General features: G+C 59.7%; 54 protein-coding genes and 4 pseudogenes (1 of these 58 running past the window's edge). 41 read left to right on the top strand and 17 right to left on the bottom strand.

The window, feature by feature from the left end; translation table 11 throughout:
* The 4 genes in view from HF027_RS07040 to HF027_RS07025 are tightly spaced (at most 11 nt apart) and all read left to right on the top strand, a layout consistent with a single transcriptional unit that may run on beyond the window.
* Positions 1-279, top strand: partial view of a MotA/TolQ/ExbB proton channel family protein gene (locus tag HF027_RS07040; RefSeq protein ID WP_168014211.1) — the 3' portion only. It extends 255 nt beyond the left edge of the window; 279 of the gene's 534 nt are visible here — the last part of the coding sequence; its start codon lies beyond the left edge, outside the window; its stop codon occupies positions 277-279.
* Complete coding sequence (locus tag HF027_RS07035) at positions 272-679, top strand: ExbD/TolR family protein (protein WP_136255414.1); 408 nt, start codon at positions 272-274, stop codon at positions 677-679. Before HF027_RS07040 ends, HF027_RS07035 begins: the two co-directional genes overlap by 8 nt.
* Positions 679-1,428: an energy transducer TonB gene (locus HF027_RS07030; protein WP_168014209.1), complete on the top strand. Its 750-nt coding sequence runs from the start codon at positions 679-681 to the stop codon at positions 1,426-1,428. The genes HF027_RS07035 and HF027_RS07030 overlap by 1 nt, the downstream gene beginning before the upstream one ends.
* A gap of 11 nt (positions 1,429-1,439) precedes the next feature.
* Entirely contained in the window at positions 1,440-2,588 is a 1,149-nt protein-coding gene (locus HF027_RS07025) for a tetratricopeptide repeat protein (protein ID WP_168014207.1), read from the top strand.
* Between the two features lie 155 nt (positions 2,589-2,743).
* On the opposite strand, the gene xthA is transcribed toward HF027_RS07025, so the two are convergent.
* Positions 2,744-3,559, bottom strand: coding sequence for an exodeoxyribonuclease III (xthA, locus tag HF027_RS07020; protein WP_168014205.1), 816 nt, complete (start codon positions 3,557-3,559; stop codon positions 2,744-2,746).
* Positions 3,559-3,804 carry a hypothetical protein gene (locus tag HF027_RS07015; RefSeq protein WP_168014203.1) on the bottom strand — a complete coding sequence of 82 codons (246 nt, stop codon included), beginning with the start codon at positions 3,802-3,804 and terminating at the stop codon, positions 3,559-3,561. Before HF027_RS07015 ends, xthA begins: the two co-directional genes overlap by 1 nt.
* A gap of 242 nt (positions 3,805-4,046) precedes the next feature.
* On the opposite strand from HF027_RS07015, the gene rhlB reads away from it, so the two are divergent.
* Both rhlB and dinG read left to right on the top strand, forming a co-directional pair.
* Positions 4,047-5,321 (top strand): ATP-dependent RNA helicase RhlB, encoded by a 1,275-nt coding sequence (gene rhlB / locus HF027_RS07010; protein ID WP_168014201.1) that lies wholly within the window; start codon positions 4,047-4,049, stop codon positions 5,319-5,321.
* A 29-nt stretch (positions 5,322-5,350) separates the two neighbouring features.
* On the top strand, positions 5,351-7,492 hold the full coding sequence (gene dinG / locus HF027_RS07005) for an ATP-dependent DNA helicase DinG (RefSeq protein ID WP_168014199.1): 2,142 nt from the start codon (positions 5,351-5,353) through the stop codon (positions 7,490-7,492).
* 144 nt (positions 7,493-7,636) lie between these two features.
* Here the strand turns inward: dinG and HF027_RS07000 are convergent, their stop codons facing one another.
* Positions 7,637-8,713: a 3-deoxy-7-phosphoheptulonate synthase gene (locus HF027_RS07000; RefSeq protein WP_168014197.1), complete on the bottom strand. Its 1,077-nt coding sequence runs from the start codon at positions 8,711-8,713 to the stop codon at positions 7,637-7,639.
* Between the two features lie 340 nt (positions 8,714-9,053).
* Here HF027_RS07000 and rpoE point away from each other — a divergent pair, with 340 nt between their 5' ends.
* From rpoE to acpS, 12 genes are all read left to right on the top strand, one after another.
* Positions 9,054-9,659: an RNA polymerase sigma factor RpoE gene (gene rpoE, locus HF027_RS06995; RefSeq protein WP_168014195.1), complete on the top strand. Its 606-nt coding sequence runs from the start codon at positions 9,054-9,056 to the stop codon at positions 9,657-9,659.
* Between the two features lie 214 nt (positions 9,660-9,873).
* Positions 9,874-10,560: a sigma-E factor negative regulatory protein gene (locus tag HF027_RS06990; RefSeq protein ID WP_168014193.1), complete on the top strand. Its 687-nt coding sequence runs from the start codon at positions 9,874-9,876 to the stop codon at positions 10,558-10,560.
* A gap of 152 nt (positions 10,561-10,712) precedes the next feature.
* Positions 10,713-11,624, top strand: coding sequence for a MucB/RseB C-terminal domain-containing protein (locus HF027_RS06985; RefSeq protein ID WP_245184584.1), 912 nt, complete (start codon positions 10,713-10,715; stop codon positions 11,622-11,624).
* Positions 11,621-12,085, top strand: coding sequence for a SoxR reducing system RseC family protein (locus HF027_RS06980; RefSeq protein WP_168014189.1), 465 nt, complete (start codon positions 11,621-11,623; stop codon positions 12,083-12,085). The genes HF027_RS06985 and HF027_RS06980 overlap by 4 nt, the downstream gene beginning before the upstream one ends.
* Before the next feature lie 138 nt (positions 12,086-12,223).
* On the top strand, positions 12,224-13,642 hold the full coding sequence (locus HF027_RS06975; protein WP_168014187.1) for a DegQ family serine endoprotease: 1,419 nt from the start codon (positions 12,224-12,226) through the stop codon (positions 13,640-13,642).
* 186 nt (positions 13,643-13,828) lie between these two features.
* Positions 13,829-15,646 carry a translation elongation factor 4 gene (lepA, locus tag HF027_RS06970; protein ID WP_168014185.1) on the top strand — a complete coding sequence of 606 codons (1,818 nt, stop codon included), beginning with the start codon at positions 13,829-13,831 and terminating at the stop codon, positions 15,644-15,646.
* A 13-nt stretch (positions 15,647-15,659) separates the two neighbouring features.
* Positions 15,660-16,511: a signal peptidase I gene (lepB, locus tag HF027_RS06965; protein ID WP_168014183.1), complete on the top strand. Its 852-nt coding sequence runs from the start codon at positions 15,660-15,662 to the stop codon at positions 16,509-16,511.
* A gap of 81 nt (positions 16,512-16,592) precedes the next feature.
* Positions 16,593-17,282 (top strand): ribonuclease III, encoded by a 690-nt coding sequence (gene rnc / locus HF027_RS06960; RefSeq protein ID WP_168014181.1) that lies wholly within the window; start codon positions 16,593-16,595, stop codon positions 17,280-17,282.
* Positions 17,279-18,181 (top strand): GTPase Era, encoded by a 903-nt coding sequence (era, locus tag HF027_RS06955; protein ID WP_168014179.1) that lies wholly within the window; start codon positions 17,279-17,281, stop codon positions 18,179-18,181. The genes rnc and era overlap by 4 nt, the downstream gene beginning before the upstream one ends.
* A gap of 8 nt (positions 18,182-18,189) precedes the next feature.
* On the top strand, positions 18,190-18,897 hold the full coding sequence (gene recO / locus HF027_RS06950) for a DNA repair protein RecO (protein WP_168014177.1): 708 nt from the start codon (positions 18,190-18,192) through the stop codon (positions 18,895-18,897).
* Positions 18,898-18,950: 53 nt separating this feature from the next.
* Positions 18,951-19,754: a pyridoxine 5'-phosphate synthase gene (pdxJ, locus tag HF027_RS06945; protein WP_168014175.1), complete on the top strand. Its 804-nt coding sequence runs from the start codon at positions 18,951-18,953 to the stop codon at positions 19,752-19,754.
* 5 nt (positions 19,755-19,759) lie between these two features.
* Positions 19,760-20,137 (top strand): holo-ACP synthase, encoded by a 378-nt coding sequence (gene acpS, locus HF027_RS06940; RefSeq protein ID WP_168014173.1) that lies wholly within the window; start codon positions 19,760-19,762, stop codon positions 20,135-20,137.
* Between the two features lie 22 nt (positions 20,138-20,159).
* On the opposite strand, the gene HF027_RS06935 is transcribed toward acpS, so the two are convergent.
* Positions 20,160-22,877 carry an ATP-binding protein gene (locus HF027_RS06935; RefSeq protein WP_168014171.1) on the bottom strand — a complete coding sequence of 906 codons (2,718 nt, stop codon included), beginning with the start codon at positions 22,875-22,877 and terminating at the stop codon, positions 20,160-20,162.
* Positions 22,878-22,996: 119 nt separating this feature from the next.
* On the opposite strand from HF027_RS06935, the gene cysM reads away from it, so the two are divergent.
* The 7 genes from cysM (at position 22,997) to fadA (ending at position 35,029) form a co-directional block, all read left to right on the top strand.
* On the top strand, positions 22,997-23,893 hold the full coding sequence (cysM, locus tag HF027_RS06930; protein ID WP_168014169.1) for a cysteine synthase CysM: 897 nt from the start codon (positions 22,997-22,999) through the stop codon (positions 23,891-23,893).
* A gap of 1 nt (position 23,894) precedes the next feature.
* Positions 23,895-25,364, top strand: coding sequence for a 23S rRNA (uracil(1939)-C(5))-methyltransferase RlmD (gene rlmD / locus HF027_RS06925; RefSeq protein WP_168014167.1), 1,470 nt, complete (start codon positions 23,895-23,897; stop codon positions 25,362-25,364).
* Positions 25,348-27,621 carry a GTP diphosphokinase gene (relA, locus tag HF027_RS06920; RefSeq protein ID WP_168014165.1) on the top strand — a complete coding sequence of 758 codons (2,274 nt, stop codon included), beginning with the start codon at positions 25,348-25,350 and terminating at the stop codon, positions 27,619-27,621. Before rlmD ends, relA begins: the two co-directional genes overlap by 17 nt.
* Entirely contained in the window at positions 27,618-28,460 is an 843-nt protein-coding gene (mazG, locus tag HF027_RS06915) for a nucleoside triphosphate pyrophosphohydrolase (RefSeq protein ID WP_168014163.1), read from the top strand. Before relA ends, mazG begins: the two co-directional genes overlap by 4 nt.
* A 104-nt stretch (positions 28,461-28,564) precedes the next feature.
* Complete coding sequence (gene ppc, locus HF027_RS06910) at positions 28,565-31,213, top strand: phosphoenolpyruvate carboxylase (RefSeq protein ID WP_168014161.1); 2,649 nt, start codon at positions 28,565-28,567, stop codon at positions 31,211-31,213.
* A gap of 393 nt (positions 31,214-31,606) precedes the next feature.
* Complete coding sequence (gene fadB, locus HF027_RS06905) at positions 31,607-33,823, top strand: fatty acid oxidation complex subunit alpha FadB (protein WP_168014159.1); 2,217 nt, start codon at positions 31,607-31,609, stop codon at positions 33,821-33,823.
* 27 nt (positions 33,824-33,850) lie between these two features.
* Positions 33,851-35,029, top strand: a complete 1,179-nt coding sequence (gene fadA / locus HF027_RS06900) for an acetyl-CoA C-acyltransferase FadA (protein WP_168014157.1) — start codon at positions 33,851-33,853, stop codon at positions 35,027-35,029.
* A gap of 78 nt (positions 35,030-35,107) precedes the next feature.
* Here the strand turns inward: fadA and HF027_RS06895 are convergent, their stop codons facing one another.
* Together HF027_RS06895 and HF027_RS06890 are read right to left on the bottom strand one after the other, a co-directional pair.
* Positions 35,108-35,704, bottom strand: a complete 597-nt coding sequence (locus HF027_RS06895) for an inorganic diphosphatase (protein ID WP_168014155.1) — start codon at positions 35,702-35,704, stop codon at positions 35,108-35,110.
* A gap of 147 nt (positions 35,705-35,851) precedes the next feature.
* The gene (locus HF027_RS06890; protein WP_168014153.1) at positions 35,852-36,316 is read right to left on the bottom strand and encodes a flavodoxin family protein; all 465 of its coding nucleotides are present in this window, start codon (positions 36,314-36,316) and stop codon (positions 35,852-35,854) included.
* 252 nt (positions 36,317-36,568) lie between these two features.
* On the opposite strand from HF027_RS06890, the pseudogene HF027_RS15590 reads away from it, so the two are divergent.
* A pseudogene (locus tag HF027_RS15590) lies at positions 36,569-36,833 on the top strand (IS481 family transposase); the annotation flags it as partial.
* Here the strand turns inward: HF027_RS15590 and HF027_RS15480 are convergent.
* Entirely contained in the window at positions 36,785-37,297 is a 513-nt protein-coding gene (locus tag HF027_RS15480; RefSeq protein ID WP_209316418.1) for a hypothetical protein, read from the bottom strand. The pseudogene HF027_RS15590 and the gene HF027_RS15480 sit on opposite strands and share 49 nt — an antisense overlap.
* A 202-nt stretch (positions 37,298-37,499) precedes the next feature.
* Between HF027_RS15480 and HF027_RS06880 the strand changes: the two genes are divergently transcribed.
* Entirely contained in the window at positions 37,500-38,792 is a 1,293-nt protein-coding gene (locus HF027_RS06880) for a cation:proton antiporter (RefSeq protein WP_168014151.1), read from the top strand.
* 412 nt (positions 38,793-39,204) lie between these two features.
* On the opposite strand, the gene HF027_RS06875 is transcribed toward HF027_RS06880, so the two are convergent.
* A complete protein-coding gene (locus tag HF027_RS06875) occupies positions 39,205-40,293 on the bottom strand; it encodes a histone deacetylase family protein (protein WP_168014149.1) in 1,089 nt (362 codons plus the stop codon).
* A gap of 251 nt (positions 40,294-40,544) precedes the next feature.
* Here HF027_RS06875 and HF027_RS06870 point away from each other — a divergent pair, with 251 nt between their 5' ends.
* The gene (locus HF027_RS06870) at positions 40,545-40,856 is read left to right on the top strand and encodes a hypothetical protein (RefSeq protein ID WP_168014147.1); all 312 of its coding nucleotides are present in this window, start codon (positions 40,545-40,547) and stop codon (positions 40,854-40,856) included.
* A 131-nt stretch (positions 40,857-40,987) separates the two neighbouring features.
* Here the strand turns inward: HF027_RS06870 and HF027_RS15855 are convergent, their stop codons facing one another.
* The gene (locus HF027_RS15855; protein WP_168014145.1) at positions 40,988-41,500 is read right to left on the bottom strand and encodes a PAS domain-containing protein; all 513 of its coding nucleotides are present in this window, start codon (positions 41,498-41,500) and stop codon (positions 40,988-40,990) included.
* 412 nt (positions 41,501-41,912) lie between these two features.
* Here HF027_RS15855 and HF027_RS06860 point away from each other — a divergent pair, with 412 nt between their 5' ends.
* Positions 41,913-42,632, top strand: a complete 720-nt coding sequence (locus tag HF027_RS06860; protein WP_168014143.1) for a Crp/Fnr family transcriptional regulator — start codon at positions 41,913-41,915, stop codon at positions 42,630-42,632.
* Positions 42,633-42,658: 26 nt separating this feature from the next.
* Entirely contained in the window at positions 42,659-43,567 is a 909-nt protein-coding gene (locus tag HF027_RS06855) for a Crp/Fnr family transcriptional regulator (protein ID WP_245184570.1), read from the top strand.
* Between the two features lie 226 nt (positions 43,568-43,793).
* Here HF027_RS06855 and HF027_RS06850 read toward each other — a convergent pair whose 3' ends face one another.
* On the bottom strand, positions 43,794-44,291 hold the full coding sequence (locus tag HF027_RS06850) for a PRC-barrel domain-containing protein (RefSeq protein ID WP_168014141.1): 498 nt from the start codon (positions 44,289-44,291) through the stop codon (positions 43,794-43,796).
* A gap of 526 nt (positions 44,292-44,817) precedes the next feature.
* On the opposite strand from HF027_RS06850, the gene HF027_RS06845 reads away from it, so the two are divergent.
* The 3 genes from HF027_RS06845 (at position 44,818) to HF027_RS15850 (ending at position 46,924) form a co-directional block, all read left to right on the top strand.
* Positions 44,818-44,991: a hypothetical protein gene (locus tag HF027_RS06845; RefSeq protein WP_168014139.1), complete on the top strand. Its 174-nt coding sequence runs from the start codon at positions 44,818-44,820 to the stop codon at positions 44,989-44,991.
* 184 nt (positions 44,992-45,175) lie between these two features.
* Positions 45,176-46,369 (top strand): AI-2E family transporter, encoded by a 1,194-nt coding sequence (locus HF027_RS06840; RefSeq protein WP_209316417.1) that lies wholly within the window; start codon positions 45,176-45,178, stop codon positions 46,367-46,369.
* A 423-nt stretch (positions 46,370-46,792) separates the two neighbouring features.
* A complete protein-coding gene (locus tag HF027_RS15850; RefSeq protein ID WP_168014366.1) occupies positions 46,793-46,924 on the top strand; it encodes a transposase in 132 nt (43 codons plus the stop codon).
* 423 nt (positions 46,925-47,347) lie between these two features.
* Here the strand turns inward: HF027_RS15850 and HF027_RS06830 are convergent, their stop codons facing one another.
* On the bottom strand, positions 47,348-47,557 hold the full coding sequence (locus HF027_RS06830) for a hypothetical protein (RefSeq protein ID WP_168014137.1): 210 nt from the start codon (positions 47,555-47,557) through the stop codon (positions 47,348-47,350).
* 243 nt (positions 47,558-47,800) lie between these two features.
* Between HF027_RS06830 and HF027_RS06825 the strand changes: the two are divergent.
* Positions 47,801-48,429, top strand: a pseudogene (locus tag HF027_RS06825) (integrase core domain-containing protein).
* A 145-nt stretch (positions 48,430-48,574) separates the two neighbouring features.
* On the opposite strand, the gene HF027_RS06820 reads toward HF027_RS06825, so the two are convergent.
* The 4 genes and pseudogenes from HF027_RS06820 to HF027_RS06805 all read right to left on the bottom strand — a co-directional run bounded on the left by HF027_RS06820 (position 48,575) and on the right by HF027_RS06805 (position 50,370).
* Entirely contained in the window at positions 48,575-49,021 is a 447-nt protein-coding gene (locus HF027_RS06820) for a hypothetical protein (protein ID WP_168014135.1), read from the bottom strand.
* A gap of 354 nt (positions 49,022-49,375) precedes the next feature.
* Positions 49,376-49,600 (bottom strand): annotated as a pseudogene (locus HF027_RS06815) (flavodoxin family protein); the annotation flags it as partial.
* A gap of 68 nt (positions 49,601-49,668) precedes the next feature.
* Entirely contained in the window at positions 49,669-50,127 is a 459-nt protein-coding gene (locus HF027_RS06810; RefSeq protein ID WP_168014133.1) for a DUF488 domain-containing protein, read from the bottom strand.
* 39 nt (positions 50,128-50,166) lie between these two features.
* Positions 50,167-50,370, bottom strand: a complete 204-nt coding sequence (locus HF027_RS06805) for a hypothetical protein (protein WP_209316416.1) — start codon at positions 50,368-50,370, stop codon at positions 50,167-50,169.
* Between the two features lie 68 nt (positions 50,371-50,438).
* Between HF027_RS06805 and HF027_RS06800 the strand changes: the two genes are divergently transcribed.
* From HF027_RS06800 to HF027_RS06785, 5 genes are all read left to right on the top strand, one after another.
* Positions 50,439-50,855, top strand: coding sequence for a VOC family protein (locus HF027_RS06800; RefSeq protein ID WP_168014131.1), 417 nt, complete (start codon positions 50,439-50,441; stop codon positions 50,853-50,855).
* A gap of 309 nt (positions 50,856-51,164) precedes the next feature.
* The gene (locus HF027_RS06795; protein ID WP_168014129.1) at positions 51,165-51,710 is read left to right on the top strand and encodes a GNAT family N-acetyltransferase; all 546 of its coding nucleotides are present in this window, start codon (positions 51,165-51,167) and stop codon (positions 51,708-51,710) included.
* Positions 51,711-51,732: 22 nt separating this feature from the next.
* The gene (locus HF027_RS06790) at positions 51,733-52,284 is read left to right on the top strand and encodes a GNAT family N-acetyltransferase (protein ID WP_168014127.1); all 552 of its coding nucleotides are present in this window, start codon (positions 51,733-51,735) and stop codon (positions 52,282-52,284) included.
* A gap of 145 nt (positions 52,285-52,429) precedes the next feature.
* On the top strand, positions 52,430-52,564 hold the full coding sequence (locus HF027_RS15755; protein ID WP_280730173.1) for a hypothetical protein: 135 nt from the start codon (positions 52,430-52,432) through the stop codon (positions 52,562-52,564).
* 237 nt (positions 52,565-52,801) lie between these two features.
* Positions 52,802-53,152, top strand: a complete 351-nt coding sequence (locus HF027_RS06785; RefSeq protein WP_168014125.1) for a DUF427 domain-containing protein — start codon at positions 52,802-52,804, stop codon at positions 53,150-53,152.
* Positions 53,153-53,243: 91 nt separating this feature from the next.
* On the opposite strand, the pseudogene HF027_RS15845 reads toward HF027_RS06785, so the two are convergent.
* A pseudogene (locus HF027_RS15845) lies at positions 53,244-53,436 on the bottom strand (IS1380 family transposase); the annotation flags it as partial.
* A 200-nt stretch (positions 53,437-53,636) separates the two neighbouring features.
* On the opposite strand from HF027_RS15845, the gene HF027_RS06780 reads away from it, so the two are divergent.
* Together HF027_RS06780 and HF027_RS06775 are read left to right on the top strand one after the other, a co-directional pair.
* Entirely contained in the window at positions 53,637-54,167 is a 531-nt protein-coding gene (locus HF027_RS06780) for an outer membrane beta-barrel protein (RefSeq protein WP_168014123.1), read from the top strand.
* Positions 54,168-54,927: 760 nt separating this feature from the next.
* Positions 54,928-55,344, top strand: a complete 417-nt coding sequence (locus HF027_RS06775) for a cupin domain-containing protein (RefSeq protein WP_168014121.1) — start codon at positions 54,928-54,930, stop codon at positions 55,342-55,344.
* Between the two features lie 1,279 nt (positions 55,345-56,623).
* On the opposite strand, the gene HF027_RS06770 is transcribed toward HF027_RS06775, so the two are convergent.
* A partial coding sequence (locus HF027_RS06770) for an IS1595 family transposase (protein WP_168014119.1) occupies positions 56,624-57,032 on the bottom strand: 409 nt, incomplete at its 5' end.

Raw genomic sequence — 57,032 nt, 5'->3', positions numbered from 1 at the left:
CCCTGGCTCAGGTGGCTGGTGGCGGTCTGTCCCTTGCTGGGGCTGTTGGGCACGGTGACCGGAATGATCAGTGTTTTCGATAGCCTCTCGCTCAGCGAGGTCAATCAAGCGCGGGCAATGTCCGACGGCGTCGCCCGTGCCATTCTGCCGACATTGGTCGGCATGGCCGTGGCGGTGGTCGGCTTGCTTTTTACCACCCGCCTGGAACACATCATTCGCCGCGAAGACCAGAAGCTCCATGATCGGATGGCTCGCGCCACGGAGGACTCTCATGCGTAGGCGTCGCCTGGAGGGCGATCACGGCAGCGAAGGGGAAGTCAATCTCACCCCCATGCTCGACGTGGTCTTCATCATGCTGATCTTTTTCATTGTGACCACGTCTTTCATCAAGGAGAGCGGGGTCGAGATCCAGCGCCCCGAGTCCAGTGCTGCCACGCCGCGACCGGATGCGCAGGTCATGGTCGCCATTACTGCCGAGGGCTCGGTCTGGGTCGATGGTCAACCGGTAGACCTGCACCGTCTGGGCGATACGGTGTCCGCGCTTGTCACTGATCAAGGCGCCGTGGTCATTCAGGCCGATCGCGAGTCTACCACTGGGCTTTTGATCGAGGTCATGGATAGCCTGCGGGATGCCGGTGTCGAGAATCTGGCCGTGGCGGCCAGCCGAGAGGCGTCCTGATGCGTCACCTGGTCGCCATTCTGGGGGGCGTCATGCTGGTCGGTGGCCTCTTCGCCCTGCTGGCGATGCTGGTATCACCGCCGGACGACACGCCGACCCTTGATGTACAGGCCGTATCCCTTGCCATGGTCGAAGCACCGAGTCAGCAGTCGGCCAGTGCGGCGCCAACGCCTACGCCGCCGGCACCCTCGGTCGCACCACCGCCTCCGGCCCCTGAGCCGGCGCCCCAGACACAAAGCGCGATCAGCCTGCCTGAACCCGAGTTGCCCGCGGAGCCGCAAGCATCACCGCCATCAGAGATGACGCTGCCCGACCTAGAAGAGCAGCGCCCGGACCCTGAGCCAACGCCTGAGCCCATGCCTGAGCCAGAACCCAGGAACGAGCCGGCCGAACCTGTGTCCGACACCGATCCACAAGAGGCCACATCTGCCAATGGTAGTGGGGAAAGCACGAATGAGGCCGCCGAGGATGCCGGTTCTCAAGACGTGACGGCCGCTCCGCGGCCGACGCGTCGAGTTCCTCCGCAGTACCCATCACGGGCTCAGCGACGGGGTCTGCAGGGGCATGTGGTGGTGGCTTTCACCATTCGTCCCGGTGGCGAGGTTGACCGTGATTCGATCACGGTCGTCGAGGCCGACCCTGCCCGCGTCTTTGATCGCGCTGCCCGTCGCGCGATAGCCGACTGGGAGTTTCCGGCGTCTGGCTCGCCGCGCCGGGTGCGACAGCGTCTAGAGTTCAAACTGAGGTAATGGCTATCGTGATGAAGGTGCCGACTGCTTCCATCTACCGCCTGTTTGTGGGGCTGCTGCTCACGGCGATAACGACGGCTCACTGCCTGGCGGCGCCTTCGCTCCCTGGTGGCATCCTGCGCGATCTGGAATCGGTCGAGCAGGACCTGGCGTCGGCTGATGGCTCAGATGACATCGTGGCACTCGAGAATCGCGCCCTGTCTCAGGCCGAGCGTCTGGCGGGTGGCAATGATGCCGACCGCTGGGCGCGAGCGCTCTATCTTCAGCTGGCCTCTCAAGCCGCGGTTCGCCGCGAGGCCTATGGCGATGCCGCCAAGCATATTGCGACGGCTCGAGGCGTGCGGGGAGTCGATGCGGCGATGCAGTCTCGTTGGCAACATTGGGAGGCGAGCCTGCGTCTGCGCGCCGGTCAGCAGGCCAAGGGAGCGGAGCTGCTGAAGGCCTGGCTCGACGATCACTCGGGCGAGGCTGACGACTACTGGCGACTCGCGAACGCTCAGGCACGCCTCAAGCGGTGGTCGTCAGCGGCTGCCACGCTTGAGAAGCTGCCCGGTGCGTTGAGTGATGCTGTAGCAGACCAGGAGCCACTATCTGAGTCGCGAATGATGCTTGCCGCCAGCATCTACCAGCATGCCGGTGAAGATGAGAAGGCGCTTGCGATGATCGAGCGCCTGCTGGCCGGTTCGTCCCATGATGAGGCGACGTGGCGGCGGGCTGCCGGTCTCGCACAGCGATTGGGACAAGATGCCCATGCCGTCGCCCTATGGGAAGCGGGCTGGCGACAAGGCGTGCTTAGCGGTGAGGCGGCGCTTGAGCGACGCATCAGACTCCACTTGCAGGCAGGCACACCCGCTCGAGCGGCGGAGCTTCTGGCCAACGCGCTGGACGAAGGAGCACTTGACGATACCCTGGCGCGTCGTCGCCTGCTGGCGAGGGCCTATGAGCGGGCCAGGGTGCGCTCGTCTGCGCTAGAGGTCTGGCGTCAGGTCGCCGAGCGAAGCGGCGAGGCCGAGGACTGGTTTTACCTCGGTCAGCTGGCGGCGCAGTGGGGCAAGGATCCAGACGCTCGTCAGGCGCTGTCCCGGGCGCAAGCACTGGGCAGCGAGCAGGCAACCGCCTGGCTTGACTATCTGGACCAGCATCCGTTGGAGCGGCGCTAGCGCCACGAATAGAGCGTGGCAGTTAAGGAGTCAGTGCCCGAGCAAGACTCGGGAATAGAGGGAGAGGCAAGCCTGCCCGCCGCAATGGCGAGCCAGGCGAGATACAGCGGCGGCATTGTGGCAAGTGCCGCCCGCTGTACCCATTGAGCGCCGGGCTAGAGTGCCAGTTCGGCCCACACCGGGGCGTGATCCGACGGCTTTTCCATGCCGCGCAGCGCATAGTCGATGCCCGCATCAGTGACGGCATCAAACAGCGGGTGGCTGACCAGGATATGGTCGATGCGCAGGCCGCGCTTGGGATCGCGATCAAACCCCTTGGAGCGGTAGTCGAACCAGCTGAAGTAGTCGTCCCGGGTCGGGTGCACCAGACGATAGCTGTCGGCCAGCCCCCAATCCTTGACGCGGGTAAGCCAGGCACGCTCGATGGGCTGAAAGCTGGTCTTGCCTTCGCGCAACCAGCGCTTGCGATTGGCTTCACCGATGCCGATGTCGCGATCTTCGGGAGAAATATTGAAATCCCCCATGATGGCAAGGCGCATGTCCGGCTGGCAGTCTTCTTCCAGCAGCCGTGACAGCTGGGCGTAGAAGCGTTCCTTGTAGGGAAACTTGGTGGGGTGCTCGACGTTCTCGCCCTGGGGGAAGTAACCGTTCCATACGGTGAGGTGTTCACCGTTGTCCAGCTTCAGTCGGGCGCCGATCATGCGTCGCTGGGCGTCGTCACCATCGTCGGGGAAACCGTAAAACACCTCGTCGGGTTCCTGGCGACACATCAGCGCCACGCCATAGTGGCCTTTCTGGCCGTGGAAATAGACGTGGTACCCCAAGGCTTCCAGAGCGGCACGCGGGAACTCGCTGTCCTGGACCTTGGTTTCCTGCAGCCCGATGACGTCCGGCGCATGCGCCTCGATGAGTGCCTCGAGTTGATGCGGGCGGGCACGGACACCATTGATGTTGAACGACACCAACCGCATTATTTGCCCTCGTCGTCGGGTCGGGATTTCTTATCTGGATGAATCTCGATGGATTGCGCCTTTTGCATGCGCTCGAGCTTGCGCGCGGCCTGCTGCTTGCGCTGGTCCTGTTTCTTGGCGGTGAAGCGACGCGATGGCGCCACCTCATCGGGGTTGTTGTGGCGCCACTGCTTGTAATCCTTGCGCCGTCCGGTGCGGAGCTGCACCTTGTCGGCCAGCGAGCGAGTCTTCTTTCTGCGTGTCATGACAATATGTCCTTTCCTGAGCGACGGCCATTCTAGCAATCACGGCGCGCTATCAACAGCGACTCACCGAGTCAACGGCGATCATCTTGATGAAGCGGCGCGTGAGGACGCGTCGAACTTGGCCAAGATGTCACCCAGACAAGCCGTGGCGGCCAAGGGCTGGTACAATACCCCACCCGGAACTGGCCTGACCTTGGCGTCAGTGCATCACATCCACTGTTATTGGGACCTAAGCACAGCCTATGAGCGAGTCGGAACAGAATCCCGCCCCGGCGCAGACCCGCAAGCCAAAGCGTCGTCGCCGCAAGCCGCGCAAGTCACAGTCCAGCTGGGACATACGCCAGTTCCAGGTGCCTGCCGTCGCGGGCAAGTGGCGCTTCCATGACTTCGACCTGCCCTTGCCGCTGATGCGTGCCATCCATGCGCTGGGCTTCGAATACTGCACCCCCATTCAGGCCGAGGCACTGGCCCAGACCCTGTTGGGCGGCGATGTGGTTGGCAAGGCCCAGACCGGCACCGGCAAGACGGCTGCCTTTCTTATCTCGATGATGGCTTATTTCCTCGAGGAAGAGGCCCCTGATGGTCAGAAGCCCGGTGCGCCGCGTGCGCTGATCATCGCGCCGACTCGTGAGCTGGCGCTGCAGATCGAGAAGGACGCCAAGGCACTGGCGCGTTTTACCAAGCTGAATGTGGCGAGCGTTGTCGGTGGCATGGACTACCAGCAGCAGCGCGAGCAGTTGGGCAAGAATGTCGATATCCTGGTGGCAACGCCTGGCCGGCTGCTCGATTTTCATGAGAAGCGTGATATCGATCTGACCCAGGTCGAGGTGCTGGTGCTTGATGAGGCGGATCGCATGCTGTCGATGGGGTTCATCCCCGACGTCAAGCGCATCATTCGCCACACGCCGAAGAAGGAAGAGCGTCAGACCTTCCTGTTCTCGGCGACCTTTACGCCGGACATCCTCAACCTGGCCAGCCAGTGGACGATGGATCCAGCGCATGTGGAAATCGAGGTCACCGTCGACAACGCCGCCGATATCGATCAGCGCGTCTATCTGGTCAGCGATGAGGACAAGTCGCGGTTGCTGATCAATCTGTTGAAGGACGACAGCCTCGAGCGGGTGATGGTGTTCTGCAACCGGCGTGACCTGGTGCGCAAGCTCGATGAGCTGCTTCGCGAAGCCGGCGTCAGTGTGGCGATGCTCTCCGGCGACGTGCCCCAGACCAAGCGCATCGAAACCCTCGAGCGCTTCCGTGAAGGCGACGTGCGGGTGCTGGTGGCCACCGATGTGGCCGGTCGCGGCATCCACATCGAGGATGTCAGCCACGTGGTCAACTACACCTTGCCGGAAGATCCGGAAGACTATGTGCACCGTATCGGTCGCACCGGTCGTGCCGGCGCCAAGGGTGTGTCGATCAGTTTCGTGGGTGAAGAAGACGCCTTCTCGCTGCCCGAGATCGAGCGTTACATCAACGACAAACTGCCCTGCGAGCATCCCCCGGAAGGCACGCTGTAACGGCGAAGGCCGTAAGGACGATATCGACGATGCTGGACGAGGCGCTCAAGGGCGACATCCAGACCGCCTATCGGCGGGTGCTCGAGGGCCTCGAGCTGGCGCCGCGCTACGGCCAACGGCTGATGATCGCCGAGATCGCCCGCACCCTTGCCGGTATTCAGACCGATGATGACGGCAAGCGGACGTCCGATGAGCACGTTTGTGTGCTCGAGGCCGGCACCGGCACCGGCAAGACCCTGGCTTACCTGCTGGCGGCGCTGCCGGTGGCCAAGGCCCGCGGCAAGCGGCTGGTGGTTTCCACCGCCACCGTGGCGCTGCAGGAACAGGTGCTGCATCAGGATCTCCCCGCGCTCAAGAAGCACAGCGGGCTCGATTTTGATTATGCTCTGGCCAAGGGGCGTGGGCGCTATATCTGTGTGGCCAAGCTCGAACAGGCACTCGATGGGGTCGAGGACAACCCCACCCTGTCGCTGTTCGAGCAGGCCATGGAGTCCCGTGACGGTGACGATTTCCATGGTCTGGTCAAGGAGCTGGCCGAGGCGTACGGCAACGGCCGCTGGGAAGGGGATCGAGACAGCTGGCCGGTGGCCATCGCCGACCCTCAGTGGCGGCGCCTGACCACCGATCATCGCCAGTGCACCAATCGCCGCTGTGACCACTTCAGCGCCTGCGCCTTCTTCCGTGCCCGACGCTATCTGGACAGTGCCGATATCATCGTTGCCAACCACGACCTGGTGCTCGCCGACCTGGCGCTTGGCGGTGGTGCGGTGTTGCCGAGTCCCTCCGATTGCATCTATGTCTTCGATGAGGGGCATCATCTTCCCGACAAGGCCATCGGTCACTTCACGCATCGTTTCGCCGTCAACGGCGCGCTTCGCTGGCTGCGTACCCTCAAGAAGTCCTTGACCGAACTCAATACCGCGCTCGGCGTTCAGCCGACGCTTGCCCGCTTGCTGGGGGGCTTTCCTGAAGCGATCGCGGCCCTGGAACCCCGCTTGGGTGAGGTCTTTTCACTCGGTCATCAGCTTGCCGATCTGCCTAATGGCGCAGGTGAGGAGAGTCGCCAGATGCGCTTCGATATGGGGCGTGCGCCAGAACCATTGCGCGAGCAGGCTGGAGCTCTGGTCACGATCTTCGCCGAGCTGTCGCGCAATCTCGAGAGCATGGCCGACATCCTGCGCGAGAGTCTCGACCCGGACAAAGCCACCGGGCTGCCCCGGGAGCAGGCCGAGCCCTGGCTGCCGCTGATCGCCCTGCTGCATGGCCGCGCCCTGGAGGCCCACGGCCTGTGGCTGGCCTTCAGCGAGGTCGACGATACGCAGGAGCCGCCCCGGGCGCGTTGGCTGAGTTTCGAGCAGGTCGGCGGCGAGCCCGAGCTGGTCTTCGTGGCGAGTCCGGTATCGGCGGCCAACACCCTGGCGCGCACCCTCTGGGGCAGCTGTCACGGTGCGGTGGTCACCTCGGCGACCCTCACCGCCCTTGGGCGCTTTGAGCGGATCCAAGAACGAGCGGGGCTCGCTAACCGCTATCGCTACCAGCGTCTGCCCAGCCCCTTCGATTATTCCCGGGCGGTGCTGAGCATTCCCCGCGAGGCGGTCGATCCCGGTGACCGCGAGGGACACGAGCGTGCGATCGTCGACTTCGTGCAGGGCCTGGGCGAGGACGAGGCGGTACTGATGCTGTTCTCCTCGCGAGCCCAGCTGCGCGCCGTGGAAAAGGCGCTGCCACGCAGCGAGCGCGAACGGGTGCTGGCGCAGGACCGGTTGCCCAAGCGCGAGCTGATCGAGCGCCACCGCGCCCGGGTCGATGCGGGGGAGGGTAGCATCATCTTCGGCCTGGCAAGCTTCGCCGAGGGCATCGATCTGCCCGGCGAGTACCTGACCCATGTGGTGATTACCCGGTTGCCCTTCGCGGTGCCCGACGACCCGGTGGGCGCCACGCTTGCCGAGTGGATCGAAAGCCGCGGCGGCAACCCCTTCATGCGCATCACCGTGCCGGACGCCTCGATCAAGCTGGTCCAGGCCTGTGGCCGGCTGATCCGCAAGGAGGAGGATTCCGGGCGCATCACCCTGCTGGATAGGCGGGTACTGACGCGCCGCTATGGCCAGGCGCTGCTCGATGGCTTGCCGCCCTTTACTCGCGAGATCGATGGGGTGGTGCAGGGCGGCTGATGCCGCATCGCATGCGGCGCCATCAAGGCCGTTCGTCGTTCTACGCATGGGTGTGAGGTGTTGCCAGTGGGGTGTTGCAAGGAATCAAAAAACCGGGCCCGCCAATTGGCGGGCCCGTTTTTTTACTGACGAAAGATCGAACGATCAGTCGCTGCGACGCTTGGCCAGCACCGGCGACAATTTCTCGTTCATCTCAGTGAAGGTGGACACTGTGGTATCCCAGTCGATGCAGGCATCGGTGATCGAGACGCCGTAGGCCATCTCGGCCTTGTCGTCCTTGATCTTCTGGTTGCCCCAACCGATATGGGATTCGACCATCAGGCCGATGATCGAGCGGTTGCCTTCAAGGATCTGGTTGGTGACGTTCTCCATCACCAGCGACTGAAGGGCCGGATCCTTGTTGGAGTTGGCATGCGAACAGTCGATCATGATGTTCGGCTTGATGCCTTCCTTTTCCAGTTCCTGTTCCGCCAGGGCCACGCTGACGCTGTCGTAGTTGGGTTTGCCGTTGCCGCCGCGCAATACCACATGACCATAGGCGTTGCCGCGGGTGCGGATGATCGCTACCTGGCCGCCCTGGTCGATGCCGAGGAAGTTGTGTGGATGCGCCACCGACTGCAGGGCATTGACTGCTACGTCGAGGCTGCCATCGGTCCCATTCTTGAAGCCGACCGGGCAGGAGAGGCCCGACGCCATTTCGCGATGCGTCTGGGATTCGGTGGTGCGGGCACCGATTGCCGACCAGCTGATGCAGTCCTGAAGGTACTGCGGCGAGATCGGGTCCAGGGCTTCTGTCGCCAGTGGCAGACCCATGTCGGAAAGATCCACCAACAGGCGACGCGCGATATGCAGGCCTTCTTCGATCTCGAATGAGCCGTTGAGATGCGGGTCGTTGATCAGGCCTTTCCAGCCAACCGTGGTACGCGGCTTCTCGAAGTAGACGCGCATCACGATGTAAATGCTGTCCTTGACCTTATCGGCCAGCTGGCGCAGCCGCCGGGCATAGTCCATGGCTGCATCCACGTCGTGAATGGAGCAGGGACCCACGACCACCAGCAAACGTGGATCGCTGCCATCCAGGATACGCTGGATGGTCTCGCGGCCTTCGACGACCGTGCGCTCGGCGTTGCCGGTCAGCGGGATTTCCTGCTTGAGCGTCTCGGGGGTGATCAGAACATCCTGAGCCAGGACGTTGAGGTTATTGACCTGCTGTTGTGACATGCCGCTACCTGTGACGTGATTACGCGCGTTTAAAAGATGAAGTATCGCCTACTATCGCCCGTGGGGGCTGTGAAAATCAACGGCGGTAAGGAACTTGCTGACGAATGTCATTGTCACAGCGGTTCGCTACCGTTGGCATGCCGTATCCTTGATGGAATGCCAATAAACAGGAACACTGACGGATAACCATCATCGAATGCCACCAGGTTTCCACAGAGACGTTATGACTGCTTGTTTACCTCCAGTGTTCACCGAGAGCTCGTCCCTCGGGCGATGCAGTAACCTGTGCTCGTCCAGTGTAGCGTCGGTTGCATGCGCCTCCTGCACAGGGAGAGGCTGAATGGACACCCGAGAAACCGATCAGCAACTCGTTGAGCGTGCTCAGCGGGGGGATACGCGTGCCTTCGATCTGCTGATCAAGAAGTATCAGCACAAGATCCTCGGACTGATCGGTCGCTACGTGCACGATCATGCAGAAGTGCATGATGTAGCGCAGGAGGCCTTCATCAAGGCTTACCGAGCGCTTGGCAAGTTTCGCGCCGACAGTGCCTTCTATACCTGGATGTACCGTATCGCCATCAATACGGCCAAGAACCATCTGGTGTCGCGTGGTCGTCGTCCGCCGGGCAGCGATATGGATATCGTCGACGCCGAGATCGTCGACCAGAGCGGTCGGCTCTCCGATATCGAATCGCCAGAAGCCTCCATTGCGCGCGACCAGCTAGAAGCGGCGGTCTTCGAGGCAATCGATAACCTGCCCGAAGATCTGCGTACGGCAATCACATTGCGAGAGTTCGACGGCCTGTCTTATGAAGATATTGCACAGATCATGGATTGCCCGGTAGGAACGGTGCGTTCGCGCATCTTCCGTGCCCGCGAGGCCGTCGATCGTCATATTCAGCCGTTGGTGGTGACCGCCAGGACGCAGGATATGGTTCCCGAGTGACAGATTCAGGCATTTTTTGATCTCGGGGCTGAACTGTTGTCGCCTTTCGGCGTCACATGCTTGGGTCGAATTTATCGCGGTGGCAGTGCCCGACAAGTGACAGGGTGGCGTTAGCCGTCTTGCTCCGGGTCGTGGTCTGTAATGACACGTTGTCACCACTCGAGTCGACAACTGATCTTAGGGCGACACGCCTTTAAGTGTGAGGGTGTAACTGATGAACCAGAATTCACGGGAGTCATTGTCTGCCTTGATGGACAGTGAGGCCGACGATCTCGAACTTCCTCGAGTGCTCAAATCGTTGGACGATTCCCCGGATGTGGCCGAAACCTGGCGACGCTACCACTTGGCTCGCAGCATGATGCATCGCGACCGGGATGTGGATGTGTCAGCAGATCTTTCGGCGGGCATCATGGCGCGGCTAGCCGATGAACCGGCACCAGAGGTCGAGGCGCCGGTCAAACCAGCACGCAGTCTGTTTTCTCGAGCGAGCTCCTATGCTGGCAATGCGGCGGCGGCCGCCGCTGTTTCGTTGATGGTCATTACCGGCGTGCAGTTCTATAACGGGTCGACTGAGCGTGCCGAGTCAGGTCAATCCGAGTTGGCCAGTACGCCGGGGGCCAGCGCTGGTAACTCAAGCCAAGTGCAGCGCCCCTCATTGGTCGATCTGCCGCTCTTTCAGTCGTCCTCTTCAGGCCGCGGCTTGATGAATGTCGGAGCTACGGTCGAGTCACCGATGATCATGGCGCCGAGCGTGCGTCAGTCGCAGCGAGCAGACCAGCAGCAAGCACGTCTGTTGCAGTCCTATCTGGATCGCCACGCCGAGGGCGCGGCATATCGTAGCGGTGATGCCTGGATGCCTATTCTGAGGGCATCCGGCCAAGAGTCATTAGGCCTGCACTAATGATGGTGTTCCCTGTCCTGAATCGAGCTATCGGTCACCGCCGTTTGTCTTCCTGCGCACTGATGTTGTCGGCCGCGTTGGCGCTTGCATGGCCCGCCTCTTCCGCCCTTGGCGCAGAAGAGGAACCCAGTGGCTATGATTGCCAACGATTGGTGGAACAAGCAGCCCCGACAACCGCCAGCGAGTGGTTTGATCGCAGTCTATGGGCCAGCCATTGCTATGTGTTCAAGGCCCGCGCGGTACGCATTGGCAGCGATGGCGTGCGAACACTGGCACTGACCCATGAGGTCCAGGATGGTGTCGAGCACGAGGTGGCGCGCTTTCTCGATGGCGAGCCGGTCATTTTTGAGCGCCGTGGTCGTATTGGCCGTGGTGGCTGGTCATCAGGCGATGCCAAGGCGCAGGCCTCACCACAGGCGATCATGGCAAGACTGGATGATCACTATCGCCTGAGCCTCAGTGGCGAGGAGCGTATTGCTGGCCGCGCCGCGATTCGCCTGGACGTTGAGCCACTTGATGATATGCGCTTTGGCCAGCGGCTATGGCTCGACAAGAAGACATCACTGCCGCTCAAGCAGATGCTGCTTGATACGCAGGGGCGAGTGCTTGAGACCTTCCAGATAACAGAGATCGAACAGCCGAGTGTGTTTGACGGTCGGGTCGATATGGATCGCGGTCGGACACCGCCTGACGATAGCTGGCAGCCAGGCTGGATGCCCCCCGGGTTCGTCCCTCAGCCCGTCGAAACGGCCAGTGCCATGCATGCAGATGCGGTGCACCATCGCCTTTACAGTGATGGCATTTCCAGCCTCAGCATGTTTTTAGAGCCTCTTTCGCCCGAGCGACCAGCGCTGGCCCCCGGTTTACACCGGCTGGGTATTTCCTATGCGGCTGTCCGGCATCTGACATTGGATGGTAATCCCATGCAGGTGGTCGCCATGGGAGAGATGCCGCCAGAGGTGCTGATAAAGGTGGTCGAGCAGGTAAGCCTTACAGACGATGCCCTGAATGCGGCCTCGAGTGGTGCTGTCGATAATGTGTCGACCTTGCAGGAAGCGCCATGAGCATGACGGTGGAGGTGTCATCGGATCACTGGCTTCAAGCGACAGCGCGAGTCGAGGCCCTTATTCCTGAGGGGGCTCGTATCAGCGTACTGCCCCAACGTGGCTGCGATGGCTGTGCGTCACGCCAGGGATGCGGCACGGGGTTGCTGGCCACTCGGCGTCAAGCACGTCCCAGGCAGTTCACGGTCACCACGTCCGTTCCGTTGGCGGTGGGCCAGACGGTCAGCATCGGTCTGCCGTCCCGCCGTTTTCTTGAAGGAGCCCTGGCCGTCTATGGTTTGCCGCTGCTGACATCCTTGGCGGGCGGCATGGCAGCCGAAATCTGGCTGGTGCCCGGTCACCCGCTGGTTCCCATCGCTTTTCTTGCTGGACTTTTTGGTGGTGCATTATGCCTTTCTCTATGGGGCCGCTATCAGGCATCCGCTTACCGTCCGGTATTGCTTGACCCTGCTCCGACGTAACCATCGGAATTGCCGATCATGTCTAGAAAGACATTGGGGATAGTCATGGGGTGGCCAAGAACCCAATGAGAGAGGGGCATCTGCATTCATCCTTTGCTGATCCACGTATTGCCTTCCCATGCTGCTGCAGGAGTGATTATGGAACGCACACTTCGCCATTCTTTCGTCTTTGCCTTGTTGTTCATGCTGACGCTGGCCTGTGCCTCTGCTCAGGCTAGAGAGCTTCCCGACTTCACTGAGCTGGTCGAGCAGGCCGCCCCCGGGGTGGTCAATATATCGACGACTCGCACGGTGACCTCAGGTGGCTTTTCTTATCATGGTCCCGGCGGTGAGGATATTCCCGAGATATTCCGGCGCTTCTTCGGCGACCAGTTGCCTATGCCAGGGGGGGGGCAGAAACGTGAACACGAGCGTAAGTCACTGGGGTCCGGCTTTGTGATCAGCGAAGACGGCTACATCATGACCAATGCGCACGTGGTCAAGGACGCCGATGAGATTCTGGTGCGTCTCAATGATCGCCGTGAACTCAAGGCTGAACTGGTCGGTGCCGATGCCAAGACAGACGTGGCGCTACTCAAAGTTGATGCCGATAGCTTGCCGACGCTTGACATCGGAAACTCCGATAGGCTGGAGGTAGGTGAATGGGTCGCCGCGATAGGCTCGCCGTTCGGCTTCGACCATTCGGTGACGGCAGGTATTGTCAGTGCCATCAATCGCACCATACCGACCGATGCCTATGTGCCTTTCATTCAAACCGATGTGGCTATCAATCCGGGTAATTCTGGTGGACCGTTGTTCAACCTCGATGGCGAGGTTGTCGGCATTAACTCGCAGATCTTTACCCGCAACGGTGGTTACATGGGGCTTTCGTTCGCCATCCCGATCACTGTGGCCATGAATGTGGCCGATCAGCTCAAGAGTGATGGGCGGGTCAATCGTGGCTGGTTGGGCGTGGTGATCCAGCCCGTCTCCCAGGATCTAGCCGAGTCTTTCGGCCTGGAGGGGCCGGCGGGGGCGTTGATCGCCGATCTCGATCCCGAGGGGCCAGCAGCGCGCGATGGATTGGAAGCTGGCGATGTGATTCTTGGCGTCAACGGTCAGGATGTCGACCGTTCCAGTACCTTGCCGAGACTGATTGGTCGGGTAAGCCCGGGCGAGGAAGTAGAGCTCGATGTGATGCGCGATGGCCGCCAGCGTGAGATCACTGTCACCGTCGGCGACTGGCCAGATGCTGAAGGCGGCAAGCAGGTTTCCAGCATGACCGATGACAGTCAGGCACGCCTGGGGCTGACGGTTAGCTCGCTCGATGAGCAGGTGCTCGAACGGTTGGGGATCGATGGCGGTGTGGCCGTGGATTCTGTCGAGCCTGGAGGTGTTGCCCAGGAGGCGGGCATTCGCTCGGGCGATGTGCTGGTCTCGGTGGATCACCAAGCCATTTCTTCACCCAAACAGCTGATGTCGGTTATCGAGTCCCTGGGCACAGACCGTGCTGTGCCGGTTCGCCTCTATCGTGAGGGGCGCTCGCTCTATGTTGCGATGCGACTCAAGTCCGAGTAACACCCGACCAGACGAACGACGGGGCCTGCGGGCCCCGTCGTTCGTTGGAGCAGGGCTTCTCCGCGGCGTCGCTGTTCCTGTCGAGCCCTAGTCGGTACAATGCCGGCATTCTTATTCAAGACGCCCCTCCCATCGGGATCCTACTGATGGCCGCCAGGATGCGTACCAAGAACCGGATGACTCTGCATGAGCAACAACGTGACCAGCAAAGACCTTAGCTTGATCCGTAATTTTTCGATCATCGCCCACATCGATCACGGCAAGTCGACCCTATCGGATCGCATCATCCAGATCTGTGGTGGTCTGACCGACCGCGAGCTCAAGGAACAGGTGCTCGACTCGATGGATATCGAACGCGAGCGTGGCATCACCATCAAGGCACAGTCGGTCACCCTGGATTATCTGGCAGACGACGGTAAGACCTACCAGCTCAACTTCATCGATACGCCGGGCCACGTCGATTTTTCCTATGAAGTCTCTCGCTCGCTTTACGCCTGTGAGGGCGCATTGCTGGTGGTCGATGCAGGCCAAGGCGTTGAAGCGCAATCCGTGGCCAACTGCTACACCGCCGTGGAGCAGGGCCTGGAGGTGTTGCCGGTACTCAACAAGATGGACTTGCCCCAGGCCGACCCGGATAAAGTCAGCAAGGAAATCGAGGAGATCATCGGACTGGACGCCACCGATGCCTGTCAGGTGTCGGCCAAGAGCGGTATGGGAATGGAGGCGTTGCTCGAGCGCCTGGTGCGTGACATTCCAGCCCCCAAGGGGGATCGGGATGGGCCGTTGCAGGCGCTGATCGTCGACTCCTGGTTCGACAACTACCTGGGCGTCGTTTCGCTGGTCCGGGTTTTTGATGGCACTCTGAAGAAAGGTGACAAGATACGCATGACATCCACCGGCCGCGACTGGTCGGTAGGTGAGGTGGGTATCTTCACGCCGCTGCGCAAGCAAACTGATGTCCTGCGCGCGGGTGAGGTTGGTTTCGTGGTCGCCGGTATCAAGGATATCCATGGTGCGCCGGTAGGTGACACCATCACCCACACCAAGACACCTGATGTGCCGCGCCTGCCAGGCTTCCAGAAGGTCAAGCCGCAGGTCTATGCCGGCATGTTCCCGGTCTCCTCCGATGATTACGAAGACTTCCGCGATGCCCTCGAGAAGCTAGCACTTAATGATGCTTCTCTGGATTACGAGCCGGAGAACTCCGATGCTCTGGGCTTCGGCTTCCGCGTTGGCTTCCTCGGCACGCTGCACATGGAAATCATCCAGGAGCGCCTGGAGCGGGAGTACAATCTCGACCTGCTGACCACCGCGCCCACCGTGATCTACGAGCTGGTGATGGACAATGGTGACATCGACTATGTCGCCAACCCATCCAAGCTGCCGGACATGGCCACCGTCGACGAGATGCGCGAGCCGGTGGTGCGGGCCAGCATCCTGGTGCCCCAGGAGTTCGTCGGCAACGTCATTACCGAGTGTGAGCAACGCCGTGGCACCCAGCTCGACATGCAGTTTCTGGGGAGTCAGATTCAGCTGACCTACGAGCTGCCGATGTCCGAAGTGGTGATGGACTTCTTCGATCGACTGAAGTCGATTACCAAAGGGTATGCGTCGCTGGATTACAGTTTCGAGCGCTTCGAGGCTGCCAAGCTGGCGCGTCTGGATGTGCTGATCAACGGTGACCGGGTCGATGCGCTGGCGATCATCATCCACCGTGATCATGCTCATTCCCGTGGTCGGGCGCTGGTGGAAAAGATGAAGGAGCTGATCCCGCGCCAGATGTTCGACGTGGCTATTCAGGCGGCTATCGGCGGCCAGGTCGTGGCGCGTTCGACGGTCAAGGCGCTGCGCAAGAACGTGACCGCGAAGTGCTACGGTGGCGATGCATCCCGCAAGAAGAAGCTGCTCGAAAAGCAGAAGGCGGGCAAGAAACGCATGAAGCAAGTTGGCCGGGTCGAGATCCCGCAGGAAGCCTTCCTTGCCGTGCTCAAGGTGAACGACTAGGAAACACTGACAAATGGATTTCTCGCTTCTGCTGGTGGTGGCCGTCGCGGTCACCGGGTTGATCTGGTTGCTCGATAGCGTCTGGTGGTCCAAGCGTCGCCAACAAGGCCTGGCGCTTGTCGGCGGCGATGCGCGTGGTCGTGAATCAGGTGTTGCTTCTGGCAATGCATCTGGCCATGAAGCGGGAGGTGGCGAAAGCGCTGCTACCCGGACCACTGCCAAGGAGCCCTGGCTAGTCGACTACGCGCGCTCCTTCTTTCCGGTACTGTTGGTGGTGCTGGTGTTGAGAAGCTTCGTCGTCGAACCCTTCCAGATCCCCTCGGGTTCCATGCGGCCGACACTGGAAATCGGCGATTTCATCCTGGTCAACAAGTTCACCTATGGACTACGTCTGCCGGTCACCAACACTGAGATCGTGGACCTCGGTGAGCCCGAGCGGGGCGACGTGATGGTATTCCGTTTCCCCAAAGACCCGTCGGTCAACTTCATCAAGCGCGTGATTGGCCTGCCGGGTGATCGTATTCGCTACGAGGGCAAGCAGCTTTATATCAATGGCGAGGCGGTGACCAAGCAGTTGGTCGACGAAAGCAATATCGACCAGCTCAATGAAGTGTTGCTCGAGGAAAACCTGGGCGATACCACCCACCCCATTTACAATGATTTTCGTGACCCAGGTCCGCAGATGCGCGAGCTGCGCGTGCCTGAGGGACATTATTTCATGATGGGCGACAACCGTGACCACTCCAACGACAGCCGCTACTGGGGCTTCGTGCCGGAGGAAAATATTGTCGGCGAGGCCTTTGCGGTGTGGATGCACTGGAACGGCGGACTGCCGAGCTTTAGTGAGGTCCGGGTAATCGACTGACACTGTTGTGCGGCCGCGGCGGTCGCAACCGGTTTCATGCCCATCGATGATGACAACCTTTCAGAGAGTAGCAGGAGTTTCGTGAGCAACCCCTTGAATGCCTTCAGCCGCCGGGTCGGCCATGAGTTCGACGACCCGGGCTTGCTGGAGCTAGCCATGACCCATCGCAGTTTTGGTGGTCAGAACAACGAACGGCTCGAGTTTCTCGGCGATTCCATTGTCAATTTCGTGATCGCCGAGGCGCTTTTTCGTCGCTTTCCACAGGCCCGAGAAGGCCAGCTGTCACGTCTGCGCGCCCGTCTGGTCAAGGGTCAGACCCTGGCTGAACTGGGCCGGGAGTTTTCTGTAGGTGAATGCCTGCGGCTGGGTTCCGGTGAAATGAAAAGCGGCGGCCATCGTCGTGATTCGATTCTCGCCGATGCCGTCGAAGCGGTCATCGGTGCCATCTATCTCGATGCTGGCATGGATGTGGCCAAAACCCGTGTGTTGTCCTGGTTTGCCACGCGTCTTGAGGCGCTGGATGTGCAGGATACGCAGAAAGACCCCAAGACTCGCCTGCAGGAGTTCCTGCAATCCCGTCAGTCAGCGCTGCCGCGTTATGAAGTGGTCACCGTGGATGGCGAGGCGCATGCCCAGACATTTACCGTAGAGTGCCATATCGAGATGCTCGACGAGCACACAGAAGGGGTCGGCTCGAGCCGGCGCCATGCCGAACAGCAGGCTGCCGAATTGGCGCTTACTCGCCTTGATCCCCGTGGAGGTCGCTCATGACTCAATCCTGTGGCTTCGTCGCCATCATCGGGCGTCCTAACGTCGGCAAGTCGACGCTGATGAATCGTATCCTGGGCCAGAAGGTCTCCATCACGTCGCGTCGCCCCCAGACGACGCGCCATCAGGTGATGGGCATCAAGACGGAAGATGAGACCCAGTTCATCTATGTCGATACCCCTGGCATGCATATCATGTCGAAGGATCGTAACAAGGCGATCAATCGCTTCATGAACCAGGCGGCTACCCAGGCACTGCGTGATATCGACTGCGTGGTCTTTATCGTCGACCGTACCCGCTGGGCGCCGGAAGATCAGGTGGTGCTCGACAAGCTGACCCACGTCAAGGCGCCGGTAATCCTCGCCGTCAACAAGGTGGACTGGCTCGAGGACAAGGCAAGCCTGTTGCCCTGGCTCGATCAGGTCGGCGCCAAGCGTGACTTCGCCGCTATTCTGCCGATCTCAGCCAAGCACGGCACCAATGTGCCGGAACTCGAAGCCGAAGTCGCCAAGCATCTGCCGGAAGGCATTCATCACTTCCCTGACGACCAGATCACCGACAAGAGCTCGCGCTTCCTTGCCGCTGAGCTTGTTCGCGAGAAGGTCATGCGTCAGCTGGGTGATGAGTTGCCGTATCAGATGACGGTTGAAATCGAGGAATTCAAGACCGACCAGCGCGGTACCCTGCACATCAGTGCGCTGATGATGGTCGAGCGTGATGGACAGAAGAAAATCCTGATCGGCGAGGCGGGTGATCGCATCAAGAAGATCGGTCGCGAAGCGCGCCTGGAAATGGAGCGTGCCTTCGAGTCCAAGGTGATGCTCAATCTCTGGGTCAAGGTCAAGCGCGGCTGGTCCGACGATGAACGGGCCTTGAAGAGTCTGGGCTACGACCTCGACTGAGCCTCGATATGCAGCCTCAGCCGGCGTTTCTGCTGCACAAGCGACCCTACCGCGAGACCAGCGCTCTGGTCGATCTGCTGACCCTGGATCATGGTCGCATTCGTGCCGTGGCCCAGGGCGTGCAGCGCCCGGGCAGCCGTTCCCGGGCGCGTCTGCAGCCCTTCACCCCCCTGCATCTGACCTGGGTGGGAAACGGAGAGTTGAAGCGTCTGCGGCTGATGGAAAGTACTGGCAGCGCGCCCATGTTGGCGGGAGAAGGGCTGCTGTGTGGTTTCTACGCCAACGAACTCCTGACCCGGTTGCTGCCGCTGGAGCTGCCGGTGGCCGAGGTCTTCGCCTTTTATGGGGCGGCACTCAAGGCGTTGCACCGCCCCAGTGATCGAGCCGGTGCGCTGCGTCGTCTTGAGTATGCGCTGCTCGAGGCGCTGGACGGCGAGCCTGTGTTCTGTGATCTCGACGGCGTCGAGCTTGACCCCCACACGCGCTATGTTTACCGCGCCCAGGCGCGTCGTTTCAGTGCCTTGGCCCATGATGACGGTGGCGGGCTCGATGGCCGCACCCTCAAACTGCTGCAACAGGGTGACTGGGCCTCCCCTGGACTGGCGGCGCCCGCCCGTTCATTGGCCCGGGCCGCGTTGGCGCCACTGCTTGGCGAGCGTCCCCTGAAGGCCCGTGAATTGATGCAGCAGCTGGCCGCGCGTCGCCGTTCCGGCTGATAGGCACCGCCTGCTCACGAATTTTTCCCCGATGACTTACTGGAGAGATTGCCATGCTCCCCCCTCGTATCCTGCTCGGCGTCAACATCGATCACATCGCCACCCTGCGCCAGGCTCGCGGTACACGCTTCCCCGATCCGGTTCAGGCGGCCCTGCTCGCTGAAGAGGCCGGCGCCGATGGCATCACGGTTCATCTGCGTGAAGACCGTCGCCACATTCAGGAGCGCGACATTCGGCTCTTGAACGAGGTGCTCAACACACGCATGAATCTTGAGATGGCGGTGACGCCGGCGATGATCGAGCTGGCCGAAGAGATTCGCCCGGCCCATGTCTGCCTGGTGCCGGAAAAGCGCGAGGAACTGACCACCGAGGGCGGGCTCGACGTGGCAGGCGCCAGCGATGACATTGCTGCCGCTTGCAAGCGCTTGGCCGCGGCGGGTTGCGAGGTATCACTCTTCATCGATCCCGATCCCGCCCAGATCGAAGCGGCGAGAGCCGTGGGCGCGCCGGTGATCGAGCTGCACACCGGCGCCTATGCCGAGGCCAGCGGTGACGCGGCCCGGCGCGAGCACGCGCGGCTGAGTGCCGCCGCGGAGATGGCGCTGGAGCTGGGGCTGGTGGTCAATGCCGGCCACGGCCTGCACTACCATAACGTCGAGGCGATCGCCGCCATTCCGGGGCTCACCGAGCTCAATATCGGCCATGCGATCATCGCCCGTTCGCTGTTTGTCGGTCTCAAGGAGGCGGTGGCCGACATGAAACGGCTGGCGATCGCCGGACAGGAAGCCGGCCTGGTGGCGGCCATGGAAACCCACGATCATGACCATGACCACCACCATGACCACGGCGAGAGCTAGCCCAGTTGATTCTCGGTATCGGCACCGATATCGCGCGGGTGGGGCGTTTCGAGATCGCCATGGCGCGCCATGGCGATCGCTTTGCGGCGCGCCTGCTTGGGGGGCATGAGCTGAGTCGATTGGCGGAGCACGGCCAGCCTGCTGCCTATCTGGCCAAACGCTTTGCTGCCAAGGAGGCCTTCGTCAAGGCGCTGGGTACCGGCATGCGCCAGGGCATGCGCTGGAGCGATATTCAGGTGGTCAACGATAGCCTGGGTCGACCCTCCCTGACCCTTTCCGGCCAGGCCCAGATCCTGGCTGAGCGCCTGGGCGTGACCGGTATGCATTTATCAATCTCCGATGAGGCCGAGCTTGCGCTGGCGCTGGTGGTACTCGAGGGCTAGTGGCGCCACCTTTTCCTGACGCCTAGGCCTGGCGAGCCTGCCAGGCACGCAAACGGCCCATCGCCGCATATAGCTCCCTGAGCATGGAGCCGGTCGCCGCTACGCCCTGCACCCGCAGGCGTGTTTCCAGCGTCTCGGCGAGCAGAGCGAGCTGTGGTACCCCGCAATAGCGACAGGCGCCGTTCAGGTGATGGATGGCGTCCAGCATGGCTTCCTCGTCCTGAGCCTGCCAGGCCGCTTCCAGGTTCGTCTCGCTCTCGTCGAGGCTTTCCAGCAGCAGTGTCAGGGTCTTCAAGGCCAGGTCTTCTCGGCCCCCGGCTAGTCGCGTTCCCATTTGCAGGTCCACCACCGCGAGCTCCCCATCATCTTCGATATGGCCTTTAACTGACGACCCGAATGATGATGTCGATGGCTCCCCAGAGTGTTGTTGGTTGGGCTCGGGCAAGTTCAGTGATAGATGTTGGCCCAACAGTTTGACCAGCCTCTGTGCATCGACGGGCTTGATCAGCACATCATGCATGCCGCAGCCAAGCAGACGTTGACGCTCTTCTTCCTGCGCATGAGCGGTTACCGCGATGACGGGACAGGTTCGCCAGTTGCCCCCCAGCCTGCGCAATGCCGTCATGGTGGCCTCGCCATCCATGCCGGGCATGCGGATGTCCATCAATACCAGATCGATACGCTCGCTCTGAGCCAACGCCAGGGCTTCTTCACCACTGGATGCCTGTAACGGCACAATGCCCGCTTCGCGCAGTAGCTCCTGGAGCAACAGGCGGTTGGATGTCACATCGTCGACGACCATGACTCTTGGCACGCTATCAACGGGCGCCTTGGGTAACGTGGGCTGAGGAGCCGGCAGATTCGGACGCGCCGTCAGGCCTAGTTGTCTCTTGATCGTGTCCGCCAGGACCTGCCGCGAGATGGGCTTGGTCAAGGTTTCGCCACCGGTTGGAAGACGCAGATCTGGCATATCGTAGGGACTGGCGTTGACCATCAGCACTGCTGGGCTATTGTTCTCGCTCAAGCAGGCTTGCCAGCTTGCCAATCGCTCAGGGGCCAGATCTTCTATCCCCAGACCCGCCAGTACCAGGTCAGGTAACGATCGCGAATGGCTGCTGGGGTGGTCGCCAGACGTCAAAACCTTGGCGTTCCAGCTCGACAACAAATGGTTGAGTGCGCGCTGTGTGGGGAGGTGGGGTTCGTAGAGGGCGATGACCCGGCCGCCCAGGTCGAGTTCCGGTAAGCGGTGTTCGTGCTGAGTGCCCAAGGGTAAGGTAAAGGAGAACACCGACCCCTTGCCGGGTTCGCTGGACATGGTAATGGTGCCACCCATCTGTTCGATTAGCTGGCGACAGATCAACAGGCCAAGACCTGTACCGCCGAACTGGCGGGTATCACTCGAATTGGCTTGGCTGAAGGCCTTGAATAGACGCTCGCGCTGTTCCTTGGACAGGCCGATCCCGGTATCGCTGACGTTGATCTTGAGCGTGACCTGATGCGCTTGTGACTCTTCGAGCATCACGCGCACGATCACTTCACCGCGTTCGGTAAACTTGATGGCGTTGTTGATCAGGTTGGTCAGTACCTGGCGGATACGCAGCGGGTCACCCTGAAGGTCAGTCGGCACGTCGTCGAATACCAGCCCGAGTAGATGCAGTCCTTTCTTGTGTGCCTGGGGCGCTTGCATGCCAAGCACATCGTCCACCAGGGCGACCATGTCCAGATGAACGGTCTCGAGTTCCAGTTTGCCAGCCTCTATCTTGGAAAAATCGAGGATGTCATTCACCAGCATCAGCAGGCTATCTGAGGTCTTCTGCATGTGCTCGAGCCAGTCTCTTTGACGGCTGTCCAGCCGCGAGCGTCCCAACAGCTGACAGAAGCCGATGATGCCGTTGAGGGGCGTGCGGATCTCGTGGCTCATGTTGGCCAGGAACTCTGACTTGATGCGACTGGCTTCCAGCGCGCGGCGGTGGGCTATGTCGAGTTCGATATTCTTGACCTCGATGGTTTCCATCGACTCTTGCAGGTCCTCGGTGTTTTGTTCGATCTGCGCTTGCATGTCTTCCCGGACACGCTCCAGATGGTCGCTCAGCGCATTGACGCCTGCCATGAGCTCTGCCGTCTCCTGCGGGCCGCTCTCAGGTAGTCGGATGTCATTATCGCCACGATTGAGGCGATCGAGTGCTGCCTGTATGGCAGTCAAGGGCTCGGTGATTCGGCGGCTCACTGAATAGGCCAGCAGGAAGAGGCCAAGCCCTACGATCAGCAAACCCAGACCATGCGTCAGCAGGTGACGATAGTTGCTGAGGAGAAGGCTTTGTGTGTCGACCTCCACTGCCAGCCACCGATCCTGAGCGCCTTCCAGGGGCAACGTCAGCTGCCAGTTGTCGCCATCGGTATCGAGTGTCGGGTCGCTTGGCTGGCTAGCCGAGGAACGGGGAGGCTGGCCGATCGAAAACATGGGCGTGCCGTCTGCGGTGAAAAGGCGAACCGAGCGGATCTCGTCATTCTCTAGCAGGCCTTCGCCCAGTGCCTGCAGTGTTTGCAGGGCGCTGTCTTGATGATGCTGAAGCGCTTCGCTCATCCCGCGGGCGGCAATGGATGCGCTTGCCATCATGCGTTGCTGAAGAGCAGAGCGATATTCATTGGCCTCGTGGGTCAGGGTCAGCGCAGAGGTGATGGCCAGCAAAGCCAGTGGCAGTAGCGTCAGCCACAACAGCAGGCGTGTCTTGATCGGCATTCACAATTCTCTAAAGGACTTCATTTGCATGCAGTATGCCATAGCCATTGTCGATCCCTGTCACCGCGACACGCCCGGCGATATAATGCGACTAAAGACTTTTCCAGAAGGAAGGTTAGATGGATTTTCCCACGCTCGAGGATGTGGTTGGCAATACCCCGCTGGTGCGCCTGAAGCGCATTGCCGCTGGCCGCAATAACACGCTACTGGCCAAGCTCGAAGGCAACAACCCGGCGGGCTCGGTCAAGGACCGGCCGGCGCTTTCGATGATCGCCGAGGCCGAAGCGCGTGGCGAGATTGCACCGGGCGATACGCTGATCGAGGCCACGTCAGGTAATACCGGCATTGCGCTGGCCATGGCGGCTGCCATGAAGGGCTATCGCATGGTGCTGATCATGCCGGATAACGCCTCGAATGAGCGCAAGCAGGCGATGGCGGCCTTCGGTGCCGAGCTGATTCCGGTCACCCGGGAAGAGGGCATGGAGGGCGCGCGGGATCTGGCCAATAGCATGGTCAGCCGCGGTGAGGGTAAACCGCTCAATCAGTTCGCCAACCCTGATAACCCCATGGCGCATTATCGCACCACCGGGCCTGAGTTGTGGCGCCAGACAGAGGGGACGATTACCCACTTCATTAGCTCGATGGGCACTACCGGCACCATCATGGGGGTGTCGCGCTACCTCAAGGAGCAGAACCCCGACGTGCAGATCATCGGCCTGCAACCAGAGGATGGAGCCAGCATTGCCGGCATCCGCCGTTGGCCCGAGGCCTATTTGCCGAGCATCTTCGAGCCTGCGCGGGTCGACCGGGTGATCGATGTGGGGCAAACCGAAGCGGAGGAGCATATGCGTCGGCTGGCCAGAGAAGAGGGAATCTTTGCTGGTGTTTCCTCGGGTGGCAGCCTCGCGGGTGCCCTCAAGGTCGCGGAGGAGGTCGAGAACGCCGTCATCGCCTTCATTGTCTGCGATCGAGGCGATCGTTATCTGTCTACTGGCCTCTACGCCCCGGAGCAATGACATGGCGATGCTAGGCAAACGCCGCGCGCCCAAAACCAGCACGCGGAAGGCGTCGGTGACGCCTCCGACTCAGCAGGCAGATGCACAAGACCGGGCCGTGGATATTCTGCGGCTTGCCCATGACGGCCGAGGCGTGGCGCGCAATGCGCAAGGCAAGACCTTGTTTGTGGATCGCGCCTTGCCTGGTGAGCGAGTCGAGGTGGCCGTGCACAAGAGCCGCCAACGCTTCGACGAAGCGCATGTACGCGAAGTGATCACCGCCTCGCCTGATCGCGTTGAGCCAGCCTGCCCGCATTTTGGCGTCTGCGGTGGCTGCGATCTGCAGCATCAGGCGCTTGAGGCCCAGCGTCATCATAAACAGCAGGTGCTCGTCGAACAGTTGGCTCGCCAGGGGCTCAAGCTCGCGGAATCGCCAGCATGGCTGACCGCAGAAGGATTGGGTTACCGGCGCCGTGCTCGGCTTGGCGTTAAGGTCGACGGTGCCGGCGATATTCACCTGGGCTTTCGTGCCCGGGGTAGCCACCACCTGATCGACATGGCGGTGTGTCCGGTATTGGTGCCGGCGCTTGCGGCCTTGCTGGCGCCATTGCGCGAGCAGCTCGCAACGCTCGAAGCGCCGCGCCAGGTGGGGCACATTGAGCTCATTGCAAGCGACGCGGGCATCTGTCTGGTCGTACGTCAGTTGCGTGACCAGCCCAAGGACGCAGAGCGCTGGCAAGCCTTTGCCAGCGTCCATGAGCTGTCGCTTGGCTGGTGGGTCGGCCGAGACTCGCCTCAACTCGAGTGGCTGACAAAGGCACCGGATCTTCATTACCACCTGACGCTACCCGCGTCGGATGAGTCACACGTACCCAGGCGAGAGCTGGTGCTGGGCTTCGCGCCGGGGGACTTTCTGCAGGTGAATGCCGTCGTCAACCAGCGCCTGGTCGACACCGCGCTTGAGTGGCTGTCACCTCGCGCTGGCGAGCGGGTGCTCGACTGCTTCGCCGGGGTGGGCAACTTCAGCCTGGCCCTCGCTGCTTTCACCGGTGACGTGACAGGGGTAGAAGGCAACCCGCTGATGGTCGAGCGTCTGGCTGCCAACGCCCACCGAAACGGTTTTGACGGGATCACGGCTCGCCAGGCTGACCTGAGTCGTGACGACCAGGCTCGCGCCTTGATGGAAGAGGCCAGCTGGGACCTGGTCGTGCTTGATCCGCCCCGGGAGGGCGCTGAAGCGCTAGCAAGACAGCTAGCCGCCTCCCGCGTTCTGCGTATTCTCTATGTGTCCTGCGACTCGGCAACGCTTGCCCGGGATGCGGCGCACCTGGTGGCCGCTGGCTACCGGGTCAAACGCGCCGCCGTCGCCGACATGTTTGCCCAGACCGCCCATCTCGAGTCTGTGTTGTTGTTTGAGCACCCCGAATTTCCTGCGTACGCGAAGGCCGGCGCAGATGGCAAAGGAGTGAAGCACCATGGTGAAGGTGCGTGATGACCAGCCGTTGACCGCCGATGGTTCGGTGGATCTTGATCAATGGCTGGCACATCTCGGCGAGGAAGCCGTACTGACCGACAAAAGCCGGATGCGCGAGGCCTGTGAACTGGCAAGGAGCCTTTCAGAACAGGCCAGCCAGGCCCAGCAGTTCGGGCTGGGTTATGGCTCCAGCTATCGCATGAGCCTGGAGATGGCCGACATCCTCAGTGAGCTCAAACTCGACCAGGTCGCCCTCGAAGCCGCCGTGCTGTATCGCTCGGTGCGCGTCAAGCTGATCTCGGTCGAGGCCGTCGAGAAGCGTTTTGGCAAGGAAGTTGCCAGCCTGATTGAGGGCGTGTTGCAGATGGCGGCGATCAGCCACCAGGCCCTGCCCAGTCAGGACATGTCCCAGTATAACCAGCAGGACAACCTGAGGCGCATGCTGGTCACCATGATCGACGACGTGCGCGTCGCACTGATCAAGATTGCCGAGCGGACCTGCGCCCTGCGTCAGGTCAAGGACACTACCCGTGACAAGCGCCTGCGGGTCGCTCGTGAAGTGTTTGACATCTATGCCCCACTGGCGCACCGGCTGGGCATCGGTCATCTCAAGTGGGAACTCGAGGACCTGTCCTTTCGCTATCTCCACGAGGCCGAGTACAAGGCGATTGCCAAGCAACTGGCCGAGAAGCGACTCGACCGTACGCGTTACATCAACGATGTGGTGGGCACGCTCAAGCAGCTTCTGGAAGCGCAGGATATCCACGAGTACGACGTCGACGGCCGCGCCAAGCACATCTATTCAATCTGGCGGAAGATGCAGCGCAAGCACATCGACTTCTCCCAGGTTTATGACGTGCGGGCCGTGCGCATCCTGGTGCCTCGCGTAGCCGACTGCTACACGGTGCTGGGTATCGTGCATTCTCGCTGGCATCACGTGCCCAACGAGTTTGACGACTACATCGCCAATCCCAAGAAGAACGGCTATCAGTCGCTGCACACCGCCGTGTTTGGTCCCGAAAACAAGGTACTCGAGATCCAGATCCGCACCTTCGCCATGCACGAAGAAGCGGAGCTGGGCGTCTGTGCCCATTGGCGTTACAAGGGACACGATACCAAGGCCAAGAGCCGCAGCTACGAAGACAAGATTGCCTGGCTGCGCCAGGTGCTCGAATGGCAGGAGGAGGTCGGCGGATTCGGCGACCTGCGCGAAGAGCTATCCAGTGATGTGGCGCCTGACCGCATCTACGTCTTCACGCCCGAGGGTCATGTCATTGATCTGCCACGGGTCGCCACGCCGGTCGATTTCGCCTACCGGGTACACACCGAGATCGGCCACCGTTGTCGCGGTGCCAAGGTCAACGGCCGTATCGTGCCCCTGACCTATGAGCTCTCGACAGGCCAGCAGGTGGAAATCCTCACGGCCACCAAGGGCGGTCCCAGTCGCGACTGGCTGAATCCCTCGTTAGGTTTCGTACGCACCTCCAGGGCTCGCGCCAAGATCCAGGCCTGGTTCAAGCAGCAGGCCCGCGGTCAGAACCTCGAGGAAGGCAAGGCGCTCTTCGACAAGGAAATGAAACGTCTCGACGTCGAGAATATCGACCTGACGACCCTGGCGAAGAAGGTCAACTACACGACCCCGGAGGACATGTACGCAGCCATCGGTGCCGGCGATCTGCGCATTGGCCAGGTACTGAATCAGGCCCAGCAACTCTTCGGCGAGAGCGATGATCAGGAACAACTTGACCGCCTACTGGCCAAGCCGCGCCGCGAGAAGCATGCTGCCGGTGGTCAGGACATCACCGTGCTCGGGGTCGGCAATCTCAAGACCAGCATGGCGAATTGCTGCCACCCGGTGCCGGGCGAAGCCATCGTCGGCTTCATCACTCAGGGCCGCGGCGTCACTGTACACCGCCAGGATTGCCCCAATATTCTCCAGCTACGCCTCGACGAGCCCAAGCGCATCATCGAGGTCGAGTGGGGAGAGCGGTCGGTGACTCGTTACCCGGTGGATATCGAGATCGAGGCCTGGAACCGTTCCGGTTTGCTGCGTGATGTCACCAGTGTGCTGGGCAACGATAAGGTCAACGTATTGTCTGTGAACACCCAGACCGATGAGGTCGAGGGGCTTGCGATAATCACCATTACGCTCGAGGTCGATGGCCTGGAAACCCTGGGGCGGCTGTTCTCGCACATCCAGCAGCTGTCCAACGTGCTCGACGTCAAGCGCCTGAGAAGCGGCGGAAAAACCAGCCGTAAAGGGAAGCGATCATGAACGAGCGTCACAGCCTAGACGATCTGCTGACGCTAATGTCGGTACTGCGCGATGCAGAGCAGGGCTGTCCCTGGGATCTCAAGCAGGACTGGGACTCGATCGTGCCGCACACGCTTGAGGAGGCCTATGAGGTCGCCGATGCCATCGAGCGTCGCGCCTTCGATGAGTTGCCCGGCGAGCTCGGGGACCTTTTGTTCCAGGTGATCTACTACAGCCAGTTTGGCCATGAGGAAGGGCGGTTCGATTTCCATGAGGTGGTCCATGTGCTGACCGCCAAGATGCTGCGTCGCCACCCCCATGTCTTTCCCGATGGCACCCTGGGGTCGCGTCGCGATAGTGGTGTCGCTGCCCAGGTAGAGACCGCACAAGTCCATTCCCGCTGGGAGACCCTCAAGGCCGAGGAGCGCGCCGAGCGAGCACGTCCTGATGCCGAGGCCCATTCGGTACTTGATGACGTGCCCCGTAGCCTGCCGGCACTCAGCCGTGCCGCCAAGCTCTCCAAGCGGGCCGCGCGGGTCGGCTTCGACTGGCCCGATCATCGCGGCGTACTGGAGAAGATTCGAGAAGAGCTCGACGAGGTCGAGGAGGCGCTGGCCGCTGGTGATCAGGAACAGGCCGGTGAGGAGGTGGGTGACCTGCTGTTCGCCGTCGTCAACCTGGCCCGCACCCTCAAGACCGATCCCGAGCAGCGTCTGCGTGGTACCAATGCCAAGTTCGAGCGCCGTTTTCGCCATGTGGAGGCCGCTCTGGCCGGCGAAGGCAAGTCACCCGGGCAGGCGACACTCGACGATATGGAAATGCATTGGCAAGCCGCCAAGGCGCTAGAAAAGGATGCTTGATCAAGGGGCTCGAATGACCTCATTGCAAATTACGGGGTGGGGCGCAGCGAGTTAACCTTGAAGTAGCGGTTCAATAATACCGATAGCCGACAGGAGGGATGTCTGTGAGCGATGATCTGCATGAATCCTTGCGAGAGAACGTCCGCGTACTGGGTGATAGCCTGGGCCGCACCATCGCCGATGATCAGGGCGAAAGCTTCGTCGACAAGATCGAGACCATTCGCGGCTTCGCCAAGCGCGGCCGGCAGGGTGATACCGAAGGTCGGCGCGAGCTGATCGAGTATCTGCGCCGGCTGCCTGATCGTGATCTCTTGCCGGTGACTCGTGCCTTCAACCAGTTCTTGAATCTTGCCAATATCGCCGAGCAGCACTACCGCGCGCGCTTTCGTCGCGTCGAGGATTATAAGCCGGGCTCGCAGCCTGAGCTTGGCGACCTGATCGCTCGCGCTCGCAAGGCCGGTCACTCGCCTCGCGAGTTGGTCGAGTCACTGGCCAGCATGCGCGTCGAGCTGGTGTTGACCGCGCACCCCACCGAGGTGATTCGCCGCACGCTGATTCAGAAATACGATGCCATCGACGACTGCCTGACCGGTCTCGAATCATCGGTCGATTCCGTCGAGAAGCAGTCGCGGGTCCATGGCCGGCTGGAGGAGTTGATCAGCCAGGCCTGGCATACCGACGAGATTCGTCACGAGCGTCCCTCGCCGGTCGATGAGGCCAAGTGGGGCTTTGCGGTGATCGAGAACTCGCTGTGGCAGGCGGTGCCTGATTTCCATCGTGACCTCGATAACCTGCTGCTCGAGGCGGCGGGCGAGCGCCTGCCGCTGGATGCCGCGCCGCTGCGCTTTGCCTCCTGGATGGGGGGTGATCGCGATGGCAATCCCAATGTCACCGCCAAGGTTACCCGCGAGGTCCTGTTGCTGGGCCGCTGGATGGCGGCGGATCTTTATCTGCGCGATCTCGATCAGCTCAAGGCCGAGCTGTCGATGTGGAAGGCCAACAGCGCCCTGCGTGCGGAGGTGGGTGATGCCCAGGAGCCCTATCGGGAGCTGCTCAAGCGCGTCTCTACCAAGCTCGAGGCGACCCGTGACTGGGCCAAGGCAGCTCTTGACGGTGAGCCCCATGAGGGTGGGCCGATCATCGAGCACCGTGATCAGCTCTATGCGCCGCTGCTGGCGTGTTATCGCTCGCTGTGCGATGTCGGCCTGGATACCATCGCCAACGGCGTGTTGCTGGATACGCTACGCCGTGTCGCCGTATTCGGCGTCACCCTGACCAAGCTCGACCTGCGTCAAGAATCGTCTCGTCATAGCCAGGTGTTCGACGAGCTGACTGACTACCTGGGGCTGGGTCGTTACCAGGAGTGGGACGAAGCCAAGCGCCAGGACTTTCTGCTCGGCGAGCTTACGTCCCGCCGCCCGCTGATTCCGCGTCGCTGGGAGTGCTCCGAGGAAACCCGCGAGGTCATCGATACCTTTCGGGTGATCGCCTCCGAGAAGCGCGAGGCGCTGGGTACCTACATCATTTCCATGGCCGGACAACCCTCCGACGTGCTGGCGGTTGCCCTGCTGATGAAAGAGGTCGGCGGCGATGTCACCCTACCCATCGCACCGCTTTTCGAGACGCTGGATGACTTGAACCGGGCCGGTGATGTCATCGACCGGCTGCTGGCGCTTCCGGACTATCGCCGCCTGGCCGGTGACGAGCAGGAGGTGATGATTGGTTACTCCGACTCGGCCAAGGATGCCGGGCAGTTGGCCGCAGCCTGGGCTCAGTACCGGTCACAAGAGACCCTGGTCGAGGTCTGCAAACGCCACGGAGTGAATCTGACCCTTTTCCATGGTCGTGGTGGCACTGTCGGTCGAGGGGGCGGCCCGGCGCATGCGGCCATACTTTCTCAACCGCCAGGCTCGGTAAATGGCAGCCTCAGGGTCACGGAGCAGGGGGAGATGATCCGCTTCAAGTTTGGTCAGCCGGATATCGCCCTGCGTTCGATGGAGATTTATGCCTGCGCGGTGCTCGAGGCGACACTGTTGCCACCGCCGGCACCCGAGCCCGCCTGGCGGGAGGAGATGGACCATCTTGCCGACGTGGCTCACAAGTCCTATGTGGGCGTGGTACGCGAGAACCCGGATTTCGTGCCCTATTTTCGTGCCGTGACGCCGGAGGGCGCTCTGGGCCGCTTGCCATTGGGCTCGCGTCCGGCCAAGCGTCGCCAGGATGGTGGCGTCGAGACCCTGCGAGCGATCCCCTGGATCTTCGCCTGGACCCAGACCCGCTTGATGCTGCCGGCCTGGCTGGGTAGCGGCGAGGCCTTCGTCAAACGCCTTGCCGAGCCGGGAGGGCTCGAACGCTTGCAGGAGATGCGCCGCCGCTGGCCCTTCTTCGGCACCTATCTGGACATGTTGGAGATGCTCTCCGCCAAGGCCGATGTCGAGATTGCCGCCTACTACGAACGGCGCTTGGTCGATGAACCAGGGCTTCTGGAGTTGGGTGGAGAGTTGCGCGGACGTTTTACCAAGCTCCAGGCAGCACTGCTCGATATCCTCGACCAGCGCGAGCTCCTTGAAAATACGCCGCTCATTCATCAGGCCATTCAGGTACGTAATCCCTATATCGATCCGTTGCACGGTTTGCAGGCCGAACTGCTGCAGCGTAATCGGGATGCCGATGGGGCCATCAGCCCGGCGCTGACGCGTGCGCTGATGGTGACCATGGCGGGTATATCCGCAGGGCTTCGCAACACCGGTTAAGCCCTGGCTTTATGATGATTCGGTTGTTGGTCCATCCATGACCAGTCGCCCTGCCTGGAGGTACGTGCAATACGTACCTCCAGGATGCTTTGCTGCTTGATACCCCGCGCACGGTCTTTTTGTCATGACCCTTGGCATTGTTGTGACAGGGGCGCGTTGTTAGAGGACGTACCAGCTAGTCTTTGTGTAGCCCTTTTCTTTATTGGCCACTTTCCTTAGTGACTTTCTCTAGCCCCTTGCTTTAGTCCCTTGCTGGAGGGGGCCTGTAGTACCTTTCGCTAAGTGTATTGGGCTTGACGCTGCGGAGAGGCTGGCGCAAGCTTATCAGTAATCAAACGGCCGTATGAAAATGCGGTTCGCCAACGGCATCCAACCCTGCGTGGAGATTCGTGGATGATCTATCAAGGCAAGGCCATTACGGTGGCGAGCGATACCAATAACGGGGACGCCCCCATCGCCATACTCACCTTCGATCTGAAGGATGAGTCGGTCAATAAACTCTCCAGCGCCGTAGTCACCGAGCTGGGCGAGGCGGTCGGGGCCATCGCGGCAACCCAGGGCCTCGGCGGGCTCGTGATCACCAGTGCCAAGGACGCCTTTATCGTCGGTGCCGATATCACCGAGTTCCATGGCCTGTTCGAGAAGGGCGAGGATTACCTGGTCGAGATGAACCAGAAGGTGCACACCATCTTCAATGCCATCGAAGACCTGCCGTTCCCCACCGTCACCGCTATCAACGGCCTGGCGCTCGGTGGGGGCTTCGAGATCACGTTGACCACCGATTTCCGTGTCATGGCGGACAGCGCCAAGGTCGGCCTGCCCGAGACCAAGCTCGGCATCCTGCCTGGGTGGGGCGGCTGCGTGCGACTGCCGCGGCTGATTGGTGCCGATAACGCCATCGAGTGGATCGCCGGTGGCAGCGAGAACCGCGCCGATGCCGCTCTCAATATCGGCGCCGTGGATGCCGTTGTACCGGCTGAGCGTCTCGAGGCTGCCGCACGCGACATTCTGGCTCGTGCCATGAGTGGCGAGCTCGATTATCGCGCCCGTCGCGACGAGAAGACCTCACCGCTCAAGCTCGATGCCATCGAGCAGATGATGGCCTTCGAGACGGCCAAAGGCTATGTGGCCGGCAAATCGGGCCCGCACTATCCGGCGCCTATCGAGGCCATCAAGGTGATCCAGAAGGGCGCCGGCGAAGGCCGTGAACGCTGCCAGGCCATCGAGGCCAAGGCCTTCGCCAAGCTGGCGCTGACGGACGTCTGCTACAACCTGGTCGGGCTGTTCATGAACGATCAGCTGGTCAAGAAGAAGGGCAGCCAGTACGCCAAGCAGGCGAAGCCGGTCAACCAGACCGCGGTGCTGGGCGCCGGCATCATGGGGGGCGGCATCGCCTACCAGAGTGCCTCGAAGGGTACGCCGATCCTGATGAAGGACATCAAGGGCGACGCCATTGAGCTTGGTCTCAAGGAAGCGCGCAAGCTGTTCGCCAAACAGGTCGAACGGAAAAAGCTGACCACCGAGACCATGGCCGAGAAGCTCACCAACATCCGTCCCACGCTGTCCTACGGCGACTTCGATCACGTCGATCTGGTGGTCGAGGCAGTGGTCGAGAATCCCAAGGTCAAGGACGGCGTGCTCACCGAGGTGGAAGGCTATGTCGGCGAGGACACCATCCTCACCTCCAACACCTCGACCATCTCGATCACACGCCTGGCCGAGAACCTCAAGCGTCCCGAGAACTTCTGCGGCATGCACTTCTTCAACCCGGTGCACCGCATGCCGCTGGTCGAAGTGATACGCGGCGAGAAGACCTCTGATGCTGCCGTTGCCGCTACCGTTTCCTATGCCCGCGCCATGGGCAAGACGCCGATCGTGGTCAATGACTGCCCGGGGTTCTTGGTCAACCGCGTGCTCTTCCCCTACTTCGGCGGCTTCAGCCTGCTGGTCGAGCAGGGTGCCGATTTCCGCCGGGTCGACAAGATCATGGAGAAGTTCGGCTGGCCGATGGGGCCCGCCTACTTGCTTGACGTGGTGGGCATGGATACCGCCGTGCACGCCAATGAGGTGATGGCCGAAGGTTTCCCGGACCGCATGGCCCAGGGGGGCAAGAACGGTGGGAAAACGGCCATTCAAGTGATGTATGAGCAGGAGCGCCTGGGCCAGAAAAACGACAAGGGCTTCTACGCCTACGAGGAAGACAAGAAGGGTAAGCCGAAGAAGGTCGAGGACGAGACGGCGCTTCAACTGGTCGAGGAACTCGCGACGCAACACCAGGAATTTTCCGATGATGAGATCATCGCCCGCATGATGGTGCCGTTGTGCCTGGAGACGGTGCGCTGCCTGGAAGACGACATCGTGGCCACGCCGGCCGAGGCCGATATGGCGCTGATCTACGGCATTGGTTTTCCGCTGTTCCGTGGCGGAGCGCTGCGCTACATCGATGCCATGGGCGTGGATGCCTTCGTCGACCAGGCCGAGCGTCTGGCCGAGGAGCTGGGGCCACTCTATGCGCCCACCGACAAATTGCGCGCCATGGCCAAGGCCGGCGAGCGTTTCTATTCCGATGCCGCAGCGTCAAGTGCCGATTCCAGCCCTAAGCCGGCCTGATCCACCACGCACAGGAGAGGTTGTCAGATGAGTTTGAATCCAAGAGATATCGTGGTGGTCGATGGCGTACGTACCGCCATGGCCAAGGCCAAGAACGGCGCCTTCCGTCATGTGCGCGCCGAGAATCTGTCGGCGGCGGTGATGCAGGCGCTATTCGACCGTAACCCGGGGCTCAATCCGGACGAGGTCGACGACGTGATCTGGGGCTGCGTTAACCAGACCCTCGAGCAGTCGATGAACATCGCCCGCAACGCGGCGATCATGACCGGCATCCCGCGTACCGTGCCGGCCCAGACCGTCAACCGGCTGTGCGGTTCTTCGATGAGCGCGCTGCATATTGCCAGTGCCAATATCAAGGCCGGCATGGGCGACTTTTACATCATCGGCGGTGTCGAGCACATGGAACACGTGCCGATGACGCACGGTGTCGACGTCAATCCTGCCGCCAGCAAGCATGCCGCCAAGGCAGCGATGATGATGGGCCTGACCGCCGAACTGCTGGGCAAGATGCACAACATCAGCCGAGAGCAGCAGGACGCCTTCGGCGTGCGTTCTCATCAGCGTGCCCAGGCGGCAAGCGATGCTGGTCGCTTCGACAACGAAATCATCAGCGTCGAAGGCCATAATGCCGAAGGCTTCAAGGTACGCGTGGACCGTGACGAGGTGATCCGAGGTGACGCGAGTCTGGAATCCATGAGCGGTCTGAAGCCGGCCTTCGACCCGCGCCACGGCACCGTCACCGCCGGTACCTCCTCGGCGCTGTCGGTAGGCGCAAGCGGCATGGCGGTGATGAGCTATGAGCGCGCCCAGGCGCTGGGGCTCGAGCCGATTGCGCGGGTGCTTTCCACTGGCGTTGCCGGCTGCGACGCCTCGATCATGGGCTATGGCCCGGTGCCGGCGACCAAGAAGGCGCTCAAGGCCGCCGGCCTGACCATCGATGATATCCAGACCGTCGAGCTGAACGAGGCCTTCGCCGCCCAGTCGCTGCCGGTGCTCAAGGATCTCGGCCTTCACGACCGCATGGACGACGCGGTCAACCTGAATGGCGGCGCCATTGCCCTGGGGCACCCGCTGGGCTGCTCGGGGTCGCGGATCTGCACCACCTTGCTCAACGTGATGGAGCAACAGGACACCCGCCTGGGACTTGCCACCATGTGTATCGGCATGGGGCAGGGGGTGGCAACGATCTTCGAGCGCTTGAAGTAACCACCCGCGAGAAAGCTGCATTAGAAGCAATAACGGCGCCCCAAGGGGCGCCGTTGGCGTTACAGAGCCAGGCGTTGGTTAGTGTTGTTCCTGGTAGGCATCGAAGGCCTTGGTCAGGATGTCGCGTGCGTCGCTGGCATCGCCGAAGCCGTTCAGCTCAATGTCGCCACCATCCGGGAGATCCTTGTAAACGCGGAAGAACGCGTTGATGCGCTCAGCCTGCATCTCGGGAAGATCCTCAATAGCCATGACGTCGGCATAGCTAGGGTCGACATCGTTGGTCGGCACGGCAATGATCTTGTCGTCGGCTTCGCCGTCGTCGACCATACGCAGCACGCCGATGGCCCTGACCTTGATGACCGCGCCGGGATAAATGCTGTCGCGGGTCAGCACGAGAGCGTCCAGCGGATCGCCATCGCCACCTGCCGAGCTGGTGATGGAGCCGTAGTTGGCGGGATAGCGGACCGGCATCGAGACATAACGATCGACGATCAACTGCCCATGCTCGGCATTGATCTCATACTTGGTGAAACTGCCGGCGGGAATCTCGTTGACCACGTTGAAACTGGTCGGCGCGTCATCGGTTTGTGGATAGTCGAAGACATTCTGCTGTGCCTGAGCAGAGGCGGTAAATAGTAGGCCAGCGGCGACGAGTGAAGAGATGGCGGCTTTCATGAGACCTCAGGGCATCTTGTGGAGTGAGGTTCCCAGTCTATTCAGCGAAGCGTGACACCGGCGTTACAGGGTCTTGATCGGCGCCTGCCCCGACCATGACAGGGGCTGAATCCCTGGAGCATCTGGCGCCGTCAGACTTCATGACGTTCACCAGATTCCCGCATCCAGCCCTGCCGCCAGGTAGAGCCCCAGTTCCTCGACCTGGTCGGCGAAGCCATCCTGCCAGTCGCCGCGCAGCACCAGTGGCTCCTGCACCCACCGCCAGCGTAGCCCGGTGATGATCGATTCCACCGCTCGACGGGTGCCGGTGCCGTCGTGACCGGCGCGCACGTAGAGCGCGCAGGGAAGTCCCTGTTTCTCCTCGAGCACGGTGTAGTAGCTGCGATCGAAGAAGTCCTTCAGGGCGCCGCTCATGTATCCGAGGTTCTCGGGGGTGCCGAGCAGGATAGCATCGCAGGCGCGGATATCGTCCGGGCCGGCGTCGAGGGGCGCCTTCACCACCACCTCGATATCGTCGATATCCGGGTGGCGGGCGCCGCGGGCGGCGGCCTCGCGAAGGCGACGGGTATTGGCGGAGGGCGCATGGGCCACGATCAGCAGGCGTCTTGTCATGGCGGGCAGGGTGCCAGTCGGCGGGCCGCCTGGCTAGAGGCGGGCCACCGCCTGTCGCCGGGCTGGCGCGGCACGATCAGGGGCCGGGCTTGTCGGGCGCGGCCTTCGTTGCCCACGATGCCGCCTCAGGGGGTGGAACCGGTGGCCGTGGCAACGGTCGCGGCGTCTTCCTCTGCCAGGGCCTTGAGCAGCGCCTCGCGCAGGATCGGCAGGTGTCACTGGTCCAGGTCGCGCGCCGCGGAGCGCAGGGGCAGGCGGCGCGAGGTGCCGACATTGGCGGAACTGGCTCGGCAGGACGCCGGCGGTGATGGGAGGCCCCGGCACAAGCCCTTCAAGGACTATGAGCCGGGCTTCTGTGCACGTCGACATCAAACACCTGCCTCAGATGCCTGACGAGCCGCAGAAACGTTACTTGTACGTCGCCATCGACCGTGCCACGCGCTGGGTCTATCTGGAGATCAGGCGCAGTCAGTCGGCGAAGGATGCGCGTGCATTCATGCAGCAGGTGAAGGAGAAATTATCGATCAGACGAAGTCGATAGCTGACCACCTGGATTTTAACAGGCACCCCCCTGTGCCCTTGCGCGCCGGTTTCAGTGGCACGCCCACCAAGGGAGCAGTGGTGGCCGCGATCATGGCTCACCCCGGAGGGGGCGAGACTACCTTGCATCATCGAGAGAAGGGAAGAATTACCTGCTAGAATAAAAACTAGGCTGGTGCTGCATCGGGCACCGGCGATAACACGATAATCAAGGATAGAAGTCATGGGATCCAAGAAAAAAGAGGCGTGGGAAAAGGGTTGCCCGGAGGCCGATTGTGTTGCCAAGCTACGCCGTCTGGCAGATGCCATCGAGAAGGAAGAACGCTTCGAAATGTAGGTGCGGATGAACGCATCTATGTCCCCATCCAGGCCGAATTTACTATCGAGCACGAACGCAATGGGGATGAGGAAGAAATGACATTTCAAATCAAATGGGAACACTGAGCGGTTTGATACATACTATACAATCGTATCTATTCCACGGCCTTTCATGTAGATGACAACCCGCCGCGTGGAAACATGCCTTGTGCAGATGAGCCATCTTTTCCGCCATCGCAGAGGGGATTGATCAGGGGAGGCTCGTTGATTGGTCTATCACTCGGCTTGCGCGGTTATACGAACATACACACTAGCCGAGTTATCTATGACAACCGCTACTTGGTTTATCTTGATAGGCTCACTGCTTTTGGTAGTGGGATTTACTTTTTCGTATATTAAAAGCGTGCCGACCACCTCTGCCATTGTGTACCTTGTCATCGGGTGCGCTGTTGGCCCCATGGGCTTAGAACTATTTCATTTTAATCCGCTGGAAGAGTCGGGGTTGCTGGAGCTTCTGACCGAGATTGCCGTATTGATTTCGCTATATTGCGCCGGCGTAAAAATGCCAGCGCCAGTGAGCCTTAAGCGATGGCAAAACCCCATGAAACTGGCGGTGGTTTCGATGATACTTACGGTCGGATTAGTGACGCTTTTCGGCTACTACTTGCTCGCTCTACCGCTTGGGGCCGCCGTGTTGCTAGGTGCCGTAATCGCACCGACTGACCCTGTGTTGGCGACCGAGGTTCAGGTCCGTAGCGCAGATGATCCTGACGAGCTACGTTTTTCATTGACCTGCGAGGCCGGAATGAACGACGGCAGCGCCTTCCCATTCGTGATGCTCGGCCTAGGGTTGCTGGGGCTGCACGACCTTGGCGATGGCGGATGGCGGTGGCTGGCAGTGGATGTGCTCTGGGCAAGCGGCGCAGGCATCGGTATCGGCATCTTGGCGGGCATTAGTGTCGGTTGGTTAGTAACCAAGATACGCACTCGCTTTGTGGGTACTTTCTTTCTAGTAAGTTTCCTCGGCCTAGGGCTCATCTCATTCGCTTATGGAATCAGTCTGCTAGTGGATGCGTGGGGTTTTTTAGCCGTGTTCAGTGCTGCGGTTGCTTTACGCCATACCGAATTGAAATTGTCAGGACTCAAACAAGATTACTCGACACCTGTCGAGGAAAGTCTAGACGGAGAACCTCGGCCCATATCGGATATGCATGTGAGTGAAAGCTCACTGGTATTCAACGAGCATCTCGAGCGTCTGGCAGAAATCGTGCTGGTTCTACTGATAGGTGGCTCGCTCTTCTGGGACTCCTGGAGTTGGCGAGCCGTAGGGTTCGCGGCCTTTCTGTTTCTAGTCGTCCGCCCCATCAGTGTACATCTTGGCATGTTGGGAAGCAGGGCATCCATGCGTATGCGCCACCTCATGGGCTGGTTTGGCGTTCGTGGTATTGGCTCGCTTTACTATCTGATGTATGCCATCCAGCACGGCCTGCAAGAAGAAATAGCACTGGAATTGATGCACCTTACCTTTGTAGTGGTTGCCATGTCGATTCTGATTCACGGGATTAGTGTTAAGCCCACTATTGCTCGTTATTGGCCTTCGCGGAATACGAGGCATTAGCGACATAGTGAATTTAGGATTTTCAATTACCCAGGGCCTACCATCTGCGATCTTGCTGCTCACTTGTCAGAGAAGGCAGCCAGGCGGTGGGAATACGGAAACCTATGGCTCGTCCCTCGTTGCCCGGACGACACAAGAGCAATCAAAAAAAGCCGTCACACTCCATCGGCAGGAGAAGTCGCGGTGTTATCGACTTCGCGGGATGACGATAAACCCAGGTTGGGTTTTAAAAATACTCGCTGGTGGTGATAAGTAGAGTTAGTAGATTCGACTTTTCGGACAAAGCCTGGCGCTTGGCAAGCCGAAGGCAGTCGTTCTTACGATGGACTACCCGAACCATCAACTGTTCTTCGATGCGCTTGCGCAAATAAGAAGATTTCGCTCATTGTTGCCCGTCCCAGATGGCCCTTGGTCAATCCGGGGGTGGCCCGGCGAAGGCACCGCGGTGAAAGGCTGCCGCGGCCTCGACTTCGGCGATGCCACGCTGGCCGGGTTCCGGCGGCTCCGCGCCGGCCAGCACCTGAAGCACCGACCTGACACCGCGTGACAGCGAGATCAGGTTGTAGCCACCCTCCAGCACGAAGACCAGGCGTCCCTTGCAATGCCGGCGGGCCAGGGCCTTGAGGATGTCGGTCATGGCGGCGAAGCCGTCATAGGAGACCTCCAGGGCCAGGTCATGGGTGTGCGGATCGAAACCGGCCGAGACCAGGATCAGGTCGGGCTGGAACCACTCGACCGCCGGTACCAGGATCTCGCGAAAGGCCTTGAGGTAGGCGGCATCGCCGGCGTCGGCGGGGAGGGGAACATTGACGTTGGTGCCATCCCCGCGGCCCATGCCGACCTCCTCGAGACTCCCCGTGCCAGGATAGAAGGGGGCGGCGCGATGCAGGTCGAAGAACAGCACATTGGGGTCGGCCCAGAAGATATCCTGGGTACCATTGCCGTGGTGGGCATCCCAGTCAACGATCATCACTCGGGTACAACCCAGTGCCAGGCGGGCATGAGCGGCGGCCACCGCCACATTGTTGAACAGGCAGAAGCCGCGGGCGCGCACCGGCTCGGCGTGGTGACCGGGTGGTCTCACCAGTGCGAAACTGCTCTCGGCTCTTCCCTCGACGACGGCCTCGACGGCGGCGATCGCCGTGCCGGCGGCCACCTCGGCGGCGTCGACGCTACCGGGTGACACGGCCGTGGTGTCCACATCCAGCCAGGCACTCTGGCCGCGAAGCACGAAGATATGGTCCAGGTAGGAGCTGGTGTGCACGCGCCCCAGCTGCTCCCGCGTCGCCGCCATGCCCGACTCGAAGGTCACGCCGGGAACCGGCTCGAGTTCCAGAAGGTGCCGGATGGTGGTGAGCCTGGCGGGGTGTTCTGGATATTTCCAGGGAACGCCCAGTCCCACCAACAGTGAACGGATACGATCGTCCATGCGACCCGGCAGGAAAGGCACCTCGATATCCGGCTCATGGGCCAGCATTCGCTCGTCGTAGAAGACAATCATGCTGTTCTCGTCGGCCACAGTGCAAACTCCATGGGTGTGAAGCGAAACAGTGATTCAGGCCAAGTGCCTGACTACAGCATAGATGGGCAGGTCTATGGGGAGCGGGTGTCGACGAACTCACTCGGTGGCCAGGCACGCCAGCAGGTTCTTGCGCAGCGAACGGGGGTGATGCCCCGGTCGTTGATTGGCTCACACCAAGAGGCCACCGATCAGGGATCGGCGACCTGGGGCTCTTGCGTAAGCCGGCCCGCGTGCTCAAAGATTTCTTGGCCTTGGTCGCGTCGAGCTGGGCATTGACCAGCTTGTCGGTGAAGTCGACGGGCATCGCGCGCAGCGGCGGCATCTCGCTGGCCACGAGCCGCGGCCAGGTTGTACCCCTGATGCGCCTCCACGAAGACCCGGAGCGGCCCTTGGCCGGTCTCGTGCATTTGTCCCAACATGTACTGGGCGTAGCCGGTGGTGGCAAGGCGGAGGACTATCGGCAAGGCCTGGCGGTACTCCTGCCGCTCATGGCTCCCCAGAGTATCGGTGTGGGTGTCATCGGCATGGTCAGCGTGATGTGACCGAACAGGAAGCGCAGGAACACGAATTCTTCGAGGATGGTGACGAGGGCGTTTCCAGTGGGATGGTATGTCTCCGGCCGGCAGCCCCTCGGATTCCGATGCCTTGTCGACCCCCTCGCTCTTCGCTTGTCTCAACGAAGACCGAGAGCGGAGGGAACCACCAGAACGATGACAACGGTGCCATCGACGAGAGGAAACACTCGCGAGAGTGGCGCGCCGATCGCCTGCCGTTGTGACCAACCTGTCAGGGTCTCCGCCACCCGGTTCATGTAGGTGACCGTCCCGCGGAGGTCGATGGTCAGGACGGCATCGCCGATGGCGCCGAGGGCCGCCCGGGCCCATCGCTTCTCGGCCGCCAGGGCCGCCGCGAGGCTCCGTCTTGAGGGCCTGGTCGCTGTTCGCTCGGAGAGGCCCTCCGTGCGCCGAGGGTGACCTTGCCGCAGCGGCTGCTCGGCAGGGAAGAAGGTGGAACCGAGTGGTGTCCAGGTGGTGTCTTCATGCCTCGAGGTGTCCAGGTGGTGTCTTCTTGCCTCGAGTCGTCCCTCACGGACTCGGCCTGGGAATGCGCCTGGCCCATGGCGCAGATGCCCAAGCGTTGGGCAAGGCTGGTATGGTCCGCTGGGTCGCTCGAGGGCGTGAGACAAGAGACCTGGTCATCAGAAGGGCGTGTATTACCTACCATGAGCCGGTTTCCTGTTCTGGCGATGTCTGATTTCCGCCGGGACGGCGTTGCCTGACCCGGGGTTGGGAGCGTCTGGGTAGTATCCAGCGAGCGTAGTGGCGTGACAGCGTCGTTTCCGTGCGTTAGCGTACACAGCAAGGGCGTCGCCTCCTGCGCCTGTGTCGGCGGGGGGCAGCGCGTCAGGGTGTCTTGATGTATTTCAGGGGTGATTCCTGCCTGGTGCTGACGGGCAGACCATTGCCTGTTTCGTGACGTTATCCGGGGTGAGTCCGGCTGGAAGTTCCGGCAACTGCCCCGTATCGTCACCCACCTTCGGTCAAGTCCTCTCTGCTGACCCTGCGGTCGGGGAGCTGCCCGAGTCGGGAGACTCAGTCATGACCCTGCAACTTGATCCTCGCCAGAATCACCTGTTGGCGGCCCTGCCGCGGGATAAATACGAGCGCCTGGCGCCCCACCTCGAGCGGGTCGATCTGACGCTGGGGGAGTCGCTGGTCGAGTCGGGCATGATGATGCGCCATGTCTATTTCCCGACGGACTGCATCGTATCGCTGCTATGCGTCATGGAAACGGGGGATTCGACGGAAATTGCCGTCGTCGGTGCCGAGGGGATCGTCGGCATCTCGCTGTTCATGGGCGGCGAAACCACGCCGAGCCGCGCCGTCGTGCAGAGTGCCGGCACTGCCTATCGCCTCAAGGGGCAACTGCTGAAGGACGAGTTCGATCGCGCGTCAACGCTCCAGTTCCTGTTATTGCGTTATACCCAGGCCCTGATCACTCAGATGGCCCAGACGGCGGTATGCAACCGGCACCACAGCCTGGATCAACAGCTGTGTCGCTGGCTCTTGCTGAGCCTGGATCGCCTGCCGACCAACGAACTGGTCATGACCCAGGAACTGATCGCCAACATGCTCGGCGTGCGTCGAGAGGGCGTCACCGAGTCGGCCGGCAAACTGCAGAAAGCCGAACTGATTTCCTACCATCGCGGGCGTATCCGCGTCCTGGACAGGCCTGGCCTGGAAGCGCGGGTCTGTGAGTGCTATCCGGTCGTCAAGAAGGAGTACGATCGCCTGCTGAGCTACCATCGTCCCGGGTGAGGGGGCCCTGTCCCTCGCGGAGCGGCATGGTGCAGAACAGCACCTGTCCCGCGTATGTCTCCTGGCGCACCGACGGCATGATGATGGGCATGCCAGTGTTTGCCCAGCGGCTGATCGGTGATGGCCTGATCACGCTCTGGCTGTCGTCGACGCCGGAGCCCTGTGATGCCTTGCCATGTGCCGAATGCCGGTTTTTCACCAGGAGCATGCACATGAAGCCGTCTACTCCCAGCCCGATGACCAACCACCTCATCGACAGCTTGCCGCTCAAGGATAGGGCATCTTTCCTTGCCGACTGCGAGGTCATCGACCTGGCGTTCGGTGAGGTGATCAGCGAGCCTGGCGGGCAGGTCACGCATGTCTATTTTCCCCTCGATAGCTTCATTTCCCTGATTGAAAGCCTGGGTGAAAGGGAGCAGCTGGAAGTGGCGATGGTCGGCAGTGAGGGGATGCTGGGAATGTCCTTGATCCTGGAGCTCGATGAGTCGCCCTTGCGCGCTCTGGTGCAGGGGGCCGGTTCGGCACTGCGCATGCCGGCGGCGGCCTTGGGCCGTCACCTGGCGCAGTGCCCTGCGCTTCAGGCGCTGCTGAGGCGCTATCTCTATGTGCTGATTCACCAGCTCACCCGGGTGGCGGCGTGTACCCATTTTCATCAGGTCGAGGCCCGCCTGGCGCGCTGGCTGCCGATGACCCAGGATCGCGCGCACTCGGATCAGTTACATCTCACCCACGAGTTCCTGGCCATGATGCTGGGGGTCCGTCGTGCTGGTATCACCCACGGCGCCATGGCGCTTCAGGGGCACGGGTTGATCAGTTATCACCGGGGGGATATCACGGTGCTGGACCGGGCGGGCCTGATCGAGGCCTCCTGTGGCTGCTATGCCGCCGATCGAAGCATCTACCGTCGAGTCATTACCGAAGGCGGCGCACCATGAGGTTGGCTGGTGCACGCTGGGGAGAGCGCGCCAGCCGGGATGTCATGCCGGTAATTCGATTCGCAAGGGAGCGATCTTGGCTCAGCAGCTCCAGCACCCGGATGATGCCTTCAGGGCGATGAGGGCCGGGGGCATCCCTACGGCTACGACTTCTGAGGATGGAGTCAAGACAACGGGGGCACACTGTGCCCCCGCCGGCTGTAGGTTGGATCAATCGCAGGTTGGATCAATCGCGCGCGTATTCGGGCGAGTTTCGTAGCGTTTCCTCGTCAATATCCGTGTAGAACACGGATTCGTCTTCTTCCATGGTGTGTTCTATGTGGTCCCAGCCCAGCCCCACGTGTTGTCCGCCGAGCCCCAGGAAGCCACTAGTCTCCACCACGACGCCGACGATGCGGCCGTCATTGCCGATGACCAGGTCCTGGATCTCGCCCACATCCTCATCTGTCCCGCGGTGCTTGACGGTCTTGCCGATGACGTCGTCGGCGTAGAAGGCACCCGCTGGCTTGCCGCTCATCTGCGGATCGCCGGCACGTTGCTGCTCCCCGGTACGTTGCTTCTCGGCACGTTGTTCCTCGGTATTCTTCGTTTCGGCACGCTTCTCCTCAGGGTGCAACTCGGAATCCACCTTCGTACTGTCGTGGTTCTCCGCAATGGCGGCTGTGCTCAGCGCAAATGCGGGGACAAAAGCTGCTGAAAGGATCAGTGTGGTTAGCTTCTTCATGAATGTGATTCCTCGGTTTGGTGGCGGACTCCCGAGCTCTACCGTGTCTTGTGTAGAGAATTGATACATGGGAGAACCGTTCTATTTATAGGCATTAGCGAAGGCGTCGTCCGTGTGGTGCACCACATATGACCAATCTCCAGTGACGCGGCCTTCAGGCTCGTTCGAGGCACAATTCAAGGATATAACCTCTTATATTCAGGCGTATCTGATCGGCGGTCGGACCCGGATGCATGCCTCCCATAGGCATTCGTAACGCTGAGGGGTGGGTCAATTCCAGGCAAGGAGGCAAGAGGGTGCGCGGATGAGTTCTTGGTATATACAGGGGTAAAAGTGACGCAGCGTATGTTGGATACCGCACGGAATAGAGGACGATTTTCAACTAGATTGGGATTGTCACTCGTATCGAAATTTTTCGTGGTGAGGAATTGAGGCAAACAGGACATGGTTCATAACTTGCCTGGTGAATTGTTGTTGTCGGTCAGAAAAGATGGGTAAAGTATAGCAAGAATTTCAAGGTCAGCTGATGATAAAAAAGAAAGTCATTAATGAGAACGAGGTGAAAGGAAATTCCCAGAATAAGTCCGGAAAGATGGCGACGAAAACTACTCAGGGCACCAAGGGAGCCGGGAACAATGGCGGTAAGTCCGGAGCCGTGTTAGGAGAGCTCAATGGTGCGGAAGCGCATAAAGAAAAATGATAAAAACGGAGGTTCTTGGAAGGGGAGAATGATTGAATATGATGTCTCTTGCATGATTCAAGTCCGGCGAGATCTTTTATGTGGGCTGAACGGTTCACTCGGAAGCTGATAGAGCCTTCAATGCTGTCCGGTTGTGGGCGGCCACTGTGCTTTATATCGAAATCTACTATATCAGGAGTTCACGATGTCCAAGTACGACAGGAAGGAACCCCTGACTGACGGTATGAAAATTGAAAGACGATACTTGGCGATATCGCGTATTGATAAGAAAGTTTTCAGCGCTTTCGAGATCCGCCTTTTCCGTTACACGGCGGTATTGCTTTCCATGATAATTTTGACGGCGCTTATCGGTATTGTTTTTTGGACGTTTGGCTGGGTGCTGAATGCGTTCTACAATTTGCTGCTGTCGCTCGCACTCGCCGGTGTACTGGGATTGGTGCTTCATCCTGTAGTCGAGTTCCTGAGGAGACGGCTTCATTTTCCCTCCTTGTTGGCCGTCATTGTCGTACTAGTGCTTTTCTTCGTAGGTATAGGTGGCTTGGTTTTCCTGCTTTTCCCCATACTGGCCAGCCAGGTCGTCCAGCTGATGACAGTCCTGCCTGACGCATTGGCAAGTATGCAGGCGCATTTCTCCACGCACTTCCCAGGACTCAGCTCCATGATTTCCTCGCGCATGGAGACGGGTGGTGGGGAGGAGTTGAAGTCAGTAGTGCCGGGCATGGAGAACCCGGGAAAAACCATCATGTCTTATTTAGGGGTGTTAACGAGTGTCAGTTTCGTTCCCCTGTTCTTGTTCTTTGTCCTGCTCTCCGGAGACTCGCTGCGTGGACAGGTATCCGAATTATTATCCATTTTCCACAAGACCACCCAGCAGAAAACTCTGTATCTAATGGATGTGTTCGTAGGGTATATCACTGCCTTCTTTCGAGGGCAGATGATTATAGCCGTTTGCATGGGAGCCTTGTATGCCCTGAGCTTTACGCTGATCGGATTAAACTTTGGTGTCCTAGTGGGACTCGTGCTGGGCTTGCTGAATGTTGTCCCTTTTCTAGGTACCTTGATAGGGTTGGCGGTGGTCCTGCCTATGGCCTATCTGCAACCGGAGAGTGGCGTTGAACTGCTGGTACTAGCCGGGCTGGTGTTCGCGGGGGTGCAGCTGATCGAAAGCTGGCTTCTGACACCTAAAATCATGGCCAACCGTTCGGGTCTACACCCTGCCGTCGTGGTTATTTCACTGTTCTTCTGGGGCACGGTGCTGAGCGGAATCATCGGACTGATACTCGCAGTACCCTTGACGGCATTTTTTGCCGCTATCTGGCAACAGATCAAGATTGGCCTGATACGGACGTTGAATAGCGGGGATGAGTCTTCATACTGAAATACCACTGGGTGCCCTTCTTAATCTGCTTCATCTACGGGTCGGGCTGTTTGGCCTGGTTCTTGGTGGAGAGATCGACTGTGTTGTTAGGACTTGTCCGGACTCGCTTACGTGGGATTGAACACTGAACTCACCCAGTTTGGGTTTGCCCGGCTTAAGGTGCCAGGATCCTTTTGACTCGCTTCGAGAAGCCCTTGGGCTCAGCGCCACCGCGCATAACGCCAAACCCACGGAGGCAAGGATGATTCGCGCGATAGGCGAATCCTGAGCGGTGGTAGCCAGGAGCAAAACGATCGTTCCAAGCGCTAGGGGAAAGATGGATTTCATGACACTTCCTGCTTAAGAATAATTGTCGCCTATCATATCGGCTTGGAGAAGTGATGGGTTCACATGAGAGGTCAAGTACTTTTTCCATGACTCGAAATCATATCTAGCCACTGCCCGGCATTCTTCGGACAGGCCGTCTCGGAACCGCAGTGCCGGACGGTCCTCCCAAGCCATCGCTGGCCCAAGGGATTCCTCTGCTCCGAATGCGGCAATACTAATGGTCGCTAGCCCGCTCGCGGGAGTGTGCCAGTAAATCATCAGACTTCTCGCTCACCACCGGTATGATCCCCCAAGCCGCTCATCTACTGCTTAACTGATACCTGGCCATCTATCAGACGACAGGTATACCGATCTCGACCAAGCCGCCGCGATGTGTGCTGGAAGCAAAGTGAACACCGAAAACTCTGACGAAGACTACCGGCGCTGAGCCTAGCTGGCAGACCATGAGAAAGCATGTTTTTCCATCGATACAAGGCAGAAAACGGCCATAAATTGGCTTCTGTAATCCAGTGTTGAAATCCTTGGAAGCCACCATTTTTCGAGTCAGATACTGCATGGTGTCAACACGTTTCTACTGGTAGAAAAGATTATTTCTGGCGCAGCAGTGGTGCGTTGCAGTAGGTCAACGACGCTTTCATATGGACGTGAAGCTCAGTCAAGGTAGGCGGAAATTGCGTTCATAGAAGTCAGTTGGATACGCGCCGTTTCGTACCAGAACGACAAAACTTCAGCATCAAATGGAGTTGAATTGATTGTTTCAAATGATTTGTACTTAATTTTCGCGTTTTTCATTAACATATACTCTATATCGGATTGATTTGTCACGCCTGCAGCGAAGAGCACAACGTCCTGTTTTGGCATTTCCCTTGTTCCGCTTACCCTGAGGATGAACCTTGCAGAGCGCACTCACAGTGCGCTGGCGAACATAGCTTTTCGGAGTCGATAGAAGCACAGGTTGCAGTTGGATACTCCAAACCCTTCAGCCGGCGCGCTGGCCAGGCGCATGAGCGCGGCACGGTTGCGGGTGACTTTCTTCCCCAGAAACCGGTCCACCGGCAATGTGAGATGTCCGCTACGTTTACCCTGATAGCCGGAGATCTCGCGATGAAGCGTAATCGACATACCGAAGAGCAGGTCATCACCATCCTTAAGGCCCATGAGCGTGGCATGTCGGTGGCCGAGCTGACTCGGCAGAATGGCGTCACCGAGCAGACCATCTATCGCTGGAAGGTCAAGTACGGCGGGATGGAGGTCTCGGAGGCCAAGCATTTCCGGGAGTTGGAGGCAGAGAACGCCCCCCTGAAGAAGCTGCTCGCGGAAAGCGCACTCGACAATGCCGCCCTCAAGGAGATAGTTTCGGGAAAGTGGTGGACACCTCGATTTCCGGGCGTCGCTTGACCAGAGTCCTTGACGAGAACGTACAGCAACGCCCCCTGCCTGCCTCAATTGTCTGCGATAACGGGCCGGCGCTGACCAGCAAGGCGATGTTCTTCTGGGCGCGTGAGGGGAATGTGACGCTGGCGTTCATCCAGCCAGGCAAGCCGACACGGAATGTCTTCATCGAGAGCTTCAATGGCAAGTTCCGGGATCACTGCCTCAATCAGCACGGGTTTCTGAGCCTTGCCGATGCACGGCATGAAATCGATCAATGGAGAGTCCACTACAACCATGTCAGACCGCACAGCTCGGTGGGCTATATGCCACTCGTTGTCTATGCCCAGCGGTATGCATGAAGGAACGATTTCTCACATTAAGCGCGGACCTAAATCAGGGGGAAGGTGTAGGTTGGATCAGTCGCGCGCGTATTCGGGCGAGTTTCGTAGCGTTTCCTCGCCCTTGCCCGTGACGTATCAGGCATCGCTGATAAATTTCAATAACTCATTTGGCGGTTAAGCGCAGGAAGAAGGCCAACGCTGCCAGGAGCAACGCCGTACTGGAAATTATAGCCACTGGGTAATATAAATTACCTGCCAATTCCAGCTGGCTATACTTGATCACCATAATCAACCCCTCAAGCGCCAGCGCGATGCAAACCAGTCCTATAAACCGAGGTATGGTCCGTCTTAAGCTTGCGACTGCGCCTTCTTCCTCATCACTGCCCGAATGTTCTCTATTGACAACCAGCGCCAATTCGAAGAGCGCCAAGGCAATAATTGCCGTGTTAACGCTGCTCAAAAAAATCTTCATAAAGTCCGTGCCTTCCATAAATCCTTTGGCAACGGAAATAATCAGTGAAAAAATAATCGCTATGGCCAAACTCAAAAAGATCAAGGAAAATAATTTCGCGAACACTGTCCGAATAACAGAAACGAATTTATCATTCATCACAACCCCCTTTGAAAGGCACTTCAGATATTTTGACGAAATTCCCAACCCCAGTAATGATAGAGGGCATTGTTTCTTCATTAGCAATGAACAGCTTAGACCATGTGCTACCACATAATGCCACAGGTCAATGAATGAGTTATGCTGACCTTGGAGAAATGCACAACACTTGGTTAAAAATGGCACATACACTCATAAAACCATGAAGCATTTATGGCGTATTACTGAACCAATAGGCCATGCAAAGGAGGTGCGTCATGAACAATGATGACAGTCAACCCGACTCTTACCTTGTATAACGGCACGGGCAGGCCTGACGAGCAACGAAATTCAGAGAATAGATATGTCTAAGGAAAAGAAGTCCTTCAGGGCGCCGCTCATATAGCCAAGATTCTCGGTGGTGCCGAGCAGGATAGCATCGCAGGCGCGGATATCGTCCGGGCCGGCGTCGAGGGGCGCCTTCACCACCACCTCGATATCGTCGATATCCGGGTGGCGGGCGCCATGCGCGGCGGCGTCGCGAAGGCGCTGGGTATTGGGGGAGGGCGCATGGGCCACGATGAGCAGTCGCTTGGTCATGGTCGGCAGGGTGCCAGCCGGCGTAGTGCTTGGCTAGAGGCTGGCCAGTGGGTGGCTTAGCCCCCGGATCATGAGTCCGGCCGTTGTCCGGCCCCAACCTCGGTGGTCATGGAAGCCGCATAGCAGGGAGGCGAGCTGGGGGTCGTGTCATCGGCCTCGCGGTCTTCCTCGGCCAGGGCCTCGAGTAGTGCCTCGCGCAGGATCGGCAGGTGGGATTGTTCCAGATCGCGGGCCGCGGACAGCAGCGTCAGGCGGCCCTGGCGCGCTAGGCGCATCAGCGGCAGCAGGCAGTCCTCGGCATCCGCCATCTCCCAGCGATAGCGGCGGGCGAAGACCGCATGGCTGATCTTGTCCTGATGCCAGTCGCGACGCAGGCCGTTGGAGGGCGAGGCATCACGATACCAGTCATTCAGGGCCAGCGTTTCCCGGCGTTTGCCGCGTGGCCACAGCCGATCCACCAGCACGCGCGCGCCGTCGTCGGCCTCCGGTTCGGCATAGATACGCTTCAACTGAATGTCATACTCCATGGCAAACGACTCCTGTCGGTGACTCGGCCCTTGGATAGATTAGCGATCTCCTCGCTTGCCTGCCACATACTCGAGCGATTCCCGCGAATCGGTCCCGGTGACGATGGCCTCCAGCTCGTCGTAGAAGGCGGTGAAGGCATTGCGGTGCACTGCTGGCGGCGGGGGAGCGTCTACGCCCTGGGGGATTCGTCTGGCGCGTGGCGAGCCTGGGCAGAGCTTGCGAGCCGGCGGGGCCTGCACCATGCTCAGTGCTGATCCATCCTGCCGCGCATGGCCGTACGGAGGCAGGCCGTTCATCGGAGGGAGCCGCCATGACCCCCAGAATCAGCATGATCACTCTCGGCGTCAGCGACCTGGCGCGTTCGGTCCGTTTCTACGAGCAGGGCCTTGGCCTGCCACGCATGGACTCGCCCCCCGAGGTGGCCTTCTTTCCGCTCAACGGTAGTTGGCTCGGCCTGTATGGCCGCGAGGCGCTCGCCGAGGATGCCGGCGTGCCGGCCGAGGGCAACGGTTTTCGCGGCGTCGCCCTGGCCCACAACCTGGGCTCCGAGACCGAGGTCGACGCACTGCTTACGCAGGCGGTGGCCGCCGGCGCCACTCTGGTCAAGCCTGCGCAGCAGGTCTTCTGGGGTGGCTATTCCGGCTACTTCGCCGACCCCGACGGCCACCTGTGGGAAGTGGCCTACAACCCCTTCTGCTGGATCGGCCCGAGCGATGATGTTGCCTAGGCCCGTCGCCCGAATGCCGTCTGCCGGTTAAGTCCGGGGCGAGTGCATCAACGTCAAAGCACGTTAACTTAGGTGGTAGTGAAGCATTTGTCGCCCCAGAGGGAAGGGGGCGTGGGCCCCAGAGGGTCGCGACTGCCAGGATGGTGGTGCCTGATATGGCTTCACCCGGCGGTAGCGTGAGAAAGCCAGTTTCGAACCGACGTGCGGCAATCCGGTGTCGACTCTAAAGCGACTGTGCAGGCGAAGGTGGCAAGAGGGTTCAAGTGGATATTCAAGCGCGCAGTCAAATACCTGTTGGCCCGCACGGACATGACCATTCGTACAGCAGAAGAAGCAGACGCAGCAGAAGTCGCGCGTATTCACGTCGAAACTTGGCGTATTGCCTATGCTGGCATTGTGCCGGACAGCCATTTGGCATGCCTCAACAAGGAAGACCGAGAAGACTGGTGGACAAGAACGCTTTCGAATTCCATTGAAGGAACTCGGTTAGCAGTCCTGCCAGATGGGGCAGTCGTGGGATGGACCTCTTTTGGCCCAAGTCGTGACGACGATGGTCAGGGCGTTGGCGAACTCTATGCAATCTATCTTGATCACTCCCGGTGGGGCCAAGGTATGGGTAGAGGACTATTGGATGACGCAGTTCTGCAGTTGATGAACAAAGGATACCGCTCCATCACTCTTTGGGTGCTCGAGGAAAATCTCCATGCCAGACGTTTCTATGAAATGGCGGGGTTTCATCTTGATGGGGCCTCCAAGGTCATCGAAATTGATGGCAAGGCGCTGGTCGAGATTAGATACCACCGGGCGGTCCAACCAGACGCTGCACCGTACGCCTTCAGCGTCGATGAGCTTTGACGCTAGGTACAGGGAGGCGGTGGTGGAAATTTGTGAAACGGAGCGCCTGGCCATACGGCCGCTGTCTCTCAGCGACGTTCCGGCATTGACTGAAATACTCAGTGATCCTGAGGTGATGAAGCACTCGGTCCGGGGCGTCTGTGATGAAGTGGCTACCCGCAAATTCATCGAGTGGTGCTTAGCCTGTTACGACTCGCATGGCGTAGGGCCATGGGCCCTCATCGATAAAAAAGACTCTGCACTCGTGGGGTTCTGTGGTGTTGGGCCAGAAATGGTCGCCGGTGTTGAGGAAATCAACTTGGGCTACCGAATTGCCACGCGTTATTGGAACCAGGGCCTAACATCCGAGGCGGCGAAAGCGGTACTGAATGATGCCTTCAGGAAGAGACAGTCCAGCTCGGTGGTAGTCATCATTGAGCCTGAGCATGTCGCATCTCTAAGGGTTGCAGAGAAAGCTGGATTCAATGAATTCGACATCATTGACTTTCATGACCGTCCGGTGCGGTTGTACCGATTAACGTCGGAGCAGTGGGATGGACTGCATAGCGATGCCCTGCAGGCGACGAGCACCTGATGGCGAGCATCATATCAAGTCACGATGATTGCCTGTTTCTGGCCGATAGCAGCTAGAAGTTGGGTAATCGGAGACAGCCCCCCTTTATTCTCATCAATGCCGCGATTTTCTCCTGTCATCTCGGCCCCATACCGCGGGGCCGCTGATGACTCGCAACTCGATCGACCTGGTGGCGATCGGTACGCTGTTCATCCTGTTCGTGGTGCCGTCGCTGTATATGTTGATGGCCAGGGCCAAGCAGGCGGCAGGCGATACCGCTCGCGGGGAAGGCTCATGCTGACTCAGCCGCCAACGCCAGCCATGCCACGGCGCCAGTGCTGCACCTTCCTTCATCCGTGAGCGCCGCCGTCCCTAGATCGACTTCGCCTGCTCGACGTCAATCAGCGGCTGATTCAGACGTCTATATCTCCCCTACCGTTGATCTCGAGCAAGGGGGAAAACCATTCTTCGGTGCTAGGCTGAATATCAGAAAACCAAGAACACCATAACGACACGGCCCGTACGCAGGGATACCCATATGGCAACGGCTTCCTCCGAGCCCTGCATCATCCTGCACCCGCACGACCGCCGGGTGCAGGTGAGAATCGGCGACCGCCTGCTCGCCGACACCACCCGCGCCGTCGAACTCCGCGAACGCGGCTACCCGCCGCGGCAGTACCTGCCCCGCGACGACGTACGGATGGACCTGCTGACCCACTCCGAGACCGTGACCCATTGCCCATTCAAGGGCGACGCCACGTACTTCTCGTTTGGCGATCACACCGATGTGGCGTGGAGTTATGAAAGGCCGCTGGAAGAGATGGCGGTGATAGCAGGGAGGTTGGCGTTTGATGATGAGAAGGTTGAGCAAAGGGTAGGGGGTGAATGACTGCTGTCGACCCGAAGCTGACATGCCGGCAAAGGCCAGCCGCTGCTGTTCCAGAAGCGCCAGGTGCGCCTGGCTGTCGAAGCCGCCGTCAAAGCGTCGCCCTGCTCGGCACCTTTTGCAGGGGGCAGCAGTTGCTGGAAGGGCTTGTCGCGGCGGAAGGATAGCGCCATAGTCGCTCATGCTCAGACACAGCAGGCCCAGGTAGCTCTTGACTACGTCGCTGGTGCGCATGCACAGGTGGTGGGGAAGCGGCTATCGATGCTGTCGACACCGGTGATCTGAAAGCGCCGCCGCATAGTACTGTCTGGGCGAATGGCGATATCCACTATATTGCCATGCAGGTCAGTGGGTTAGATGCATTCCAGGGGCGGCCTCACGGATTCAGGTATAGGGGAAGGTAAGTCGAATTACACTATACTGTTGCACAGCAGGTATAAATGGTTTGTCCGGATGATTATTGCGGGGCTGCTATTAGGAGCAGGTCATGAACAAAACGAAAATCATTGGTTCCATTTTGTTGACGCTGGGTCTGACGGGCAATGCTCTCGCAGAGAATGGCTTTTATGGTGGAGCGGGCATCGGGCAGGCAACCATCGATGCGTGTGATGGTGTAACCAGTTGCGACGATAATGATACCAGCTGGAAGATCTTCGGCGGTTGGGAGATGAATTCGAATATCGCCTTCGAGGCCGCCTGGGTAGATTTTGGTGAGATCAGTGGATCCGTAGGCGGTTCGGCAGTCAGCGCCGAAGCGGACGGCTGGACACTCGCTGCGAAAGGCATCCTGCCGCTCAACGAGCAGTTCGACGTCTTCGGCAAGTTCGGCACGATTATGTGGGATGTTAAAGGGGGCGGTGCTGCGTCCGGTACTGACGACGATGGCACTGACCTCATGTATGGCCTCGGCGGTCAATATATGTTCACTGACCAGCTCGGTGTTGTCGGTGAGTGGGAGTGGTATGATATTGACAATGACATTGATCTGTTTTCCATAGGTGCATTGTTCAAATTCTAAACTGCTCGACCACGCACCGCGTAGGAGGGGGAGTTGCCTCCCCCTCCTCTCACATCACCGGACAAGATTGACATCTAAAATCAGCACTTTCCATTTCCGGCGTCGGGTTCTGGGACACTTTTACTGTCGCCTTGTCACGCAATGCAGTTGGCAGTCATTGATCCAATACTTCCAGAAGTAAGCTCACATCATTTCTCTTTAAATCGACACGTCCTTACGACGCCCGATGGCTCAAGCGTTATATCAGTTTTGATCAATCGTCCGCTCTTGGCCGAAACCGGCTATGCGCTATGTAAAGTCACACTGTCATGCAGCACGCCTGAAGCATCATTGGGCATGGTGCCTAAAGATTTCTGGTGCAATCATGCCTTGAATAAACTAGATGAGGAGCCGATGGAAACGTAACTGAACGGGTTCGAGTTGAAGATGCGTCGCGAGATCAACGCGTTCATGGATAATGAACAAGAGACCCACCGACTGTAATCTCTATTTATCTGGCTAAGCTTGGCCAATGCGGCTGAAGTCCTCCTATGCATTACCCGGAACGTGCCTCACTCTGACCGGTTGATCCGCTCGGATATTCAGCCCCTCCGAGTGGAGCCGCCGGTCGCCTGACGTCTCCTACAGACAAATTGAGCAGCGGATCCTTTAAATGGCGGTTCCTGGAGACTTGACTAAAGTTGTAGTTGAGGTGCCGCGCGTCTCAGCTGCGGCGATATTGCTGGATCATGCACTGCCCTGAGGGGATAGGAGGTTTACTATGAAACTGCTTGCGTGGGCGGCTGGTGCCGCCTTGTTGATCGCATCATCATGGGGGGTTGCTCAAGACCTGACGGAAATCGATAAGCCCGCTTCGGAGTTGGAAGAGGTGTTGGCACAAGATATTGAGCTGCCCCCTGGCACTCAATCCGTGCGAGTGGTCCGGGTGGCGATGGATCCGCACACGGCCGCTGCGTGGCACACCCATCCCAGCCCTGTCTATGTGTATGTCGTCGAAGGAGAGGTGGCGCTTGAGGTGGGGGGAGAGACCAAGACGATCAAAGCGGGAGAAGCAGTGGCTGAACCACTGGATACTCGAATGAGGGCACTGAACACGACCGACCAACCGGCCTATTTGGTGGTGTTCCAGGTCAGTCCGAAGGAGAAAGCGTTTCTGGAGGAGGATGCGCAAAACTAGAGATTAGGATATTGCTGAGGGTAGATGCTTGGAAGGAACGCCTCCAGGCGTTCCTTTCATCATGGGGTAGCACCTCCCATGGAATCCCGGACTTCAGAACTAACAGGACCCCCTTTAACGTAGCGCGGTTGGAAACTCGTGGTCTTCCGTTTTAGGGCTGGGTCACTGAGACCGCCATTCAACGGTGCGTACGTATTGCCATGTGAGCAAGTGGATCGATTTGCTCCGGTAACTTGGAAAAACGTAATCTTCGTTACGAAGGCTCTTAAGGCCACCGGAACGCTCACCGCTATATCTGCTCACGCTGAACGTCAGCTTCTGGCCGGTAACGGAAGTAAGGCAGCAATATTGTCTAACTTACGTTTGCCATCCAAAAACCGTTCATACTTATCTGAGCTATCAAAAAGAGTTGGTGCTGATTAGCGGTTTTTTAACTGGCTGGACCCATTGGTATTTTGGTTGCAGAAACTCGGGTTTGGGTAGTATGTGGTTTGATCTCTTTGATTTCTGCTGTCTATCTTGCCAATAACAATATGGCGTTATATTATGAGCAATATTTAGATATATCTAGGCTATTATTATATGCACGCTTAATCTTTGCAGTTTTTATTCGCTTGGTTTGTTTGGTGGTCAATTAAGGCTGAAAGGATAGAGCGTAAAGCGGCTGTTTAAAATTATGAAAAGTGGGGGCGTTGTTGACTTAATGTAATCGGTGCCTAGACAATGTTGCACTTTGGATATTGATCTTGGCAGGGCACCGTAGCACTTAGCTAGCTAGGCTCGTTTAATTTCCTAGCACATTGGTCTCATTTTTCTTCGATAATTTTGCAGCTTTCTTTTCTTTGGCAGTTAAAAGTGGTTTCTTTTTGGTGTTTTTTTTACTGTCTTGTCCTTTGCTCATGATAGTTACCTCCAGTAATTGGCCAATTAAGCTGCATGAAGCCAGCTGTTTGAGAGTTGATGTTGGCACATAAAGTGTCATCGCGCATCAGTATAATTATATCCCTACTAAAAATAAAATCGGGCTCCACCTTGGCCCCATGACATCATCAGAAATCAGGAGAGAGCAGAGCGCCACATTATCGTGGGAGGTGAACTTTTGTGGTATCGAATGTCTGCTCCTGGCCGATAGCGGCCCTCCCTACCATCTCTCTGGCTGGCAGTGATCGGGTGAAGCACTTTAAGCTGTGCTGATGGTAGTGTATTCGACGTGGTCTACCCATGCGTAACTCCGGGAAAATTTATCAACCACGAAATCTTGGCACAAAAACCTACCTGATTACGCATAAGACTCAGCCAGCTTCAGGAACCGGTACGGCATCGGCGGCGTTCTCGCCGCCACCGTTAGAAAGCGCGGGATCATGGCCTTGAGGTCGTAGCGCCGATTGAAGCGGTACTCGAACTCGGCCAGGTACCGTGGAGCATGCTGCCCGCGGATGGCATGGTAAGTGCCAGTGATGGCGTTTTTCACGTTACCCAGCAGGGTGTTGACCCAGTTGAACGCGGGATTCTCCACGCTGGCACGCCCACCGCCGGTAATGTGGCGCTCATGGACGTAGGGGGGGATATCGAAGGCTCGGAAACACCCCAGGCCATCACTGATGACCTGGCTGCCGGGCGCAATGGCCTGTTGGGCGTAGCGACGTATCTCGGCCAGGGTGAAGCCGCTCACGCGGCGAAGCTGAACA

Origin of the sequence: Halomonas salinarum (assembly GCF_012062845.1) — a bacterium.
Lineage (GTDB): Bacteria > Pseudomonadota > Gammaproteobacteria > Pseudomonadales > Halomonadaceae > Onishia > Onishia salinarum.
The sequence above is the reverse complement of the archived record's forward strand: the minus strand, read 5'-3'. Positions and strand labels throughout refer to the sequence as shown.

Coding starts and splice junctions, on each gene's coding strand:
- HF027_RS07035 (WP_136255414.1), top strand. CDS start 272: ATGCGTAGGCGTCGCCTGGAGGGCGATCACGGCAGCGAAGGGGAAGTC.
- HF027_RS07030 (WP_168014209.1), top strand. CDS start 679: ATGCGTCACCTGGTCGCCATTCTGGGGGGCGTCATGCTGGTCGGTGGC.
- HF027_RS07025 (WP_168014207.1), top strand. CDS start 1,440: ATGAAGGTGCCGACTGCTTCCATCTACCGCCTGTTTGTGGGGCTGCTG.
- xthA (WP_168014205.1), bottom strand. CDS start 3,559: ATGCGGTTGGTGTCGTTCAACATCAATGGTGTCCGTGCCCGCCCGCAT.
- HF027_RS07015 (WP_168014203.1), bottom strand. CDS start 3,804: ATGACACGCAGAAAGAAGACTCGCTCGCTGGCCGACAAGGTGCAGCTC.
- rhlB (WP_168014201.1), top strand. CDS start 4,047: ATGAGCGAGTCGGAACAGAATCCCGCCCCGGCGCAGACCCGCAAGCCA.
- dinG (WP_168014199.1), top strand. CDS start 5,351: ATGCTGGACGAGGCGCTCAAGGGCGACATCCAGACCGCCTATCGGCGG.
- HF027_RS07000 (WP_168014197.1), bottom strand. CDS start 8,713: ATGTCACAACAGCAGGTCAATAACCTCAACGTCCTGGCTCAGGATGTT.
- rpoE (WP_168014195.1), top strand. CDS start 9,054: ATGGACACCCGAGAAACCGATCAGCAACTCGTTGAGCGTGCTCAGCGG.
- HF027_RS06990 (WP_168014193.1), top strand. CDS start 9,874: ATGAACCAGAATTCACGGGAGTCATTGTCTGCCTTGATGGACAGTGAG.
- HF027_RS06980 (WP_168014189.1), top strand. CDS start 11,621: ATGAGCATGACGGTGGAGGTGTCATCGGATCACTGGCTTCAAGCGACA.
- HF027_RS06975 (WP_168014187.1), top strand. CDS start 12,224: ATGGAACGCACACTTCGCCATTCTTTCGTCTTTGCCTTGTTGTTCATG.
- lepA (WP_168014185.1), top strand. CDS start 13,829: ATGAGCAACAACGTGACCAGCAAAGACCTTAGCTTGATCCGTAATTTT.
- lepB (WP_168014183.1), top strand. CDS start 15,660: ATGGATTTCTCGCTTCTGCTGGTGGTGGCCGTCGCGGTCACCGGGTTG.
- era (WP_168014179.1), top strand. CDS start 17,279: ATGACTCAATCCTGTGGCTTCGTCGCCATCATCGGGCGTCCTAACGTC.
- recO (WP_168014177.1), top strand. CDS start 18,190: ATGCAGCCTCAGCCGGCGTTTCTGCTGCACAAGCGACCCTACCGCGAG.
- pdxJ (WP_168014175.1), top strand. CDS start 18,951: ATGCTCCCCCCTCGTATCCTGCTCGGCGTCAACATCGATCACATCGCC.
- HF027_RS06935 (WP_168014171.1), bottom strand. CDS start 22,877: ATGCCGATCAAGACACGCCTGCTGTTGTGGCTGACGCTACTGCCACTG.
- cysM (WP_168014169.1), top strand. CDS start 22,997: ATGGATTTTCCCACGCTCGAGGATGTGGTTGGCAATACCCCGCTGGTG.
- rlmD (WP_168014167.1), top strand. CDS start 23,895: ATGGCGATGCTAGGCAAACGCCGCGCGCCCAAAACCAGCACGCGGAAG.
- relA (WP_168014165.1), top strand. CDS start 25,348: ATGGTGAAGGTGCGTGATGACCAGCCGTTGACCGCCGATGGTTCGGTG.
- mazG (WP_168014163.1), top strand. CDS start 27,618: ATGAACGAGCGTCACAGCCTAGACGATCTGCTGACGCTAATGTCGGTA.
- fadB (WP_168014159.1), top strand. CDS start 31,607: ATGATCTATCAAGGCAAGGCCATTACGGTGGCGAGCGATACCAATAAC.
- fadA (WP_168014157.1), top strand. CDS start 33,851: ATGAGTTTGAATCCAAGAGATATCGTGGTGGTCGATGGCGTACGTACC.
- HF027_RS06895 (WP_168014155.1), bottom strand. CDS start 35,704: ATGAAAGCCGCCATCTCTTCACTCGTCGCCGCTGGCCTACTATTTACC.
- HF027_RS06890 (WP_168014153.1), bottom strand. CDS start 36,316: ATGACAAGACGCCTGCTGATCGTGGCCCATGCGCCCTCCGCCAATACC.
- HF027_RS06880 (WP_168014151.1), top strand. CDS start 37,500: ATGACAACCGCTACTTGGTTTATCTTGATAGGCTCACTGCTTTTGGTA.
- HF027_RS06875 (WP_168014149.1), bottom strand. CDS start 40,293: ATGATTGTCTTCTACGACGAGCGAATGCTGGCCCATGAGCCGGATATC.
- HF027_RS06860 (WP_168014143.1), top strand. CDS start 41,913: ATGACCCTGCAACTTGATCCTCGCCAGAATCACCTGTTGGCGGCCCTG.
- HF027_RS06855 (WP_245184570.1), top strand. CDS start 42,659: ATGGTGCAGAACAGCACCTGTCCCGCGTATGTCTCCTGGCGCACCGAC.
- HF027_RS06850 (WP_168014141.1), bottom strand. CDS start 44,291: ATGAAGAAGCTAACCACACTGATCCTTTCAGCAGCTTTTGTCCCCGCA.
- HF027_RS06845 (WP_168014139.1), top strand. CDS start 44,818: ATGATAAAAAAGAAAGTCATTAATGAGAACGAGGTGAAAGGAAATTCC.
- HF027_RS06840 (WP_209316417.1), top strand. CDS start 45,176: ATGTCCAAGTACGACAGGAAGGAACCCCTGACTGACGGTATGAAAATT.
- HF027_RS06830 (WP_168014137.1), bottom strand. CDS start 47,557: ATGCCAAAACAGGACGTTGTGCTCTTCGCTGCAGGCGTGACAAATCAA.
- HF027_RS06820 (WP_168014135.1), bottom strand. CDS start 49,021: ATGAATGATAAATTCGTTTCTGTTATTCGGACAGTGTTCGCGAAATTA.
- HF027_RS06810 (WP_168014133.1), bottom strand. CDS start 50,127: ATGGAGTATGACATTCAGTTGAAGCGTATCTATGCCGAACCGGAGGCC.
- HF027_RS06805 (WP_209316416.1), bottom strand. CDS start 50,370: ATGGTGCAGGCCCCGCCGGCTCGCAAGCTCTGCCCAGGCTCGCCACGC.
- HF027_RS06800 (WP_168014131.1), top strand. CDS start 50,439: ATGACCCCCAGAATCAGCATGATCACTCTCGGCGTCAGCGACCTGGCG.
- HF027_RS06795 (WP_168014129.1), top strand. CDS start 51,165: ATGACCATTCGTACAGCAGAAGAAGCAGACGCAGCAGAAGTCGCGCGT.
- HF027_RS15755 (WP_280730173.1), top strand. CDS start 52,430: ATGACTCGCAACTCGATCGACCTGGTGGCGATCGGTACGCTGTTCATC.
- HF027_RS06785 (WP_168014125.1), top strand. CDS start 52,802: ATGGCAACGGCTTCCTCCGAGCCCTGCATCATCCTGCACCCGCACGAC.
- HF027_RS06780 (WP_168014123.1), top strand. CDS start 53,637: ATGAACAAAACGAAAATCATTGGTTCCATTTTGTTGACGCTGGGTCTG.
- HF027_RS06775 (WP_168014121.1), top strand. CDS start 54,928: ATGAAACTGCTTGCGTGGGCGGCTGGTGCCGCCTTGTTGATCGCATCA.